This window comes from Mesorhizobium sp. AR10 (assembly GCF_024746795.1).
Classification (GTDB): Bacteria; Pseudomonadota; Alphaproteobacteria; order Rhizobiales; family Rhizobiaceae; genus Mesorhizobium.
This window is the reverse complement of the sequence record NZ_CP080524.1, coordinates 4,434,746-4,488,257: the sequence shown is the minus strand read 5'-3', so window position 1 is coordinate 4,488,257 and position 53,512 is coordinate 4,434,746. Positions and strand designations below refer to the sequence as shown.

54 protein-coding genes, 3 tRNA genes and 2 pseudogenes (2 of these 59 cut by a window edge) are annotated in these 53,512 nt (G+C 62.4%); 27 read left to right on the top strand and 32 right to left on the bottom strand.

The genetic code is table 11. The features are described from left to right. Positions 1-104: the 3' portion of a hypothetical protein gene (locus LHFGNBLO_RS25350; RefSeq protein ID WP_258602035.1), read on the top strand. Its footprint begins 193 nt before the window's first position; only the last 104 of its 297 coding nucleotides appear in the window; its start codon lies off the left edge, out of view; its stop codon occupies positions 102-104. A gap of 129 nt (positions 105-233) precedes the next feature. Next, positions 234-419, top strand: coding sequence for a hypothetical protein (locus LHFGNBLO_RS25345; protein ID WP_258602034.1), 186 nt, complete (start codon positions 234-236; stop codon positions 417-419). A 228-nt stretch (positions 420-647) separates the two neighbouring features. Here LHFGNBLO_RS25345 and LHFGNBLO_RS25340 read toward each other — a convergent pair whose 3' ends face one another. The 6 genes from LHFGNBLO_RS25340 to LHFGNBLO_RS25315 form a co-directional block, all read right to left on the bottom strand. Next, positions 648-827: a hypothetical protein gene (locus tag LHFGNBLO_RS25340; protein ID WP_258602033.1), complete on the bottom strand. Its 180-nt coding sequence runs from the start codon at positions 825-827 to the stop codon at positions 648-650. Positions 828-1,057: 230 nt separating this feature from the next. Next, positions 1,058-1,134 (bottom strand) — tRNA-Pro (locus LHFGNBLO_RS25335). A 36-nt stretch (positions 1,135-1,170) separates the two neighbouring features. After that, positions 1,171-2,484 (bottom strand): O-antigen ligase family protein, encoded by a 1,314-nt coding sequence (locus tag LHFGNBLO_RS25330; RefSeq protein WP_258602032.1) that lies wholly within the window; start codon positions 2,482-2,484, stop codon positions 1,171-1,173. Then, entirely contained in the window at positions 2,481-4,016 is a 1,536-nt protein-coding gene (locus LHFGNBLO_RS25325) for an undecaprenyl-phosphate glucose phosphotransferase (protein ID WP_258602031.1), read from the bottom strand. Before LHFGNBLO_RS25325 ends, LHFGNBLO_RS25330 begins: the two co-directional genes overlap by 4 nt. A gap of 44 nt (positions 4,017-4,060) precedes the next feature. Then, entirely contained in the window at positions 4,061-5,239 is a 1,179-nt protein-coding gene (locus LHFGNBLO_RS25320; protein WP_258602030.1) for a glycosyltransferase family 4 protein, read from the bottom strand. Positions 5,240-5,244: 5 nt separating this feature from the next. Beyond that, a complete protein-coding gene (locus LHFGNBLO_RS25315) occupies positions 5,245-5,808 on the bottom strand; it encodes a polysaccharide biosynthesis/export family protein (protein ID WP_258602029.1) in 564 nt (187 codons plus the stop codon). Positions 5,809-6,055: 247 nt separating this feature from the next. Between LHFGNBLO_RS25315 and LHFGNBLO_RS25310 the strand changes: the two genes are divergently transcribed. Further along, positions 6,056-8,242: a GumC family protein gene (locus LHFGNBLO_RS25310; protein ID WP_258602028.1), complete on the top strand. Its 2,187-nt coding sequence runs from the start codon at positions 6,056-6,058 to the stop codon at positions 8,240-8,242. 61 nt (positions 8,243-8,303) lie between these two features. Here LHFGNBLO_RS25310 and LHFGNBLO_RS25305 read toward each other — a convergent pair whose 3' ends face one another. After that, entirely contained in the window at positions 8,304-9,536 is a 1,233-nt protein-coding gene (locus LHFGNBLO_RS25305; RefSeq protein WP_258602027.1) for a GNAT family N-acetyltransferase, read from the bottom strand. A 91-nt stretch (positions 9,537-9,627) separates the two neighbouring features. Between LHFGNBLO_RS25305 and LHFGNBLO_RS25300 the strand changes: the two genes are divergently transcribed. Further along, on the top strand, positions 9,628-10,686 hold the full coding sequence (locus tag LHFGNBLO_RS25300) for a polysaccharide deacetylase family protein (protein WP_258602026.1): 1,059 nt from the start codon (positions 9,628-9,630) through the stop codon (positions 10,684-10,686). A 31-nt stretch (positions 10,687-10,717) separates the two neighbouring features. Here the strand turns inward: LHFGNBLO_RS25300 and LHFGNBLO_RS25295 are convergent, their stop codons facing one another. Then, positions 10,718-10,933, bottom strand: a complete 216-nt coding sequence (locus tag LHFGNBLO_RS25295; protein ID WP_258602025.1) for a DUF2842 domain-containing protein — start codon at positions 10,931-10,933, stop codon at positions 10,718-10,720. Between the two features lie 152 nt (positions 10,934-11,085). Between LHFGNBLO_RS25295 and LHFGNBLO_RS25290 the strand changes: the two genes are divergently transcribed. Next, positions 11,086-12,177, top strand: coding sequence for a COX15/CtaA family protein (locus tag LHFGNBLO_RS25290; RefSeq protein WP_258602024.1), 1,092 nt, complete (start codon positions 11,086-11,088; stop codon positions 12,175-12,177). Between the two features lie 55 nt (positions 12,178-12,232). Here LHFGNBLO_RS25290 and argC read toward each other — a convergent pair whose 3' ends face one another. Next, positions 12,233-13,159 carry an N-acetyl-gamma-glutamyl-phosphate reductase gene (gene argC / locus LHFGNBLO_RS25285; RefSeq protein ID WP_258602023.1) on the bottom strand — a complete coding sequence of 309 codons (927 nt, stop codon included), beginning with the start codon at positions 13,157-13,159 and terminating at the stop codon, positions 12,233-12,235. Positions 13,160-13,189: 30 nt separating this feature from the next. Further along, positions 13,190-14,191 (bottom strand): agmatinase, encoded by a 1,002-nt coding sequence (gene speB, locus LHFGNBLO_RS25280; protein WP_258602022.1) that lies wholly within the window; start codon positions 14,189-14,191, stop codon positions 13,190-13,192. A gap of 124 nt (positions 14,192-14,315) precedes the next feature. Here speB and LHFGNBLO_RS25275 point away from each other — a divergent pair, with 124 nt between their 5' ends. From LHFGNBLO_RS25275 to LHFGNBLO_RS25265, 3 genes are all read left to right on the top strand, one after another. Further along, entirely contained in the window at positions 14,316-15,530 is a 1,215-nt protein-coding gene (locus tag LHFGNBLO_RS25275) for an acyltransferase family protein (RefSeq protein WP_258602021.1), read from the top strand. 95 nt (positions 15,531-15,625) lie between these two features. Beyond that, the gene (locus tag LHFGNBLO_RS25270; protein ID WP_258602020.1) at positions 15,626-16,684 is read left to right on the top strand and encodes a glycerophosphodiester phosphodiesterase family protein; all 1,059 of its coding nucleotides are present in this window, start codon (positions 15,626-15,628) and stop codon (positions 16,682-16,684) included. Positions 16,685-16,765: 81 nt separating this feature from the next. Continuing rightward, positions 16,766-18,265, top strand: a complete 1,500-nt coding sequence (locus LHFGNBLO_RS25265; RefSeq protein WP_258602019.1) for an MFS transporter — start codon at positions 16,766-16,768, stop codon at positions 18,263-18,265. On the opposite strand, the gene LHFGNBLO_RS25260 is transcribed toward LHFGNBLO_RS25265, so the two are convergent. Further along, positions 18,231-19,103, bottom strand: coding sequence for an aldo/keto reductase family oxidoreductase (locus tag LHFGNBLO_RS25260; RefSeq protein WP_258602018.1), 873 nt, complete (start codon positions 19,101-19,103; stop codon positions 18,231-18,233). The genes LHFGNBLO_RS25265 and LHFGNBLO_RS25260 overlap by 35 nt on opposite strands. Positions 19,104-19,194: 91 nt before the next feature. Here LHFGNBLO_RS25260 and LHFGNBLO_RS25255 point away from each other — a divergent pair, with 91 nt between their 5' ends. Then, positions 19,195-20,100 carry a LysR family transcriptional regulator gene (locus LHFGNBLO_RS25255; protein WP_258602017.1) on the top strand — a complete coding sequence of 302 codons (906 nt, stop codon included), beginning with the start codon at positions 19,195-19,197 and terminating at the stop codon, positions 20,098-20,100. A gap of 111 nt (positions 20,101-20,211) precedes the next feature. On the opposite strand, the gene rpsI is transcribed toward LHFGNBLO_RS25255, so the two are convergent. The 4 genes from rpsI to LHFGNBLO_RS25235 all read right to left on the bottom strand — a co-directional run bounded on the left by rpsI (position 20,212) and on the right by LHFGNBLO_RS25235 (position 22,149). Beyond that, entirely contained in the window at positions 20,212-20,694 is a 483-nt protein-coding gene (gene rpsI, locus LHFGNBLO_RS25250; RefSeq protein WP_142868034.1) for a 30S ribosomal protein S9, read from the bottom strand. Between the two features lies 1 nt (position 20,695). Next, the gene (rplM, locus tag LHFGNBLO_RS25245) at positions 20,696-21,160 is read right to left on the bottom strand and encodes a 50S ribosomal protein L13 (RefSeq protein ID WP_258602016.1); all 465 of its coding nucleotides are present in this window, start codon (positions 21,158-21,160) and stop codon (positions 20,696-20,698) included. A gap of 240 nt (positions 21,161-21,400) precedes the next feature. Next, entirely contained in the window at positions 21,401-21,661 is a 261-nt protein-coding gene (locus tag LHFGNBLO_RS25240; protein ID WP_258602015.1) for a type II toxin-antitoxin system HicB family antitoxin, read from the bottom strand. A gap of 32 nt (positions 21,662-21,693) precedes the next feature. After that, complete coding sequence (locus LHFGNBLO_RS25235; protein ID WP_258602014.1) at positions 21,694-22,149, bottom strand: PaaI family thioesterase; 456 nt, start codon at positions 22,147-22,149, stop codon at positions 21,694-21,696. A 176-nt stretch (positions 22,150-22,325) separates the two neighbouring features. Between LHFGNBLO_RS25235 and LHFGNBLO_RS25230 the strand changes: the two genes are divergently transcribed. From LHFGNBLO_RS25230 to LHFGNBLO_RS25205, 6 genes are all read left to right on the top strand, one after another. Beyond that, positions 22,326-23,147 carry an enoyl-CoA hydratase gene (locus tag LHFGNBLO_RS25230; RefSeq protein WP_258602013.1) on the top strand — a complete coding sequence of 274 codons (822 nt, stop codon included), beginning with the start codon at positions 22,326-22,328 and terminating at the stop codon, positions 23,145-23,147. Between the two features lie 2 nt (positions 23,148-23,149). Beyond that, on the top strand, positions 23,150-23,572 hold the full coding sequence (locus tag LHFGNBLO_RS25225; RefSeq protein WP_258602012.1) for a VOC family protein: 423 nt from the start codon (positions 23,150-23,152) through the stop codon (positions 23,570-23,572). Further along, positions 23,572-24,348: an AAA family ATPase gene (locus tag LHFGNBLO_RS25220; RefSeq protein ID WP_258602011.1), complete on the top strand. Its 777-nt coding sequence runs from the start codon at positions 23,572-23,574 to the stop codon at positions 24,346-24,348. The genes LHFGNBLO_RS25225 and LHFGNBLO_RS25220 overlap by 1 nt, the downstream gene beginning before the upstream one ends. After that, the gene (locus LHFGNBLO_RS25215; protein ID WP_258602010.1) at positions 24,345-24,866 is read left to right on the top strand and encodes a CoA-binding protein; all 522 of its coding nucleotides are present in this window, start codon (positions 24,345-24,347) and stop codon (positions 24,864-24,866) included. The genes LHFGNBLO_RS25220 and LHFGNBLO_RS25215 overlap by 4 nt, the downstream gene beginning before the upstream one ends. Before the next feature lie 144 nt (positions 24,867-25,010). Continuing rightward, positions 25,011-26,291 carry an O-acetylhomoserine aminocarboxypropyltransferase gene (locus tag LHFGNBLO_RS25210; protein ID WP_258602009.1) on the top strand — a complete coding sequence of 427 codons (1,281 nt, stop codon included), beginning with the start codon at positions 25,011-25,013 and terminating at the stop codon, positions 26,289-26,291. A 23-nt stretch (positions 26,292-26,314) separates the two neighbouring features. Then, a complete protein-coding gene (locus LHFGNBLO_RS25205) occupies positions 26,315-26,665 on the top strand; it encodes a cupin domain-containing protein (RefSeq protein WP_258602008.1) in 351 nt (116 codons plus the stop codon). Between the two features lie 89 nt (positions 26,666-26,754). Here the strand turns inward: LHFGNBLO_RS25205 and LHFGNBLO_RS25200 are convergent, their stop codons facing one another. The 3 genes and pseudogenes from LHFGNBLO_RS25200 to LHFGNBLO_RS25190 all read right to left on the bottom strand — a co-directional run bounded on the left by LHFGNBLO_RS25200 (position 26,755) and on the right by LHFGNBLO_RS25190 (position 29,773). Beyond that, a complete protein-coding gene (locus LHFGNBLO_RS25200; protein ID WP_258602007.1) occupies positions 26,755-27,381 on the bottom strand; it encodes a transporter substrate-binding domain-containing protein in 627 nt (208 codons plus the stop codon). A gap of 57 nt (positions 27,382-27,438) precedes the next feature. Further along, positions 27,439-28,500, bottom strand: a complete 1,062-nt coding sequence (locus tag LHFGNBLO_RS25195) for a hypothetical protein (RefSeq protein WP_258602006.1) — start codon at positions 28,498-28,500, stop codon at positions 27,439-27,441. Positions 28,501-28,523: 23 nt separating this feature from the next. Beyond that, positions 28,524-29,773: pseudogene (locus LHFGNBLO_RS25190) on the bottom strand (cytochrome P450). A gap of 105 nt (positions 29,774-29,878) precedes the next feature. Between LHFGNBLO_RS25190 and LHFGNBLO_RS25185 the strand changes: the two are divergent. Beyond that, positions 29,879-30,982, top strand: a complete 1,104-nt coding sequence (locus LHFGNBLO_RS25185) for an NAD(P)/FAD-dependent oxidoreductase (protein WP_258602005.1) — start codon at positions 29,879-29,881, stop codon at positions 30,980-30,982. 8 nt (positions 30,983-30,990) lie between these two features. Here the strand turns inward: LHFGNBLO_RS25185 and LHFGNBLO_RS25180 are convergent, their stop codons facing one another. Next, a complete protein-coding gene (locus LHFGNBLO_RS25180; RefSeq protein ID WP_258602004.1) occupies positions 30,991-31,581 on the bottom strand; it encodes a hypothetical protein in 591 nt (196 codons plus the stop codon). Positions 31,582-31,922: 341 nt separating this feature from the next. On the opposite strand from LHFGNBLO_RS25180, the gene LHFGNBLO_RS25175 reads away from it, so the two are divergent. The 4 genes from LHFGNBLO_RS25175 to LHFGNBLO_RS25160 all read left to right on the top strand — a co-directional run bounded on the left by LHFGNBLO_RS25175 (position 31,923) and on the right by LHFGNBLO_RS25160 (position 37,420). Then, positions 31,923-32,552 (top strand): ATP-dependent Clp protease proteolytic subunit, encoded by a 630-nt coding sequence (locus LHFGNBLO_RS25175; RefSeq protein ID WP_258602003.1) that lies wholly within the window; start codon positions 31,923-31,925, stop codon positions 32,550-32,552. Positions 32,553-32,869: 317 nt separating this feature from the next. Then, positions 32,870-34,144 carry an ATP-dependent Clp protease ATP-binding subunit ClpX gene (gene clpX, locus LHFGNBLO_RS25170; RefSeq protein WP_023759839.1) on the top strand — a complete coding sequence of 425 codons (1,275 nt, stop codon included), beginning with the start codon at positions 32,870-32,872 and terminating at the stop codon, positions 34,142-34,144. A 291-nt stretch (positions 34,145-34,435) separates the two neighbouring features. Beyond that, a complete protein-coding gene (lon, locus tag LHFGNBLO_RS25165) occupies positions 34,436-36,847 on the top strand; it encodes an endopeptidase La (protein ID WP_258602002.1) in 2,412 nt (803 codons plus the stop codon). A gap of 300 nt (positions 36,848-37,147) precedes the next feature. Then, positions 37,148-37,420 (top strand): HU family DNA-binding protein, encoded by a 273-nt coding sequence (locus LHFGNBLO_RS25160; RefSeq protein ID WP_258602001.1) that lies wholly within the window; start codon positions 37,148-37,150, stop codon positions 37,418-37,420. 100 nt (positions 37,421-37,520) lie between these two features. Here LHFGNBLO_RS25160 and LHFGNBLO_RS25155 read toward each other — a convergent pair whose 3' ends face one another. Continuing rightward, complete coding sequence (locus tag LHFGNBLO_RS25155; protein ID WP_258602000.1) at positions 37,521-38,543, bottom strand: aldo/keto reductase; 1,023 nt, start codon at positions 38,541-38,543, stop codon at positions 37,521-37,523. Positions 38,544-38,725: 182 nt separating this feature from the next. On the opposite strand from LHFGNBLO_RS25155, the gene LHFGNBLO_RS25150 reads away from it, so the two are divergent. Further along, positions 38,726-39,292, top strand: coding sequence for an SIS domain-containing protein (locus tag LHFGNBLO_RS25150; protein ID WP_258601999.1), 567 nt, complete (start codon positions 38,726-38,728; stop codon positions 39,290-39,292). Between the two features lie 3 nt (positions 39,293-39,295). Beyond that, positions 39,296-40,039, top strand: a complete 744-nt coding sequence (locus LHFGNBLO_RS25145) for a creatininase family protein (protein WP_258601998.1) — start codon at positions 39,296-39,298, stop codon at positions 40,037-40,039. Here LHFGNBLO_RS25145 and LHFGNBLO_RS25140 read toward each other — a convergent pair. From LHFGNBLO_RS25140 to LHFGNBLO_RS25125, 4 genes are all read right to left on the bottom strand, one after another. After that, a complete protein-coding gene (locus LHFGNBLO_RS25140; protein ID WP_258601997.1) occupies positions 40,036-40,353 on the bottom strand; it encodes a hypothetical protein in 318 nt (105 codons plus the stop codon). The genes LHFGNBLO_RS25145 and LHFGNBLO_RS25140 overlap by 4 nt on opposite strands. A 3-nt stretch (positions 40,354-40,356) precedes the next feature. Then, the gene (locus LHFGNBLO_RS25135; RefSeq protein WP_258601996.1) at positions 40,357-41,274 is read right to left on the bottom strand and encodes a carbohydrate ABC transporter permease; all 918 of its coding nucleotides are present in this window, start codon (positions 41,272-41,274) and stop codon (positions 40,357-40,359) included. 14 nt (positions 41,275-41,288) lie between these two features. Next, a complete protein-coding gene (locus tag LHFGNBLO_RS25130) occupies positions 41,289-42,410 on the bottom strand; it encodes a carbohydrate ABC transporter permease (RefSeq protein WP_258601995.1) in 1,122 nt (373 codons plus the stop codon). A 96-nt stretch (positions 42,411-42,506) separates the two neighbouring features. Next, a complete protein-coding gene (locus LHFGNBLO_RS25125; protein WP_258601994.1) occupies positions 42,507-44,171 on the bottom strand; it encodes an ABC transporter substrate-binding protein in 1,665 nt (554 codons plus the stop codon). A 258-nt stretch (positions 44,172-44,429) separates the two neighbouring features. Between LHFGNBLO_RS25125 and LHFGNBLO_RS25120 the strand changes: the two genes are divergently transcribed. From LHFGNBLO_RS25120 to rbsK, 3 genes are read left to right on the top strand one after another with little or no spacing between them, the layout of a single operon-like run. After that, positions 44,430-45,488: an ABC transporter ATP-binding protein gene (locus LHFGNBLO_RS25120; RefSeq protein WP_258601993.1), complete on the top strand. Its 1,059-nt coding sequence runs from the start codon at positions 44,430-44,432 to the stop codon at positions 45,486-45,488. Positions 45,489-45,522: 34 nt separating this feature from the next. Continuing rightward, entirely contained in the window at positions 45,523-45,975 is a 453-nt protein-coding gene (locus LHFGNBLO_RS25115) for an RbsD/FucU family protein (protein ID WP_258601992.1), read from the top strand. Between the two features lie 4 nt (positions 45,976-45,979). After that, positions 45,980-46,909 carry a ribokinase gene (rbsK, locus tag LHFGNBLO_RS25110; protein ID WP_258601991.1) on the top strand — a complete coding sequence of 310 codons (930 nt, stop codon included), beginning with the start codon at positions 45,980-45,982 and terminating at the stop codon, positions 46,907-46,909. 212 nt (positions 46,910-47,121) lie between these two features. Here rbsK and LHFGNBLO_RS25105 read toward each other — a convergent pair. Beyond that, a tRNA-Asp gene (locus LHFGNBLO_RS25105) sits at positions 47,122-47,198 on the bottom strand. A gap of 217 nt (positions 47,199-47,415) precedes the next feature. Here LHFGNBLO_RS25105 and LHFGNBLO_RS25100 point away from each other — a divergent pair. Further along, positions 47,416-47,491, top strand: a tRNA-Val gene (locus tag LHFGNBLO_RS25100). 62 nt (positions 47,492-47,553) lie between these two features. On the opposite strand, the gene LHFGNBLO_RS25095 is transcribed toward LHFGNBLO_RS25100, so the two are convergent. Beyond that, the gene (locus tag LHFGNBLO_RS25095; protein WP_258601990.1) at positions 47,554-48,339 is read right to left on the bottom strand and encodes an SDR family NAD(P)-dependent oxidoreductase; all 786 of its coding nucleotides are present in this window, start codon (positions 48,337-48,339) and stop codon (positions 47,554-47,556) included. A gap of 97 nt (positions 48,340-48,436) precedes the next feature. Here LHFGNBLO_RS25095 and uxuA point away from each other — a divergent pair, with 97 nt between their 5' ends. After that, positions 48,437-49,621, top strand: coding sequence for a mannonate dehydratase (gene uxuA / locus LHFGNBLO_RS25090; protein ID WP_258601989.1), 1,185 nt, complete (start codon positions 48,437-48,439; stop codon positions 49,619-49,621). Here uxuA and LHFGNBLO_RS33695 read toward each other — a convergent pair. The 6 genes and pseudogenes from LHFGNBLO_RS33695 to LHFGNBLO_RS25065 form a co-directional block, all read right to left on the bottom strand. Beyond that, positions 49,612-49,704 (bottom strand): annotated as a pseudogene (locus LHFGNBLO_RS33695) (histidine kinase); the annotation flags it as partial. The gene uxuA and the pseudogene LHFGNBLO_RS33695 overlap by 10 nt on opposite strands. A 111-nt stretch (positions 49,705-49,815) precedes the next feature. After that, positions 49,816-50,346: a hypothetical protein gene (locus tag LHFGNBLO_RS25085; RefSeq protein ID WP_319944177.1), complete on the bottom strand. Its 531-nt coding sequence runs from the start codon at positions 50,344-50,346 to the stop codon at positions 49,816-49,818. 164 nt (positions 50,347-50,510) lie between these two features. Further along, on the bottom strand, positions 50,511-51,266 hold the full coding sequence (locus tag LHFGNBLO_RS25080) for an ABC transporter permease (protein WP_258601988.1): 756 nt from the start codon (positions 51,264-51,266) through the stop codon (positions 50,511-50,513). Continuing rightward, positions 51,263-52,036: an ABC transporter ATP-binding protein gene (locus LHFGNBLO_RS25075; protein WP_258601987.1), complete on the bottom strand. Its 774-nt coding sequence runs from the start codon at positions 52,034-52,036 to the stop codon at positions 51,263-51,265. The genes LHFGNBLO_RS25080 and LHFGNBLO_RS25075 overlap by 4 nt, the downstream gene beginning before the upstream one ends. Then, entirely contained in the window at positions 52,036-53,064 is a 1,029-nt protein-coding gene (locus LHFGNBLO_RS25070) for an ABC transporter substrate-binding protein (protein WP_319944235.1), read from the bottom strand. The genes LHFGNBLO_RS25075 and LHFGNBLO_RS25070 overlap by 1 nt, the downstream gene beginning before the upstream one ends. Positions 53,065-53,154: 90 nt before the next feature. Beyond that, positions 53,155-53,512, bottom strand: partial view of a VOC family protein gene (locus LHFGNBLO_RS25065; protein ID WP_258601985.1) — the 3' portion only. It continues 80 nt past the right edge of the window; 358 of the gene's 438 nt are visible here — the last part of the coding sequence; the start codon falls outside the window, past its right edge — the gene reads right to left on this strand; the stop codon is at positions 53,155-53,157.

The following is a 53,512-nucleotide window of genomic DNA, read 5'->3' as shown; positions in this document are numbered from 1 at the left end:
TAATAAAATCCGACAACGCTTCACCGGAAATGCGAGATTGGGCAGCTGACGTTCTGGGAATACAGACCGATATTCGAATGCCAGCCAAATCCATTCAGCAATGACCGCCGTTCCCTAGCCGACAGCCGGAGTCGACCCCACTGGACATTGAAGACCTAGCATGGGTTGAAAAGTGATTTTGCAGCCGGCACCAGACGGGTTACGTTGCGTCATCAACGAAAGAGGAGAAGACGATGAAAACTTTCCTCGCAATAGCCGCCGCGCTGGGCCTATCCGTAACCACCGCCTCTGCGGAATGCCCCGGGCATTCGAAGGTACAGGCATCGGTCGACACACAGACGAAGACGGCCAGCGTCGAAAAGGCCGACACGTCGACAACGGTAGAAATCAAAAAAGAAGTGCCACCGAAGACCGAATAGCGGCACGACGGGGCTCAAAGGGCGGGGGCGTCCCCCACCGCTTCGCCAAACTCAGCGCCATCTAGGCTAGCCGAGACATTGGGATTCGGCCTCGGCACGGCGACATCAATTTTCAAAGGGCTTTCTTGCGCTCCAGAATTTGAGCGTCGCTGCATGCTGATCGTCCATTGCCGCGCCGAGCCTGAGAGGCATGGGGGTGTGTGACGGAGCTCGAGGTTGAAAATCAAATCAATTGGCGGGTTTGGGAGGCTCTCTGTCGTGGTCCAAAATGGAAGCGATTCTCCTTAGTTTGATCATCGCCTCATCGATCATTCGCCAGGATTGCTGCCCCTCTACCGCGCTTTTGGCGCTCGCCAACTCACCTTTTACGATCTGCATTATCTCCTGTGCGGCTTCCTTTTTGTCCATGCTGGCACTCCTGCGAGTAACAATGGCGGTCTTTGGCGCTATAATGCCATGACCGGGAGCGGGTCGGAAACTTCTGCCTTCCGACAGAAGAACCCATGGAATTGCACCGGTCAGAGATGGGAGGCCGGTCCAACCCAGATCACATCAAGATTGGGTGCCTTTCGTCCCGAAAATGGAAAAAGGCACCATTCGGTGCCTTTGGATAAGAACCAGGGATTTCAAGGTTTGATTGGTCGGAGTGGCCGGATTCGAACCGACGACCCCTTGACCCCCAGTCAAGTGCGCTACCGGGCTGCGCTACACTCCGGACCGGTCGCGATGTATCGTGATAACCCGGTTCGGGTCAACCGAATTCGGCGGCTTTCCTGCCTGATGGAATTGGCCCCGCAGGCGCCGGCAGCGCCGCCGGTCGCAACTGCCGCTGGTGGCGGTATTCGAGCGCGATGGCGCCCCAGATCAGGCCAAGCAGCAGATAGAGGTGGCGCCAGTGATCGATGTCGATGAAGGTGCCGAGCCCGATATTGCCGATGAAGGCGACATAGGCGCACAGAAGATAGGGCTGCCATGGCCGGTCGCGCAGGAGAATGCGGAAGCCGGCTGCTATCGTCCACAAGGTCAGCGCCAGGAAAGAGACGAAGCCGAGCCAGCCATAGTCCATCAGCATCTTCAGCCAGATGTCGTGGGTGTCTTCGCCAAAGATCGTGCCGAAGACCAGCGGGCCGATGCCGAACGGATGTTCCAGCGCCATCTCAAAGCCGATCGCGTAGCGGGCGAAGCGGCCGAGGCGGGCGCTGTCATAGCTCTGTTCCAGCTGGGCGCGGCTGGAAAACATTTCGGACACGCCGGGAAGCTGCAGGATGACGACCATCGCGATGACCAGCAGCGCGATGGCTACAATGGTCATGACAACGACGCGCAGCCGGAATTTGCCGCTGGCGCTTTGCAGGAACAGGGCGCCGGTGAGCAGGATCGCCGAGACGGCGAACATGCCCCAGGCGCCGCGCGAGAAGGAGAAGAAGATGCCGGCGGTGATGATCAGCAGCGGCACCGCCAGCAGCGGCATGCGCGCGATCGACCCCGTCAGCAGGAGATAGAGCAGATAGATGCCGGGTAGCACCAGGAACGGCCCGAACACGTTCGGATCCTGGAAGGCGCCGGCGGCGCGGTCGTATTTGGTGAAGATCTCGGCGCCGGGGAAGGCGTGGAAATAGCCAGCAATGCCGAGCAGCGAGGTCAGCACCGCGGAGACGACATAGGCGAAGAAGATCAGCCGGTATAGGCTGGGCTGGACGGCTGTCACCGAGGCGAAGAACACCGCGGTGAAGGCGAGGAACAGCGAGACGGAGAGATAGAGCGGCGTGCTGGCGAGGTCCGACATCTGCGTCATCGAGATCATGCCACCGATGTTCATCGTCACCAGCAGCACCAGCAGCGGCACCGCCGCGCGCGATATGCGCAGGCCAAACAGCGCCCAAACCGCGATCAGTCCGACCATGTAGAGATCGTAGGGCGCCGGTTCGTCGATGACGAAGCCTGAGAGAAAGACGCCGAGGAAAACCGCGCCTGACGCAATCAGCGCGATCAGCTTGGCGTTGACCGCCGAAGGCGGCAACGTGTTGACCGCGGCCGGTGGCAGCTCGTGGGAAACCGCGCTCAATACGCGTTTTCCGTGTTGAGCAGCCGCATCGGCGTCAGCAGCAGGATCCGCAAGTCGAACAGCAGCGACCAGTTCTCGATGTAATGGAGGTCGAATTCCGTCCGCATCCGGATCTTCTCGTTGGTGTCCATCTCGCCGCGCCAGCCGTTGATCTGCGCCCAGCCGGTAACGCCGGGCTTGACCTTGTGGCGGGCGAAATAGCCGTCGACCACTTCGTTATAGAGCAGGTTGTGCGACTGGGCGGCAATGGCGTGTGGGCGCGGACCGACCAGCGACAGCGAACCCAGCAGCGAGTTGAAGAACTGCGGCAGTTCGTCGATCGAGCTCTTGCGGATGAAGCGGCCGACGCGAGTCACGCGCGGATCGTTCTTGGTCACCGTCTGTTTGGCGGTCGGATCAGCCCGGTCGGTGTACATCGACCGGAACTTGTAGACCTCGACGACCTCGTTGTTGAAGCCGTGCCGCTTCTGGCGAAACAGCACCGGTCCCTTGCTGTCGAGTTTGATGGCGATGGCCGTGGCCAGCATGACTGGTGAGAACAGGACGATGCCGATGATCGAGAAGACGATGTCGAAGGCGCGTTTGGCCACCGAATCCCAGTCGTTGATCGGCTTGTCGAAGATGTCGAGCATCGGCACCGAGCCGATGTAGGAATAGGCGCGCGGGCGGAACTGCAGTGCGTTCGAGTGCGCCGACAGCCGGATATCGACCGGCAGCACCCACAACTTCTTCAACAGCTGCAGGACGCGCGTTTCGGCGGTCAGCGGCAGCGAGACGATCAGCATGTCGATGCGGGCGATGCGGGCGAATTCGATCAATTCGGAAATGTTGCCAAGCTTCGGATAGCCGGCAACGATCGGCGGTGAGCGCTTGTCGTCGCGGTCGTCGAAGATGCCGCAGATACGGATGTCGTTGTAGGGCTGCTTTTCGACCGAGCGGATAAGCATTTCCGCTGCCTTGCCGCCGCCGACGATGACGGCGCGGCGCTCCATGCGCCCGTCGCGCGCCCAGCTCCGGATCAGCTTCGACATCACCAGCCTGAGGCCGAAGATCAGCACGAAGCCGACCACGAACCAGGTGCCGAACAGCAGGCGCGAATAGTCCTCCGATATCTTCAGGGTGAAGGCCGTCAGCGCCATCAAGGCGTAGGTGCCGGCCCAGACCATAAGCATGCGGCCGAAATTGGCGATCGGCCGCAGCAAGGCGACGATCTGATAGCAGTCGCTGACGTCGAGCAGCACCACGGCGACCAACGAGGCGGCGGCAATGGTCAGCGGATATTGCCAGGCCAGATAGGTGAAGAAGCCGACATAGTGGAAATAGAGGCCGAGGCCGGACAGGAACAGCAGCCCGAATTCGACCATGCGCAACACGCCGCTGACCATGATCGGCGACATCGTATCGCGCCGATACTGCGAGGCGACCTGTCGGGCAACGTTGTTCAGGCTGCCGGGCGTGTCGCCTTCGGCAGGACCGTCGAATTTGCGCACCGCATCGGCCGAAAAGCGGCGCGCAGGGTCGATTTCCTTCATTGGAACTTCCCGCGAGCTTGCTTCACGTGAATAGCAAAAGAGAGCTAAGAAAGCCTTGAAGCAACAGGTGGCTTTGGAGCGGTCCCCAGTGGCTGGCGGCCGAGAGCGGCGAAATAGGCCTTCTCGATCTCGGCGGCCATGACGTCGGCGCCGAAGCGCGCCTTGAGGCTGGCGGTATCCGGCATCAGGCTGATGTAAGCGCCGGGGTCGGCCAGCGCCTCGCTCACCTTGTCGCTGAGTTGGCGCGGGTCGGGCCGGATCAGGGCAGGCGAGCCGGCGCCGAAAATTTCCGGTATGCCGCCGACGGCGGTGGCGATCATCGGCCGCCCGGCGGCCAGCGTCTCCAGCACGATATAGGGCATCGCTTCGGCGCGCGAAGGAACGACAACCATGTGCGCCAGTGCAAAGGCCTCGCGCGCCTGCATCGGCGGCAGGAAGCGGACATGGTCGTCGAGCCCCAGCCGCTTCACCTGCGCATGGTAGCGCGGCAGGTCATCGCCGTCGCCGACCATCACCGCGGCGACCGGCCGGCCAAGCCGCATTGCGGCCAGCGCCAGCGCATCGATGAAGATGTCGGGTCCCTTCAGATCGCGCATCATGCCGATATAGAGGAGATCGGCCGCGTCCGGTTGGGTCGCGACCTGCTCGAATTCCGCGGCGCGCAGGCCGTTGTAGACCAGGCTATTGGGTACAGGCGGCTCGCCGACCTTCCTGCGATAGGTTCGTCTCTCATAGTCGGAGACGAACAGCAGGTAGTCGGTGAAGCGTCCCATGAAGCGTTCGAGCGCGAAGAACAGCTTCCCCGTGGTCGTGTTCTCGTCATAGTGGAGAGAGCCGCCATGCGGCGAATAAAGGCGGGCGACGCGAGACCTTGATACCCGCAACAATGAGCCGAACAGGCGGGCATAGGCGCCACCCTTGGCGCCGTGCCCGTGGAGCACGTCCGGCCGCAATTCCTTGATGATTCTGTAAGTGCGCCAGGCCGACGCGAGGTCGCCCGGCCCGACATGCCGCTGCATCGGCGTGCGATGGATGCCGAGCGCCAGGCTGTCCTTCATTTGCGCGAACAGCCGCTCCTCGAATTCGCCGCCGGTGGTCGAATCGCAGACGATGCCGACGGAATGACCGGCGGCGAGCTGCGCCTCGGTGAGGTCGCGCACATGCCGGAATATCCCTCCGACGGGTGAGCGAAAGCAATGGACGATCCTGAGTGTGTCCGCCACGTGGTCTAGAACAGGCGTTCGCGGACGTAGACGGTATCGCCGGGCAGCAGCGGGTCTGACGTGACCACACGCCCGGTCATCACCTTGCCGTTGATGTCGCGGGTGATGTCGACGCTTTCCTGGTTGGCGCGCGGGGTGAAGCCGCCGGCGATGGCGATCGCTTTCTGCACTGTCAGGCCGGGCACGTAGGAATACTGACCGGCAGCACCCACTTCACCCATGACGAAGATCGGCCGGTAGCGGTCGATCTCGACCGACACATCCGGATCGCGCAGATAGCCCTGCCGCAACTTGTCGGCGAGTTCGCCCTCGAGTTGCTGGGCCGTGTGACCGCGTGCCGGCACGGCGCCGACCAGCGGGAAGGAGAGGTAGCCGGACTGGTCGACGCTGTAGGTGTTGGTCAATCCGTCCTGCTCGAACACGGTGACGCGGACGCGGTCGCCGGCGCCGAGCCGGTAGGGCTGGTCGAGCGCTTGATGGAACGCGGCAGGGGTTGGACGGTAGCTGGAGCAGCCGGCAAGCATCGACACGGCAACCAGAGCACGAAACAGGGAAGCAGTGCTTTTCATGACCGGACACGTACCTTCATCGCTCTGGCCGCCTGGACACTGCGCGGCAAACCTTAAGGGAACTGACGTCGTTATCATCCCGTTAGGGTTAATGGCCGGTAAAGGTGCGCGGCCGATGCGGCTCGTTTTCCGGTCTTTGTTTGCCGCCCGTCACCAAACCCTGACGGGTGCTTACCTCGATCTTAACGGCTGAGTTACCATAGTTGTTTACGGTGCAGACTAGACTCAAGTTCCGGAGCAGGAATGCATGTCCGTTCAGTCCGCGGCCGCAGACGTCGATATCGATCTCAGGCAACTCTTCGCAAGTCTTGCGAGGAACTGGCTGCGTATTCTCGTGGTGGCTCTGGCCGTTGCCGGCCTGGCATTCGTGCTCGCCTGGCTTGCCACGCCGCACTACAAGGCCGCGGCCATGCTGAAGATCCAGATGAACGAATCGGCCTTCACCCGACCTGCCGGCACCAATGACGACGACAAGCCTGTCCTCGATGCGGAAGGTGTGGCCACCGAGGTCCAGGTTATTTCCTCTTCCTCCGACATTCTCAATCAGGTGGCCGTGAATCTCAATCTGGCACGGCTCCCCGAGTTCGACGACGCCGTCAACATGTCGCCGTTGAGCCGTTTTCTCGTCATTGCCGGCCTCAAAAGCGATCCCGAAGAGGTTCCGCAGGAAGAGCGCGTGCTGGAGAAGATGCGCGAGAAGCTCAACGTCTACAGCGTTGAAAAAACGCGCGCCATCGCCATCGAATTTTCCTCCGAGGATCCCGAGCTTGCCGCCGTCATCGCCAACGCCATCGCCGCCGCCTACATCGCCTACCAGGGCAAGGCGAAGACCGATTCGAATTCTGCCGCCACCGCCTTTCTGGGGCCGGAAATTACCGAGCTGCAGAAGCAGGTCAGGGATGCCGAGGCCAAGGTCGCCAACTACCGTGCCGAGTCGGGCCTCTTTATGGGCGGCAACAATGCGGTGCTGGCGACGCAACAATTGTCCGAACTGTCGACCGAACTGTCGCGCGTGCGCGCCAACCGCGCTTCGGCGGAAGCAACCGCCGACAGCGTGCGCAGGGCATTGCAGAATGGCGGCTCGCTGGATGCCGTACCGGAGGTGCTGTCTTCCGATCTGATCCAGCGCCTGCGCGAGCGGCAGGTCGAACTGAAGACCAACATTGCCGATCTTTCCACGACACTGCTCGACAACCATCCGCGTATCCGGGCGCTGAAGTCGCAGCTCGCCGATCTCGATGGCCAGATCCGCAACGAGGCGCAAAAGATCATGAAGGGGCTGCTGACGCAGGCGCAGACCGCACAGGCCCGCGAAAACCAGCTCATATCAGACGTCAACACGCTGAAGGCCGCATCGGCGCGCGCCGGCGAAGAGCAGGTCGAACTCGATGCGCTGCAGCGCGAAGCGACCGCCCGGCGCCAGCAACTCGAATCCTACATGACCAGCTTCCGTGAAGCATCCTCGCGCAAGGTTCGTAACTACCTGCCGGTCGATGCCAGTGTGTTTTCCGACGCGCGGAAGCCCTCCGAGCCCTATTTCCCGAAGATCGTCCCGATCGTCAGCGCGGCCTTCGTCGGCTCGCTGCTGCTGATGGCGATCGTGACGCTTCTCCAGGAATTGTTTTCGGGCCGCGCCATGCGCCCGGCCCCCGGCGCCAGCTTCGAGCGCATCGAGCAGGTTGCGATGCCGGCTGCCCAGCAGGAGCCCGCGATTGTCGAGATCGCGGAAGCCGGCGATCATCACGCAGTGGCCGAAGCCGAGGCGGAGCCGCAAGGAGCGGCTGCCGTGGCGGAAACGACCGCCGGGGACGCCGAACCTGTCCGCTCCAGACTCGGCGAGATCGATGTCGAGAAGGCAGCGGAAAAACTGATCGCCAGCGGCGCGGCCCGCGCCATCTTCGTTTCGCCGGAAGGCGACGAGGCGGCCGCCACGGCGGTTCTGGTGGCGCGCGAAGTCTCCGACGCCGGCTTGCGCGTGCTGCTGCTCGATCTCACCGCTTCGGGTGCCGCCTCGCGGCCGATGCTGGACAGCGGGCTTTTCCCGGGCATCACCAATCTGCTCGCCTCCGAAGCGCAGTTCAGCGACGTCATCCATCCCGATCTCTATTCGGACTGCCACGTCATTCCCGTCGGGACAGCCGATCCGGTTCGCGCCATGCGTGCCGCCGACAGGTTGCCGATCATCATGCAGTCGCTGACCACCGCATACGATCTGGTCATCGTCGAATGCGGACCCGCCGACGCGCAAGGCATCAGCCGTCTGGTGGGCGAGGGCACCGAGGTCTTCCTCTCCATGCTGGAGTCGGATGACGAGGTGGCGCAGGCTGCGGTCAAGCTGATCGAGAGCGGCTATCCCGACCTGACGCTGGTGACGCCGATTGGTCACGAGACGCCGGGGAATCCGTGGCCGGGACGGCGGCGGTCGGCGGCCTGAGGTCGCCCTCCGTTCCACTCAGAGGTCATCTCACTTAAAGGTCTCGAAATTCCGACAGCCGTCAGCTGTCGTCGTCGCCAGCGGCGGCGGGCGCCGTCTGTCCGGCGGCCTTGCGGCGCAGCATCTTGGTCAGTTTCCAGATCGTCGGGCTGTTCTTGATGAAGGCCTTCAACCGCGCGCCCTGCTGCAGGACAAGCGCCAGCGCGCGGCCCTTCAGCGTCAAGGGAAACAGCACCTCGAAATGCTGCGTTTCGATATCGCACCACAGCCGCTTGTAGGGTTCGTCGCCGACCGAGAAATCATAGACGGCAAAACCCGTCTCGCAGGCTTCCTGGATATTGTCGAAGAAAAGGAAGTCGCCGGGGCTGGTGTGGCCGAGATCGTCCTCGGCGATCGCGCCGAATTCGCAGATCAGCCGTTTGCCCGACCGACTCGATCCGGTCACCGCGCGAAGCTTGCCGGCGACCTCGAGCCCATGCAGCAGGAAGGATGGGTTTTCCTCTGCAAGCGCTTCAACGAACAGCGCACGGAAGAAGGCGCGCACCTGGCCATCACCGAAGACATTGGCGATACCCATCTTGCGGAAGCGGAATTCCTTCATCTCGAAGAAGGCGTCGAGCAGCCGGTTCACTTCGTCCGGAGTTTTGGCCTCGATGCGACGGTGGCTGCCGACAGCCTCGAACTTGCGCGTCTGCGAGCGATGCTTCTTGCGCTTGCGCTTGCCGCTCGCGCGCGCCAGCAGTGCGTCGAAACCGCCGACGAGGTCGACGGCGAGAGACAGGTTGGGGCTCGGAAAATGCGGGAAGGCCGCGAGCGGATTGGCAACGCCATCCAGATCTGGCAACAGCCGTTCCAGCGCGATGAGGTCGATATCCGGCCGGCTCTTGCGGATGGCCGCCAGCATCGAGCGGATGGCAGAACTGTCCGCCTTGGCCAGCCAGCGCGGATCGGCGGCAGCGAAATTGCCGTTGGCATGGCGGCCGCCCATGAAGCGGGCAACACGAAACGGGCCGCTGCGGACAACTTCGAGCGCCAGCGCAAAAACCGGCCTGCCTTCAGCGCTCAGCGTCGCCACGAGGATGTCAGGCCCGGTCTGTGCGGTCCAGTTCAAGATCCAGGAGGCGCTCTGCGCCGGGGCAAACAGGACTGAGCGGCTGAATTGCGCGTAGGCCGCGAGTGCAGCACGGTCGGCAACCGAGACCGACAGGCCGGTTTGGTCGATCGGAACCGCGCGCGGCGACGCCTCGCTTGCCGCGAGCCGATTGCCGTCAAATGACGCGGTGGCGTCAACCATACCTCAATCCTTAGGGCGTATTCATCGCAATTTAGGGGTTCGCATAGGCGCGTTCGGTGCTTGGATGAGCCTAGGCGTAAAAGGTGAATGAATGATCGACGGGGGCGAGGCAATCCGGAAACTGGCGCTCAACGTCGCCCGCTTTACCGGCCTTGCACCGCTGGCCAAGCCGTTTGTCGGCGGCATCGGCGCCATCCTGATGCTGCACCGGGTGACCGCGACCCCGGAAAAGCCTGACAGCGTCAACCGGCATCTCAACATAGCGCCACAGTTCCTCGACGCCGTGATCGCCGACATGAAGGCGAATGGCTACGCCTTCGTCTCGCTTGACGAGGCGATCGAGCGCATCGAGGCCGGCGGCAAAGGCGGCCAGTTCGCCACTATCACCGCCGATGATGCCTATCGCGACAACATGACCGAGGCGCTGCCGGTGCTGGAAAAGCACGGCGCGCCGATCACCATCTATGTCGCACCGGGGCTGATCAACGGCGCCGCCGATCTGTGGTGGGACGTGGTCGAGGACATCGTCAACGCGCGCGACCGGTTGACGCTGAAGACGCCGGCCGGGCCGGTGACCATCGATTGCTCGACAGCGGGCAAGAAACTTCAGGCCAATGCCCGCCTGCATGCCTATCTGACGCTGGAGGTCCGCGAAGAGGACCAGCCTGCGGTGCTGCGCGAACTGGCGCGCTCGAACGGCATCGAACTCGACGAGCCGCGCCACCGGACACTGATGAATTGGGACGAAATCCGCACCATGGCCGCACATCCCTTGGTGACGATCGGCGCGCATACGGTCAACCATCGCAATCTGAAGCGGCTTTCAGAAGCCGATGCGCGCCACGAGCTCAATGACGTCAGGCGCATATTGCAGGCGGAGTTGGGCGAGGAGCCGCAGCATCTCGCCTATCCCTACGGCTATGCCAGCGCCGTCGGCTGCCGCGAAGTGGGCTATGCCCGCGACGCCGGCTATGCCTCGGCGGTGACGACGCGCCACGGCGTGCTGCGTGCGGAACATTCAGGCTTCCTGCATGCGCTGCCGCGCATTTCGGTCAATGGCCGCTACCAGAGCGTCGCCCATATCCGCACGATGCTGTCGGGGGTGACGACACCGCTGGCCAATGCCGGCAAGATGGTGGTGACCATCTGAGATGGTCGTTACCATTTAGCTTTCGAGCGTTTCAGCCTTTCGGCCGTGGCTCCAGGATCAGCCACTTGATGATGCCCATTGCCGGCAGCACCCAGAGCATGCCGCTCAACAGGAAGAACAGGAAATGCGCCAGAGGTCCCGACTGCGACAACTGGGCGACCGCCACGATCGACGCGACCAGCGCGTAGATGATGACCAGCGCAACCAGCAGGAAGGTTCCGATCAGCTTTTTCAGGCGAATGGGCATTGTCTGGTCTCTTTCAAGCGCATCGAATAAGCCTTGAAACGATGACGCGCAACCCGCCAGAAGCGGCGCGACGGCGTGCCGCGCTGTCCGGTCTTGCCAGCAGGACTGCGATGGTTCACCAATCCGCGACGTCAACCGGCCGGAACAAGACCATGGCTGCCATGTCAGATGCCGCGCCTCATGTGGCCCGCGACCGCGACCTGCGCAACCGGGCGCTGTTGCGCGGCTGGCTCTATGTCGTGCTCCTGGTGCTGGTTGCGCTGGTGCTGGTCGGCGGTGCCACCCGGCTCACCGGTTCCGGCCTGTCGATCACTGAGTGGAAGCCGATCCACGGGGTCATCCCTCCGCTCAACGACGCCGAATGGCAGGAGGAGTTCCAGCGTTACCAGCAGATCCCGCAGTACGCTGAGCTCAACAAGGGCATGAGCATCGAGGCGTTCAAGTCGATCTTCTGGTGGGAATGGGCGCACCGCATCCTGGCGCGCAGTGTTGGCCTGGTCTTTGCTCTGCCGCTGCTGTTTTTCTGGGCGACGCGCCGCATCGAGCGCGGCCTTGGGCCGAAGCTTCTGGGCATCCTTCTGCTCGGCGGCTTGCAGGGCGCCATCGGCTGGTGGATGGTGGCGTCCGGCCTGGTCGACCGGGTCTCGGTCAGCCAGTATCGGTTGGCCACGCACCTGACACTTGCCGCACTCATCTTCACCGCGACCATGGTCGTCGCGCGCGGGCTGGCCCCGCATTCCGAGCCTGCTGCCGACCGCTCGACGCAACGCCTGGCCGGTTTTCTGGTGTTGCTGGCGCTGATCCAGATCTATCTTGGCGGTCTGGTCGCCGGGCTCCATGCAGGCTTGAGCTACAACACCTGGCCATTGATGGACGGCAAGCTGATCCCCGACGATTTGTTGTTGCTTGAGCCGGTATGGCGCAACTTCTTCGAGAATCCGAAGACGGTGCAGTTCGTCCACCGGCTTGGTGCCTACGCGGTTTTCGCAGTGGCGCTATGGCACATGGTCGCGACGCGTTGGCGCCTATCGGGCACAACGCATGCCCGCCGCGCAACGCTGTTGTTCGCCTTGGTGGTGATCCAGGCTTCGATCGGCATTGGCACGCTGTTGATGCAAGTGCCGTTGCACATGGCGCTGACGCACCAGGCGTTCGCACTTGTCCTGCTGGGTTTTGCCGCCGCGCATTGGCGTGGCACCAAGGGCGCCTATCCGCTGCCCCATGAGATAGCGGTCAGAAGCTGACGCGCCGGGTCCCGGACGCTCCGGACCGGCCTGTCGTCAAATGCCGGCGCGTCCATCAAAGACCGAGCATCAGATCCATGTTCTGCACAGCGGCGCCCGAGGCGCCCTTGCCGAGATTGTCGTAGACGGCGAGCAGCAGCGCCTGCGCCCTGTCGTCATTGGCGAAGACATAGACCTTCATGCGGTTGGTGCCGTTGTAGACTTCCGGATCGATCTCCGGCATGCGCTCAAGATGCGCATAGGGCGCCAGCTCGACCACGCCGCCATCGATGGCAGCGAAATGGTCGGCGATGACAGAATGAAGTTCGGCGCCGGTCGGCACATGGTCGAGACCGCCAAGCTGCAGCGGCACCACCGTGATCATGCCTTGCGCGAAATTGCCGACCGCCGGCTGCATGATCGGGTCATGCGAAAGTTTCGCGTAAGTCCTGAGTTCAGGCACATGCTTATGCTGCAGGGTCAGCCCGTAGGGCAGGAATTCCGACGCGTCCTCGCCCTTGGCGACATACTCCTCGATCATCGGCCGGCCGCCGCCCGAATAGCCCGAAATGCCGTTGACCGTGATCGGAAAATCCGGAGGCAGCAGCCCTGCGGCGACCAGCGGCCGCAGCGTCGCGATCGGCCCTTGCGGCCAGCAGCCGGGATTGGCAACGCGCTTCGCCCTGGCGATCTTTTTCGCCTGATCCTTGTCCATCTCGGCAAAACCGTATTCCCAGCCTTCGGCCACGCGATGCGCCGTGGACGCATCGATAACCTTGGTGGTGTCGTTGGTGATCAGTGAGACGCTTTCCTTGGCGGCCGCGTCCGGCAGGCACAGGATCGCGACATCGGCGGCATTGAGGAATTCGGCGCGCGCCGCCGGTTCCTTGCGGCGCTCGGTCGGAATCGAAATGATCTCCAGGTCGCCGCGTTCGGCCAGCAGCGCCCTGATCTGCAGACCAGTGGTGCCGTGCTCGCCATCGATGAAGATTTTCGGTTTCATTGCCTGTCCAAATTCCCTGCTATTTCAAAGCTATATGCCGCTTGCGTTATTCACTGCAACATGATTGCCGTTGTTCATCTCGCCGAGCCGGGCCTTTCGCTCCGCCAGCAGCCCGAGATACTGCATGGCCACCATCGAACCGGCGATCGCCGTTATATCGGCATGGTCATAGGCCGGCGCAACCTCGACGACATCGGCGCCGACAATGTCGACCTGACCGAGCTGGCGCAGTGTCGACAGGATCTTCGCCGAAGACGGGCCGCCGGCGACCGGCGTACCGGTGCCCGGCGCGAAGGCCGGATCAAGGCAGTCGATGTCGAAGGTGAGGTAGGTCTTCTTGCCACCGGTGCGATCGACGATGGCATAGGCGATGTCGGACGCCCGCATCTCCTCGATTTCGTGGCCGTAGAGGATCTTGATGCCGAACGTATCCGGCGCATGGGTGCGGATGCCGATCTGGATCGAACGGTCGGGGTCGATAATGCCCTCGTTGACGGCGCGGCCGACGAACGAACCATGGTCGATGCGCTTGCCGTCGTCCGGCCAGGTGTCCTGATGGGCGTCGAACTGCACCAGCGCCAGCGGTCCATGGATGGCGGCATGCGCCTTGAGCAGCGGCCAGGTGACGAAATGGTCGCCGCCCAGCGACAGCAGGAAGGCGCCCGACTTCAGGATTTTTGCCGCCTCGCGTTCGATGGTCCCCGGTGTCTTCTGATGGTTGCCGCTGTCGAGCAGGCAATCGCCATAGTCGACCACCGCGAGATGTTCGAACAGATCGCGCGAAAACGGATATTGCGGGTCGTTGTCGAGGATGGTCGAAGCGCGGCGGATCGCCTGCGGCCCGAAGCGTGCGCCCGGCCGGTTGGTGACGGCTGCGTCGAAGGGAATGCCCCACACCACGGCGTCCGCGCCCTTCACGTCCTTCGTGTATTTGCGCCGCATGAACGACAGCGCGCCGGCATAGGTCGGCTCGAAGGACGCGCCCGTTTTGGAACGGGCGGTGAAGGCGTGGTCGATATTTTGGTTCGCCATTACGGATCCTCGTTTTTCATCGGGGTGCAACAACTACAGAACCGGCACGGAACATGCCAGTCACAGCTTGGCGAGACGAAATGGCGCTCCGCAGGTGCCATGGCAAAACAGGATTTGTATCATCATGACGCAGACCGCGTTTCTCAATCCGACCCGTGTCACGGCAACGATCCAAACCGGCACGAAAGCCGGCGAACGCTTCCTGGTTCTCGATTCCTGGCGCGGCATCTGCGCACTGCTGGTCGCGGTGTTTCATTTTCCGACCAGCTCGGCGATTTCGCAAAGCGCCTTCGTCGGCTCGTCCTATCTCTTCGTCGATTTCTTCTTCGTGCTGTCCGGCTTCGTCATCGCCAGCAGCTACGCCAGCCGGTTGGACGAGCCCGATGAGTTCACCCGCTTCGCGCTGGTCCGCTTCGGCCGCATCTACCCGCTGCATCTCGTCATGCTGCTCGCCTTCGCCGCTTTCGAGACTCTGCGGCTGGTTCTGCCGCAATTGCACGGCACCGGGGCCGCGCCTTTCACCGGCGGCTTCGACCTCAAGAGCTTTCTCGCCAATCTGTTCCTGCTGCAAGGCATGGGTTTTGCGGACCATTTGAGCTGGAATGCGCCAAGCTGGAGCATTTCGGCCGAGTTCTTCGCCTATATGCTGTTTGCCGGCGTCGTCTTTGCCGCGGGCCAACGGGCCTGGATCTGGTTCGTTGCCGCGGCCGTCACCGCGCCGCTGTTCCTGCTTGCGGTCTCGACCCGTCATATGGACGTGTCCTTCGATTTCGGCTTCATCCGCTGCCTGTACGGTTTTTCGCTTGGTGCGCTGCTGGCGTGGTTTCAGCATGATTCCATTGCAGCGGCACGACAGGCGCTGGCCAGGGACGGCGCGCGAATGGCCTGGACGCTGGCCGAGGTCGTGATGGTCGTGGTGATTGTCCTGTTCGTCTCGCTGGCCGGCGACAACGACGCGGGGATCGCGGCGCCCTTCGTGTTCGCACTGGCGCTCTACCTCTTTGCCCATGAAGGCGGCTGGATCAGCGCCATGCTGCGCACCCCTGCCATGCTGACGCTCGGGGCGCTCTCCTATTCCATCTATATGGTCCACATCTTCGTGCAGGCGCGCATGATCAACGTCGCGGGCTTAATCGAGCGCAAGCTTGGGCTCGGGCTCATCGGCGACATCTGGCTGCGGGGCGACGACGTGACAGGTTTCGGCACCAGCTCACCATGGGTAGGGCTCGCCGCGATCGTCGCCATGCTGATCGCCACCATCGCTGCCTCGTGGTTCACCTGGCGCTTTGTCGAAATGCCGGCCATGGCCTGGTTCCGCCGGCTCTCCAAGCGCATCTGATCGCTCATTTCGCGTGAGCCGGTAGCCGGCTTCGTTCACCGGCCTGTCACGGGCATCGCCTATCCGGGTTGCGATCCGGCAAGGAGCGATTCTCGATGCGGACGATCTGGTTTAGCCTTCTGCTTTCCGCCGCGATGGCGGGCTCCGTCGGCCAGGCGGTGGCTGGCGAGACGCGCGCCAGGCAGATTCTCGACCGGTTCGAACACGCCAACCAATGGCGCGACCATGTGATGGTGGCCGCGCATCGCGCCGGCAGCATGCAGGCCGGCAAGACGCTCTATCCCGAGAACTCGATCGCCGCCGTGGAAGGCTCGATCGCCATGGGCGCCGAAATCGTTGAAGTGGACATCCGGCGCTCGCAGGACGGAGAATTCGTCGTCATGCATGACAGCTGGCTCGACCGCACCACGACCTGCAAGGGCGAGGTCGTCAAGCACACACTGGCGGAGCTCAGGACATGCAGGCTGGTGATCGAAGGCACAGGTGCTGTGTCAGGTGAAACGGTTTCGACGCTGCGCGAGATGCTGATGGCGACCAGGGACAGGATCCTCATCAACCTTGACAACAAGCTCGATGTGGAAAGCCTTGCCGGCATGATCGCGATCGCCCGGGATCTCGGCATGGCCGAGCAGGTCATCGTCAAGGAGAACCTGTGGAATCCGGCCAGGCTTGCCACAGTCAAGGCCGCCATGGATGCGATCGGCGGCGGCTTCCAGTTCATGCCGATCATCGCGGACGACGCGGTGCATGACGCCGGTTTCGCCGAGGAGGTCGGCAAGGCATTTTCGCCCGGCGCCATCGAGCTGATCCACTGGCGGGCGGGCGCCGAGACCCTGACCGAGACCGGCGGTCCGCTGTTCAGCACCCGCATGCGGGCGGTGTCGGTGAGGGGCGGCTGGCACATCTGGGCCGACACCTATGCCATCGTCAACAAGCCGGGCGGTTTCCTGTCCGGCGGCCGTGGCGACGAACTGGCGGTGCAGGCCAGTCTGCCCGCCGAGACCTACGGCTTCTGGGCCGAGCGCGGCGCCACCATCATCCAGACCGACGAGCCGAAAGCGGCGATCGGCTGGCTGGCAGCCAACGGTTTTCGGGTCCCCTATGCCGGGTCGGGCGAGCGCATCGAACCCGCGGCCACCGCCAGCATCAATTGATTTTCACCGTATTGTGCCTTGCAGCTATTCGTCGCGGCCAGTCTATCCTGACGCAATGGTGTCAGGACGAAGACGTTATCCATGGGCATGCCGAATACGATGGTTCTCAAGCACTCTCCCAACTTTCTCTATATAGCGACCATAGCCGCGACCAGCCTTGGTTTCGTGGTGGTGCAGCTTGACGTCTCGATCGTCAATGTCGCCCTCAACAAGATCGGCTCCGCACTGTCGATGGGCATCGGCGGCCTGCAATGGGTCGTCGATGCCTACACCCTTTCTTTCGCATCGTTGCTGCTGGCCGGCGGCGCGCTCGGCGACAGAATTGGCGCACGCAGCGTTTTCGTTGGTGGCATGGTACTTTTCAGCATCGCCTCGCTGGTTTGCGGGCTGGCGCAGGGCGCTTGGCTGTTGATCGCGGCGCGGGCCGTGCAAGGCGCGGGCGCTGCTTTGCTGATGCCGTGCTCTCTGGCGCTTCTCAATCGCGCCTATGCGTCCGACAAGGCGCGGCGAGCCCGCGCTGTTGGCCTGTGGACGGCAGCCGGCGGCATCGCGCTGTCGGCCGGACCAGTGCTCGGCGGGGTCATGGTCGCATCGCTCGGCTGGGCGAGCATCTTCCTGGTCAACCTGCCCATCGGGGCGCTCGCCATCTGGATGGCCTACCGGTTTCTTCAGGAAACGCCGCTGAAGGACGAGAAGCCGCCCATCGATTGGGCCGGGCAGGGGCTTGTCGTGTTGACGCTGTTCGCGCTGACTGGCGCCTTCATAGCGGCCGGGTCAACGGGCTGGACCTCGCCGCTGGTCATCGGCGGACTGGCGGTCGCCATCGTGGCCGGATCGGTTTTCCTGCTGGTCGAGAGCAGGGCAAAGGCGCCGATGTTTCCTCTCGACCTTTTTGTTCGCCGCGTGCCGGCGGTGACGAGCCTGGTTGGGCTTGCGGTGAACCTGGCGCTCTACGGCACGATCTTCATGCTCAGCCTCTATTTCCAGCAGGAAAGACACTACTCGCCGCAACAGACGGGGCTCGCCTTCCTGCCGTTCATGGCGGCGGTCACCGTGTCGAACGTCGTCGCCGGCCGTATCGCTGGCAAGTATGGGGCGCGGTTGCCTATGGCAATTGGCTTGTCCATCGGCGCCGCCGGTTTCGGCTTTATGGCGCTGATCCAGGCCGACACGTCCTATATGTCTTTGCTCTGGCGCCTGCTGTTTCTGCCGATCGGCATCGGGCTCGCGGTCCCCGCCATGACCACGGCATTGCTGTCGTCGGTGCCAACGGCGGTATCAGGCACTGCCTCGGGCATGCTCAACACTGTGCGGCAATCAGGCGGCGCGATCGGCGTGGCGCTGTTTGGTTCGGCGCTGGCGCTGGGCACGATCGACGGTATGCGACTTGCCTTTCTGGCATCCGCGCTTGCCGTGGCCGGCGCGGCGATCTGCGCGTTCGTGTTCATCCGGGACCGATCATTCTGCCGGTGGATAGCCATGTCCAGTGAAAAGGCCGCCCGAAGGCGGCCTTTGCTGATGAAGCTGCGTTGCGGTTCCTATGCCGTCAGGCGGCCATCGCCATGCCCTCCAGTTCCCTGAGCGCGTCCTGCGGCAGCTCGAGCTCGCCTGCGGCGAGGTTCTCCCGCAGATGGGCGACCGACGAGGTGCCGGGGATCAAAAGAATGTTGGGTGCGCGGCGGAGCAGCCAAGCCAGCGCGACCTGCATCGGCGTGGCGCCGAGGCGCTGGGCGACCGCGGACAAGGTGGACGACTGCAGCGGGTTGAAGCCACCCAGCGGAAAGAACGGCACATAGGCGATGCCGTCTCGGGCGAGTTCGTCGATCAGGGCATCGTCGTCCCGATGCGCGAGATTGTACTGGTTCTGCACGCAGACGATCTCGGCGATCCCGCGTCCCTCCGCAATCTGCGCGGGGGTGACGTTGCTCAGCCCGATGTGGCGCACCAGGCCCTGCCGCTGCAACTCGGCCAGGACGGCAAGCGGCGCTTCGATCGACCCTTCAGCCGGACCATGCGTATCGAACATGATGCGAAGGTTGACCACGTCGATCGCATCGAGCCCGAGATTGCGCAGATTGTCGTGGACCGCGCGTGTCAGGTCTTCAGGCGAGAAGGCCGGCAGCCATGAGCCATCGGCGCCGCGCCGGGCGCCGATCTTGGTGACAATGACGAGATCGTCGGGGTAGGGTGCGAGCGCCTCGTGGATGAGTCGGTTGGTGACGTGCGGGCCGTAGAAGTCGCTGGTGTCGATATGGTTGACGCCGCGCGAAACCGCCTCGCGCAGCACCGCCAACGCGGCGTCGTGGTCCTTGGGCGGCCCGAACACACCGGGGCCTGCGAGTTGCATGGCGCCATAGCCGAGCCGCTTCACTGTGTGGCTGCCGAGGGTGAACGTGCCGGGCTGCTGGATATTGGACATGAGTGATCTCCTTTGAGGAGACAAAGATAGGCGCTGCCCAACTTCGCGATAACCAGGTACAATCCACACAGGTTGTACCAAATGGCGAACAATGATGGATCTCGGTGATCTCAACGCCTTCGTGGCGGTGGCGCGCGCCAAGGGCTTTCGCGACGGCGCGCGCGCCAGCGGCGGCAGTGCCTCGGGCTTGAGCGAAGCAGTGCGTCGCCTGGAGGCACAGCTCGGTGTCCGACTGTTCAACAGGACGACCCGCAGCGTCGTGCTGACCGAGGCCGGCAGCGGGTTGCTTGAGCGGCTGGGCCCGGCGCTGGGCGAAGTCGAGGCTGCCCTCGATGTGGTCAACGGCTTTCGCGAAAGGCCGGCCGGCTCGTTGCGCCTCAATGTACCGATCAGCGCGGCGCGGCTGGTACTGCCCAGCATCGTTCCCCGGTTCCTGCTCGCCTACCCCGGCATCCGGCTGGAGGTGGTCACCGAGGAGAGCTTCGTCGACGTGCTTGCGGCTGGCTGCGACGCCGGCATCCGCTACGACGAGCGCTTGGAACAGGACATGATTGCCGTGCCGATCGGACCACGCTTCCAGCGTTTCACCACCTCCGCTTCGCCGGCCTACCTTGATCGCCATGGTCGGCCTCGACACCCCAGCGACTTGCTTGGCCACGCCTGTTTGCGCGGCCGCTTCCCCAGCGGGGTGATGAATTCGTGGGAATTCGAGCGTGACGGCGAGGTGGTACGGGTCGATCCTACGGGGCCACTGATCGTCGGGATCGGCGGGGGAGTCGATCTCGCCATCGATGCGGCGATCGCCGGCGTGGGCATTCTATGGCTGTTCGAGGACTGGCTGCGCCCGCATTTCGAGAGCGGTGCGCTTGAACCCGTGCTGGAGCCCTGGTGGCAGCGCTTCCCGGGACCATTCCTCTACTACCCCGGACGGCGTCTGGTGCCGGCGCCGCTCAGGGCGTTCATCGACTTCGTCAAGCAATCGGCTGATCAGGTCTGATATTCCGGCAGAAAGCTGTTTAGCGACCAAAGAAAAGGCCGCCCGAAGGCGGCCTTTTCGATCTTGGCAAGTCCTCGGCGTAGCGCTTCGAGAACTGGCCCCAAGCACTTCTTAGCGCTTGGAAAACTGGAAGCTGCGGCGTGCCTTCGCCTTGCCGTACTTTTTGCGCTCGACGACGCGGCTGTCGCGGGTCAGGAAGCCGCCCTTCTTGAGCACGGCGCGCAGCGTCGGCTCGTAATAGGTCAGCGCCTTGGAGATGCCGTGACGCACGGCGCCCGCCTGGCCGGAGAGGCCGCCGCCGACAACGGTGGCGACGATGTCGTACTGGCCGGCGCGGTTGGAGGCGATGATCGGCTGATTGAGGATCATCTGCAGGACCGGACGCGCGAAATAGGTCGCGAATTCCTTGTCGTTGACGATGATCTTGCCAGAACCAGGCTTAACCCAGACGCGGGCGATGGCGTTCTTGCGCTTGCCGGTGGCATAGGCGCGGCCCGACTTGTCGAGCTTCTGGACATGGACGGGAGCTGCCGGCTGGGTATTGGTGTTGCCGGTGGCAGTTCCGAGTTCTGCGAGCGAGGAAAGCTCAGCCATCTTATGCAACCTTCTTGTTCTTGGCGTTCAGCGCACCGACGTCGAGGATGACTGGCTGCTGGGCGACATGCGGATGCTCGGTGCCCGCGTAGACGCGGAGGTTCTTCATCTGGCGACGGCCGAGCGGGCCGCGCGGGATCATGCGTTCGACGGCCTTCTCGACGACACGCTCGGGGAAACGGCCCTCGAGCAGCTGGCGCGCGGTGCGCTCCTTGATGCCGCCGGGGTGTCCGGTGTGCCAGTAATAGACCTTGTCGGTGAATTTCTTGCCGGTGAACACCACCTTGTCGGCATTGATGACGATGACGTTGTCGCCGTCGTCGACATGCGGGGTGAAGGTGGGCTTGTGCTTGCCGCGAAGATGATTGGCGATGACAGTGGCGAGACGACCAACGACGAGACCCTCGGCGTCGATCAGCACCCACTTCTTCACCACATCCGCAGGCTTCTGCGAAAAGGTTGTCATGGACTCTGCTTTCGGTTCGGACCTTCCGGAGAAGGCGTTTCTTGTTGCTTGGATTGGCGACAAGCTTGCCCGCCGCCAATAACAAAACGGCGGCCTTTGCGGGCCGCTGCTTCGTGAGGACTTATAGGCGAGGGCGGGGGGTGCGTCAAGGCGTCGTGAAAGTGCTATGGTGCGTAAAATACAGCAAAACCAATGGTTTGATGAAAAGGTATTATTTTACCACATCCACTTGATGCCGCGTCAGGCCGGCTTGGTGTGTATCGAGATCAGATAACCTCCTTTGGCGAGCGCGTTGCGTATGTCCGGAAGCGTGACGATCGGTTCGTGACTGGACGGCGCGGGAACAGGCATATCTTCCGCCCACAATTGCAAAGCTTCCACCGCATTCGGCACGATGTCTTCAGCCTCGTCCGCAGCAGAAAAGCAGCCAGGAATGTCGGGAAATCGGATGCCGAACGCGCTGTCGGGATCTTTATCGACCAATGCGAAATAGTTCTTCATTGCGGTCTCCGGGACGCTTCGGGTCGTCAGTGTTAGGAAAACACTCGCTTCGGCGGGATCGAATAGGTGCCGGTGGCGTGCGCCACCGTCTGTCCCTCCGGTCCGGCGACGATATCGATGTCGAACACCATCAGGTTCTTGCCGAGCTTCAGGATGCGGCAGTGGCCGTCGATTGGTCCCGCCTCGGCCTTGCGGACGAAATTGATGTTGAGGTTGGTGGTCACCGAAAGCGCATCCGGCCCGGCATGCGAGAGCACGCAGACATAGCCGCCTATGTCGGCCAGTGTGAACAGCGACGGGCCTGACACGGTGCCGCCGGGGCGCAAATGCCGCTCATCGGCGTTTAGCCGTACAGTGCAGCCGCCGGGAAACACGTCGATCGCCTGATAGACGGTGAACTGGTCGTTGAGCTGCGGGTAGACGGTTGCCATCAGCGCATTGACTTGCGCCGCGGTCAGCACCGGTTTGAGATTGCTTTGGGCAGGCATGTCGGTCCTTGCTGGGGCGGCGGCATCGCGCAGGCAGGTTTGCAGAACTGCCTGGGCCAATAGTTGCGCTTGAGAAAACACGTCTCGTGGCTTTTCTTCAATCGGCAGCGTGCTAGTTCTTTTGTTCCATGGCTCGCCATTCCGCTGCGGCGGGCCGACAAAGAGGTTTATGAAACGTGGCCGAAATCGTCGCCATCAAGCCGGCTGTTGCCGAAGGTCCGGTTGTCGCCAGGCTGGACAAGGGCGTCCTGCGCCTGACACTGGCCAATCCGCCCGCCAATGCCCTGTCGCTTTCGGTGATGGCGGCACTGACCGCGGAACTCGACCGCGCCAAGGTCGACAAATCCGTGCGCGTCATCGTCCTGGCTGCGGCCGGAAAAGTGTTCTGCGCCGGCCACGACCTCAAGGAGATGACTGCGCGCCGCGCTGACGCGGATAAGGGCAAGGCATTCTTCGAGACAACGTTTTCCGCTTGCGCAGCACTCATGCAGGTCATCGTGCGCCACCCGAAGCCGGTCATCGCCGAGGTCGATGGTTTGGCCACCGCCGCCGGGCTGCAACTGGTCGCCAGCTGCGACCTCGCCATTGCCTCGCATGAGGCGACCTTTTGCACGCCGGGCGTCAACATCGGCCTGTTCTGCTCGACGCCGATGGTAGCGTTGTCGCGCAACGTCTCGCGCAAGCACGCGATGGAGATGCTGTTGACCGGCGAGACAATCGATGCGGCAACGGCCAAGGAATTCGGCCTGGTCAATCGGGTGGTGCCGCGCGAATACCTGAATCAGATCGTCACCAAATACGCGCAAACCATTGCTTCAAAATCATCTTTGGTCGTCAAGACCGGCAAGGAAGCCTTCTACGCGCAGGCCGAAATGGGGCTGGCTGACGCCTATGCCCATACTGGCCGCGTCATGGTCGAGAACATGCTGGCGCGCGATGCGGAGGAAGGCATCGGCGCCTTCATCGGCAAACGCAAACCGGAATGGACGGAGGAATAGACGTGGAGCCGCGCATCTCCATCATCACCATCGCCACCGAGGATCTTGATCGCGCCGTGCGCTTCTACGAGGGAATGGGCCTCACGCGCCATGCCGCGATCACCGACGGAGTCGCCTTCTTCCAGATGGGCAGCGTCATTCTGGGCCTGTTTCCGCGCCACAGCGCCGAAGAGGATTCGGGCATTGCCTTCGCCGAGGCGCCGTCGGCAGTCTACCTCGCCTACAACACCCGTTCGGACGCTGAAGTCGATGAAGTGCTTGCGATGGCCGAGAAGGCCGGTGGTCGTATCGTCAAGCCGGCCGGCCGCGCCTTCTGGGGCGGCTGGTATGGTTACTTCGCCGATGCGGACGGACATGTCTGGGAAGTGGCGCACAATCCGGCCTTTCCCATCGCGGAAGACGGATCGATTTCGCTGCCGGGCTGATGGCCTATCGCAAGCAACTGACGCGGCTGAAGGCGCCCTATCTCAAGCGCATCCTGCTTGAGCCGACACGGGTCGCGGACTGGGAAAAATATCCCTGGAACCTGTCGCTCTTCCGCGGCCAAGAGTTCGAACTCGAATTCACCACGCCGATCACCATCATCGTCGGCGAGAACGGTACCGGCAAATCGACGTTGCTGGAGGCGATCGGCGCTCTGGCCGGTTATGACGAGGCCGGCGGCGGCAAGGGCTACATGCCCATCGACCATTCTCGTGCCATCGACAAGAGCGGCGCGGCACTGGCCGACACATTGCGCGGCCACTGGCTGCCGAAGGTCACCGCCGGCTGGTTCTTTCGCGCCGAGTCCTTTTACTCCGTCGCTCGCTATCTCGATCAGGCGGCGCTGGAGTCCGGTGGGGCTCCACCGGATTTCCTGTCCTGGTCGCATGGCGAGGGTTTCATCCGCTTCTTCGAGGAGCGCTGCAGCCGGCAAGGCATCTACATCCTCGACGAACCCGAAAGCGCCTTGTCACCGACGCGCCAGATCGAACTGCTCAAGATGTTGCGGCGGATGGACCGGTCCGGCACGGCGCAAGTGATCATGGCGACACATTCGCCACTGCTGATGGCCTGTCCCGGCGCGCGGTTGTTTCGCATCGGCCGGTTCGGGCTCCAACCGACCGATTTCAGCGATACCGATCATTTCCGCATGATGCGTAATTTCTGCAACGATCCGGATGGTTTTCTCGCCGAGGCGTTGTATGAGGACGATGCATGAATCACGACACCTACGACAATGCCTATATCACCGGCATCCTCAATTCGGTGAAGACCATCGCCATGGTCGGCGCATCGGCCAACGATGTGCGGCCGAGCTATTTCGTGCTGAAATATCTGCTGGGCAAGGGATTTTTTGTGTTTCCGATCAACCCCGGCCAGGCCGGCAAGGAAATCCTCGGCCGGATGACCTATGCAAGGCTTGCCGACATTCCGGAGCCGATCGACATGGTCGACGTCTTTCGCGGGGCGGCAGCAGTCCCCGGCATCGTCGACGACGTGTTGCGGCTCGACCCGCTGCCGAAAGTCATCTGGATGCAGCTTGGCGTACGCCATGACGAGGCGGCTGCGCGCGCCGAAGCCATCGGCATCAAGGTGGTGATGAACCGCTGTCCGAAGATCGAATATGGCAAGCTGTCGGGCGAGATCGGCTGGACCGGAGTCAATTCCGGTGTGCTGTCGTCGAAAAAGCCGCTGATGCGGCCGGGATTCCAGAGCTTCGGCGTTCGCCAAAAATAGGCGAAATATTATTCTGGGAAGAGATGGATTTTCTGGCGCGTTCATCGCGGATCGTCCGCCGAAAGGAATTTTCTTCTTTGCATTCGCGCCCGGGCTTCGCCAAGAATGCCCGGCGATTTCAAAAGTTCGAGAGGGAGGTTTTCGATGACCCGCACGCCTGGTTTCAACACTCTGGCCGTCCATGCCGGCGCCAAGCCGGATCCGGCCACCGGCGCGCGTGCCACGCCGATCTACCAGACGACCTCCTTTGTTTTCGACGATGCCGACCATGCCGCCTCGCTGTTCGGGCTGAAGGCCTTCGGCAACATCTATACCCGCATCATGAATCCGACGCAGGCAGTGCTGGAGGAGCGCATCGCCGCACTCGAAGGCGGCACGGCGGCTCTGGCCGTCGCCTCCGGCCATGCCGCACAGGTGTTGGTATTCCACAATCTGATGCAGCCAGGCGATAATTTCGTCGCTGCGACAAGGCTTTACGGCGGCTCGATCAACCAGTTTGGCCATGCCTTCAAGAATTTCGGCTGGGAGGTGCGCTGGGCTGACACCAACGATATCTCGACCTTCGAAAGCCAGATCGACGACAGGACAAAGGCGATCTTCATCGAGAGCCTGGCAAATCCCGGCGGCGTCTTCGTCGACATCGAGAAGATCGGTGACATCGCCCGCAAACACGGTCTGCCGCTGATCGTCGACAACACGCTGGCCTCGCCCTATCTGGTGCGGCCGATCGAGCATGGCGCCGACATCGTCGTGCATTCGCTGACCAAGTTCATCGGCGGCCATGGCAATTCGATCGGCGGCGCCATTGTCGACGGCGGCACCTTCGACTGGTCGAAGTCGGGCAAGTACCCGATGCTGTCGGAGCCGCGCCCCGAATATGGCGGCATTGTCCTGCACGAAACCTTCGGCAATTTCGCCTTCGCCATTGCCGCGCGTGTGCTCGGCCTGCGCGACATCGGCCCGGCGATTTCGCCGTTCAATGCGTTCCTGATCCTGACCGGTCTCGAAACCTTGCCACTGCGTATGCAGCGCCACTGCGACAATGCGGTGACCGTCGCTGGCTGGCTCTCCAATCATCCGAAGGTTGCCTGGGTGTCCTATCCAGGCCTGCCCAGCGACAATAACAATGCGCTGCAGAAGAAATACTCGCCGCTTGGCGCGGGTGCGGTGTTCACCTTCGGTCTGAAGGGCGGCTATGCGGCCGGCATCAAGTTCGTCGAGGCGCTGGAATTGTTCTCCCACCTTGCCAATGTCGGCGACACCAAGTCACTGGTCATCCACCCGGCGTCGACCACGCACCGTCAGCTTTCCGACGAGCAGAAGGTCACAGCCGGGGCGGGACCTGACACGGTCAGGCTTTCCGTCGGCATCGAAGATGTCAACGACATCGTCGCCGATCTGGAACAGGCCCTCGCCAAGGTCTGATCCCTGGCAAGCAAGGAGCGTCCATGACCGCGCCGAATTTTCTCTTCGTCGGTATCGATGGTGTCGAACCGGAACTTGGTGCGCCGGCGCCGGATCGGCTGATTGCAGGCGATCCGAAGTTCCGTACCTGGAATGTCGAGGAACGCGACGGCGGGCTCTATGCCGGCATCTGGGAAGCCACGCCGGGCAAATGGCGCATCGAATATGACGAGTGGGAGTTTTGCCACATCCTGTCAGGTGTCTCGGTGATCACAGACGAGGGCGGCGAGGCCCGCACCGTCAGGACCGGCGACAGCTTTGTGCTCAGGCCCGGCTTCAGGGGCAGTTGGGAAGTGCTTGAAACGACTCGCAAGGAATATGTGATCAAGCTCTGAAAGCCAGATCTCACAGAAGCTGATCGATGTGGGCATCGGAAAACCCGTAGCCGCGCATCATCTCCCGATGCCAGGCGCTTCCTAGCAAATCATTGAGGCATGCATCGACGCGCTGGCGCAGGGCCGTTTTGCCCTTGGCGAGAGCGAAAGCCGGCGGCCGGCTGTTTTTCGGCTGTCGGAACATCGACGACTGCAAGAAGCGCATCGGGTCGCCGGCTCAGATAGCCGCGATGGGCCAGGGCGACACTCGCATAGGCATGAACCACGCCGGCAGCGACGGCCTCCGCCGCCTCCGCTTGCGTGGCGAGTATCCTTATCCGCTCGGGCGGAACGCCATTTTGCAAGGCTGTCTGATGTTGAACCTGGCCTGATATGACGCCGATCAAGGCTGCCTGGTCGCCGGCGATGGAACGATAGCCCCGGATTTCGCGCGGATTGCCTTTGGCAACCAGCAACCCGTCCTGCAGCACCCAGATCGGCCGCGTGAAGTCGACAAGCTTCTTGCGTTCGTCCGAAATGAACAGACCGGTGGTCATATCCCACCGGCCTTCGACCAATCCGGGAAGCAATTTGGCGAATTCGGTCTCGATGGGCGAAAACGCTTCCAGCCCCAGCGCCTGGTAGACCTTTTGCGCGAGTGTGGCGTCGCAACCTGAGAGATTTCCGGATGCGTCGGTAAAACAGAAGGGCGGCTCCTGCAAAAAAGCGAATGTCATCGTTTCGGTCATGCCGTCCCAGCCCTGCAATAGGCCATCGTTGAATTCTGTCCGCGCCTATCTGGCCGGAAACAGGCCGAGGCACGCTTCAGAAACCTTGTCGTGAGCCGTCAGCAGTTCGGCATCCTGGGCATCGATATCGGCATCGGAAATCTCGTTGCGATAATACTGCGCCAGAAGATCCAGCCCTGTCTGCGTGACGCCATGGGTCGGCATTTCACGGGCAAGGCAGCCACAAAGCCCGAGCGCGCGGTCCGGCGAGCCGATCTTGCGGTTGGTCAGGATGAAATCCTGGCCGGGGCAGGCTTCGACAAAGCCAGCGAAATCGAGCTTCTCTTGTGGCTGGTCGCCATGGTTGAAGTAGGCCGGTTGCCACTGGCTCTTGCCGCTGGCGACATCGCAGCCGGTCGCCACGTCCTGCGCGTTCTTGATCACGGCCTGCCAGGCTTTCTCCTTGTCGCCTGTGGGATAGTCGAAGTTCTCGCCCAAATAGGCGGCATACTGGTCGAGGTCTGCCTGCGTGAAGCCGATCGCCTGAAAGCGGTTGAACTGGCACTGGCATTCGCTGGCCACCCGTTCGGCCTCGCCCTCTTCTGGCTGTTCGTTCGACTTGCTTTTCTGACAGGCAGCGATGAAGGAACCACCGTCGAGCGACGTAGCGGGGAAGGTCGACACTTCAGCATAGCGGTCGCCCGTCCAGCCAAACAGCTTCTGGTCGAGTTGCAGGTCGATGAAGTCGTTCCGTTTGAAAGCGGCGAGCCTGATCCTGTCTGGAGGCGTGAGCCTTGCACCTGGAATATCGCCGAGAACCTCGCGGTAGCTGTCGCCTTCCAGCACGAAAAGGAAAAGCCCGCACGTCACCCCGTCGCAGGCCGGATCTGTGACATAGACGTAGATTTCGGAGAATCCGTCGAGGTTGAAATCGACCTCATACGCCCAGAACCTGTCTGCGGGCACAGGCGCGCCAGTCTGGCGTTCGAGCAGACCGCCTGCCAGCGCGCGGGCCACGGCATCGCTGTTTTCCTGCTGGATGTTTTGTTGCTGAGCGAACGCGCCGGCGGTGCTACCGCATGCCAGTGCCAGGGCGAACGCCGCCGCCCGCATCGAAAACCATCTCATGTCGCAGCCCCAGGCTCGCCCTTTCAAAAACTGACGGCGAGCGTTTCCAGCCCATGGAAATGATAAGTGTCGCGGAAGCGCGGCTGTTCGGCAAGATGCAGTCGCGGCTGCCGCATGAACAGGGTCTTCAGCGACACCTGCAATTCGAGCCGGGCGAGCGGCGCACCGATGCAGAAATGGATACCGGCGCCGAACGACACGTTCTTTTGGTCCGTTCGGTCAGGCCTGAACGCGGAGGGCTCGGCAAAGGCAAGCGGGTCATGATTGGCCATGCCGAGCAGCAATGCGATCTTTTCGCCGGGTTTCAGGACAATCCCGGGTCCAACCTCGATCTCGTCATAGGCATAGCGTAGGAACATATGCAGTGGGGCATCGAAACGCAGGCACTCCTCGACTGTTGCCGCGGTCGCTTCCGGCGATGTGAAGAAGCGGTTGGGGTCACCGCCTTGCGCGAGAATCGAGCGCACGGCATTGCCGGTCTGGTGGACGGTCGCTTCATGGCCGGCGTTAAGCAGCAGGATGGCGGAGGACACCAGTTCGTCCTCCGAGAGTTTTTGGCCATCCTCCTGTGCCGAGATCAGCAGCGACAACAGATCCTCGCCGGGATTTTTGCGCCGTACAGTGACATAGCTGCGCAGGAAATCGGAAAAATCGCGGGCGGCGCGATTGGCCGTCTCCTCCGTCTCGCGCGTGCGGCCATGCATGTACATGGCAACCATCTGATGCGACCAGTCGAGCAATTGCGGCCCCATCTCGACCGGCACGCCCAGCATCTCGGCAATGATGGTGATCGGCAAGGAAGCCGCGAAAGCCGGCAGCAGATCGACCTGGCCCTTTTCGAAACGATCGATCAATTCGTTGGCGAGCGCCTCGACACGCGGCCGCAGCCGCTCGACCTGGCGCGAGACAAAAGCGCGGTTGACCAGTGTTCGGAGTCTGGTGTGCACCGGCGGCTCGAGCTCCAGCATCGAATGGCCTCGATACCGTCGAAGGCGCTGAGATGCGTGCGGTCCTGACCGATGCCGCGGCTGTCGGGGATTCCGGCCGGGTTCTGGCGGCCGAAGCGGCGGTCGCGCAACAGCCTGTTGACGTCGTCGAAGCCGCCAAAGCACCAGAAGCCGAACTCTTCCCAGAAGAAGGCGTTCGATATGCCGTGCATGAAGGCATAGGCCTCATAGGGGTTCTGGAAAAAAGCCGGCTCATGTGGGTCCAGTCGCACATGGCGGCGGACTGGATCAAACACCAGGTAAGGTGGCGGGATCAAATTGGTCATCCTGGATCATTAGCGCGGCTTGCCAGAGAGGCGCCAGACCGTATGTTGGCGCCCGATTGCCCAATGAGTTGAGCCAGCCGACGCGGCTGCGGAAAGACGGTTTTGATGAATGTGATCGTGGTCGGTGCGGGCATTGCGGGGCTTTCGACGGCGTGGTCGCTGGTCAAGGCCGGGCACCTTGTCTCGATCGTCGAGCAAGGTCCGATCCCCAATCCGCTTGCTGCCTCGGGCGATCATCACCGTGTCATCCGCCGCGCCTACCGGGCTGGAACTGGCTATGGCCGGCTGATCACCGAAGCCTATGAGGCATGGGACGAGATGTGGGCCGATCTTGGCGAAAGCCATCTCGATGCGCGCGGGTTCCTCTGCATTTCACGTGAGCCGGGAGACGAGGCCGAGGAATACCGCCAAGGCTTGGAGGAAGGGAACTATCCGTTTGACCTGCTGGAGCCGGATGCTGCCGTCGAGCGCTGGCCTTTCCTGGAGACTGGTTCGTTCCGCTATGCCTATTTTTCGACGGAGGGCGGCGCGCTGCATTGCCGCAAGATTGCGGCGGGGCTGGCAAAATGGCTGCGCGCCAACGGCGCCAATGTCTACGAAAACAGCAGGGTGATCGAGGTCGACGCCGAGGCCGGGCGCATCGTGCTTGAGAGCGGTGAGACGATGCAGGCCGACCGCATCGTCGTCACTGCCGGCGCCTGGGTGCTGAAGTTGTTTCCGGAACTGGGCGGCGAATTGAAGACTTTTCGCACGGCGCTCGCCTATGTCGAACCGCCGGCCGACCTGAAAGCGGCATGGCAGACCGCACCGGTGATCCTTGATATCGGCGGCACGGTCGACGGCTATGTGATCCCGCCCTCCGGCGGCGCCGGCATGAAATTCGGCTCAGGGTTGCACAGGGTGCCGACCAGCGACGCCGACTGGAACCGCCAGCCGGTGCCAGGTGAGGGCGAGGCGATCCGCGACCTGTTCTCACCGCCGATCGCCCGCATCGCCGAATATGAGGTGACCGAGGTCGTCACCTGCGCCTACACCTTCACCGACGACGAGAAGTTCTTCGTGCATGAGAAGGGCAAGTGCCTGATCGTCTCGGCCTGTTCCGGCCATGGCTACAAGTTCGGCGCGGCGGTGGGGCGGCGCGTCGCAGCTTGCATCGGCAACAGCGATGTCGGCGGCCTCAACAAGTGGCTGCGGGCCGAGGTGGTCTGAGAGCGGCTCTAATACCGGCAGTGCCTCGGAATATGCACGCGCCGCCAGTCGGTTGAGCCTTCCCGGACCAGCACCCGGCGCGCCACCGTCTGGTAGGAGGCGGGAACGTCGATGATGTGCCGTTGCTCGGGCTGCACGACAAGCTCTTCGGCGATGCTCTCATACTCGGCCGGATGCACCACGCGCCGCCGGCGTTCCTGTTGCACCACCATTGTTTCGGCCACGCGTTCATAACGCGCTCGGTGCCTGATCTTGCACAGCACCCTGCGGCCATGGATGATGCGCCATTCCCAGGAATAGCCGCCGTCATCGACCCTCACCGTGCGATAGATGGTGCGGGTGATGGCAGGCACGATCTCGTAGCTGACGCGCGCCGGCGCGATCTGCACCACCCGCTCGCGCGTTCCATAGATGGCTGCAATGGTGTGCACCTGCTGGCCGGCCGGACTGACGAGCACGTTTTCGTAGACGGTTTCGTAAGTGGCGGGAGTGTTGACCGGTTCGTAGCATTCGACGGCGCGGCCGCCCGCAGCCGTTTCGGACACCGTGCCCAGAACAGTCAGCGCGGCGATGGCGAAGGAAGACGTTTTCCTGAACATCGTAACTCCCCCTGTTTTGGACTTCAAACGCAAGCTCAACGGTGAATTGTAGGGGAAGCCGGGCCGGCGAAAAGCGGATTCGCCGGATTTCGTTAAGCGACGCGGTTAAGAAACTCCTACACAGCAACGACCGCTCGACGGGGTGGCAGCGACGATGATAAGGCATCGGACAGATACTTGCGCCGCAACCTTGATTTGACTTAACCGGATGGCTAGGCCGGTCGGCCTTGCGCAAGGGTGAGCCGGCATCCTATTTACAAGAACAACGATCCAGAACCGATTCTGCCCGACTTGCTAACATCGCCCGGCGCCGGAATCCCACCTTCAGTAAGGGATAGTCCATGAAGAACCCCGTCGAAACCTACATGAACCTCGTTCCGATGGTGGTCGAACAGACCAATCGCGGCGAGCGGGCCTACGACATTTTCTCGCGATTGCTGAAAGAGCGCATCATTTTCATCACCGGTCCGGTCGAGGACGGCATGGCGACGCTGGTCTGCGCGCAGCTCCTGTTCCTCGAGGCGGAGAATCCGAAGAAGGAAATCAACCTCTACATCAATTCTCCGGGTGGCGTGGTCACCTCCGGCATGGCGATTTACGACACCATGCAGTTCATCAAGCCGGCGGTATCGACGCTGTGCATCGGCCAGGCGGCCTCGATGGGCTCGCTGTTGCTTTGCGCCGGCCACAAGGACATGCGCTTTGCCACGCCGAATGCCCGCATCATGGTTCACCAGCCTTCCGGCGGCTTCCAGGGCCAGGCTTCCGACATCGAGCGCCATGCCCAGGACATCATCAAGCTGAAGCGCCGTCTCAACGAGGTCTACGTCAAGCACACCGGCAAAACCTACGAGGAAATCGAGAAAACGCTCGACCGCGACCACTTCATGACCTCCGACGAAGCCAGGGATTTCGGTCTCATCGACAAGGTCATTTCGTCGCGCGAGCCGGTCGAAGGTGTTGCCGCATAAGCGCCAAGTGGCAGTTGGATGGCGGTATCCCGGATCGCGGAAGGGCGTATCCAGCGCTTTTGGCGCGGCTTGCGGCATTTCGGCCACAATTGGCTGTTCCCTCGACGGCTACGATTGCCTACGTTAAGGCTATGTTGAGTTTCGACGGCTTAGCGTTGGGTGGGGTTGTTGCGAATCATTGCGACGTTTTCTGATTTGTGTTTCGTACGGAATGCGTTGTGTGAGCTGGGACACTGGCGGCGGCGAATTCCCGCGATATATTGAATATGCGCCCTTTCAGCCAGACCATCGGCGGGCGGCTATGAAAGGACATGAAAATGAGCAAGGTCGGCAACAATAGCGGTGATTCCAAGAACACGCTTTATTGCTCGTTTTGCGGCAAAAGCCAGCACGAAGTGCGCAAGCTGATCGCCGGTCCGACGGTCTTCATCTGCGACGAATGCGTCGAGCTGTGTATGGACATCATCCGCGAGGAGAACAAGACCTCGATGGTGAAGTCTCGCGAAGGCGTGCCGACACCGCAGGAGATCCTCAAGGTTCTCGACGACTATGTCATCGGCCAGCCCTACGCCAAGCGCGTGCTGTCGGTGGCCGTCCACAACCACTACAAGCGCCTCGCGCATGCCGGCAAGAACAACGACGTCGAGCTGGCCAAGTCCAACATTTTGCTGATCGGCCCGACGGGTTGCGGCAAGACGCTGCTGGCGCAGACGCTGGCCCGCATCATCGACGTGCCGTTCACCATGGCGGACGCCACGACGCTGACCGAAGCCGGTTATGTCGGCGAGGACGTCGAAAACATCATCCTGAAGCTGCTTCAGTCGGCCGACTACAATGTCGAGCGCGCCCAGCGCGGCATCGTCTACATCGATGAGATCGACAAGATTTCGCGCAAGTCGGACAACCCCTCGATCACCCGCGACGTGTCGGGCGAGGGCGTGCAGCAGGCTTTGCTGAAGATCATGGAAGGCACGGTTGCCTCCGTGCCGCCGCAGGGCGGCAGGAAGCATCCGCAGCAGGAGTTCCTGCAGGTCGACACCGCCAACATCCTGTTTATCTGCGGCGGCGCTTTCGCCGGGCTGGACAAGATCATCTCGGATCGCGGCAGAAAGACCTCGATCGGCTTCGGCGCCATCGTCGCTTCGCCCGAGGATCGCCGCACCGGCGATGTTTTCCGCCTGGTCGAGCCCGAAGATCTGTTGAAATTCGGTCTCATTCCCGAATTTGTCGGCCGTCTGCCGGTCCTGGCGACGCTGGAGGACCTCGACGAGCCGGCGCTGATCCAGATCCTGACCGAGCCGAAGAACGCGCTGGTCAAGCAGTATCAGCGGCTGTTCGAGATGGAAAACGTCGACCTGACCTTCCACGAGAATGCGCTGTCGGCGATTGCCAAGCGCGCCATCGAGCGCAAGACCGGCGCTCGCGGCCTGCGTTCGATCATGGAAGCGATCCTGCTCGACACGATGTTCGAGCTTCCGGCGCTGGAAGGCGTGCGCGAAGTGGTTATTTCAGAAGAGGTGGTTACCGGCAGCGCCCGGCCGCTCTACATCTACTCCGAGCAGAAGGAAAAGAAGGGCAACGTCAGCGCCTGACGTGAGCCGGCAGTGGATTTTTTGAAACGGCGCCGCAGGGCGCCGTTTTGCTGTTGCACCCCATCTTTGCTGTTGCGGATGGACCGCGTCGAGAGAAATGGATTGGATGAACGGATCGTGATGACCCTTGATCTTTGGCCCTCGTGCATCCAACTAACAAAAGAAGGCCGAGGGGCCGAATTCTGTGCTGTAAAACTCCCGTCACAAACGGTGGTAGGCGGAACGGCCCTTGGTCGTTAATATAAGATTCGCGGTTGGCCTATTGGTGGCCGCGACATGAAAGGTTGGACAATGGCCAAAGTATCCAAGGCTCCCAGCGACGGCGTTTTCGCAGTCCTCCCGCTGCGCGACATCGTGGTGTTCCCGCACATGATCGTTCCGCTCTTCGTCGGGCGTGAGAAATCGATCAAGGCGCTGGAAGAGGTGATGGGTCAGGAAAAGCAGATCCTGCTTGCCACCCAGATGAATGCCGCCGATGACGATCCCGAGCCCGGTGCCATCTTTGACATCGGCACACTCGCCAACGTGCTGCAATTGCTGAAACTGCCGGACGGCACCGTCAAGGTGCTGGTCGAAGGTGCCACGCGCGCGAAAATCGTCTCGTTCACCGACCGTCCCGACTTCCACGAGGCCCACGCCGCGGCGCTGGTCGAGCCGGAGGAAGAAGAGGTCGAGGTCGAGGCGCTGGCGCGTTCCGTCGTCACCGACTTCGAGAACTACGTCAAGCTGAACAAGAAGATCTCGCCCGAAGTGGTGGGTGCCGCCAGCCAGATCGACGACTATTCCAAGCTCGCCGATACGGTCGCGTCGCACCTTGCCATCAAGATCCCCGAGAAGCAGGAAATGCTGGCCACGCTCTCGGTCAAGGAGCGGCTGGAAAAGGCGATGGGCTTCATGGAAGCCGAAATCTCCGTCCTGCAGGTGGAGAAGCGCATCCGCTCGCGCGTCAAGCGCCAGATGGAGAAGACGCAGCGCGAATACTACCTCAACGAGCAGATGAAGGCGATCCAGAAGGAGCTCGGCGAGGGCGAGGACGGCCGCGACGAGGCCGCCGAGATCGAGGCGCGCATCAAGAAGACAAAGCTCTCCAAGGAGGCCCGCGAAAAGGCGGAAGCCGAACTGAAGAAGCTGCGGACGATGTCGCCGATGTCGGCTGAATCGACCGTCGTGCGCAACTATCTCGACTGGATCCTGTCGATACCGTGGGGCAAGAACTCCAAGGTCAAGCAGGACCTGTCCTTCGCGCAGAACGTGCTCGACACCGACCATTTCGGCCTCGACAAGGTCAAGGACCGCATCGTCGAGTATCTCGCCGTGCAGAGCCGCCAGAAGAAGCTGAAGGGGCCGATCCTGTGCCTCGTCGGTCCTCCCGGCGTCGGCAAGACCTCGCTCGGCAAGTCGATCGCCAAGGCAACCGGCCGTGAGTTCATCCGCATGGCGCTGGGCGGCGTGCGCGACGAGGCCGAGATCCGTGGCCACCGGCGCACCTATATCGGCTCGATGCCCGGCAAGGTCATCCAGTCGATGAAGAAGGCGAAGAAGTCCAATCCGCTCTTCCTGCTCGATGAAATCGACAAGATGGGCCAGGATTTCCGCGGCGATCCGTCGTCGGCGCTGCTCGAGGTGCTCGATCCCGAGCAGAACTCGACGTTCATGGACCACTATCTCGAGGTCGAATACGACCTGTCGAGCGTGATGTTCGTGACGACGGCGAACACGTTGAACATCCCTGCGCCCTTGATGGACCGCATGGAGATCATCCGTATCGCCGGCTATACCGAGGACGAGAAGATCGAGATCGCCAAGCGTCACCTGATGCCTAAGGTGACCCGCGACCACGCGCTTCAGCCGAAGGAATTCTCCGTCGGCGAGGACGCCATCCGCGGCATCATCCAGACCTATACTCGTGAAGCGGGCGTCAGAAGCCTGGAGCGCGAGCTGATGAAGCTCGGCCGCAAGGCGGTGACAGAGATCCTGAAGACCAAGAAGAAGACGGTCAACATCACGGCGGAAAATCTCGCCGATTACCTTGGTGTTCCGCGCTTCCGCTTCGGTCAGGTCGAGGCTGACGATCAGGTCGGCGTCGTTACCGGTCTCGCCTGGACGGAAGTCGGCGGCGAGCTGCTGACGGTCGAAGGCGTGATGATGCCCGGCAAGGGCCGCATGACGGTGACCGGCAATCTGCGCGACGTGATGAAGGAATCGATCTCGGCGGCGGCGTCCTATGTCCGCTCGCGGGCCGTCGATTTCGGCATCGAGCCGCCGCTGTTCGACAAGCGCGACATCCACGTCCACGTACCCGAGGGCGCAACGCCCAAGGACGGACCGTCGGCTGGCGTGGCGATGGCCACGGCGATCGTCTCCATCCTGACCGGCATTCCGGTCAAGGCGGATGTGGCGATGACCGGCGAGATCACGCTGCGCGGCAGGGTGCTGCCGATCGGCGGCCTCAAGGAAAAGCTGCTTGCCGCACTTCGCGGCGGCATCAAGAAGGTGCTGATCCCGGAAGATAACGCCAAGGATCTGGCGGAGATTCCGGACAATGTGAAGAACGGCATGGAGATCATTCCGGTCTCACGGGTCGGCGAGGTGCTGCGCCACGCGCTGGTGCGTATGCCGGACCCGATCGAGTGGGTCGAGCCGGTCAATCCGCCGGCCTCGGCTGACAACGGGGATGATGCCGGAAAGACGCTTGCGCATTAGAGCGCCGCGCGTCCTCTTGGACGCGCAAAGGACGCTCTAACGCTTGGAGTCGATGCATGATCCTTTACGAAAACCGAAACCGGTTTTCGGGGTCATGCATCAGATTTTGCTGATGTTGCAGCGCACAAAGAGAGAGCCGGGCCTTGAGCCCGGCTTTTTCATGTGAAAAACCCAGCATTTCCGGGCTTTTTCTGCTTTTTTTCCTGCTTTTCGACTTGGTTGCCGGAACGCTTCTTTCTAAAGTCCGTTTCCTGCCGGATGAGTCGTGTGGTTCCGGTTTTCTCATGGAAGGGAAGTTTTATGAACAAGAACGAACTGGTGTCCGCTGTCGCCGATTCCGCAAGCATGTCGAAGGGCGACGCGCAGTCGGCGGTCGATGCGGTGTTTTCCGTGATCACTGGCGAACTGAAGAAGGGCGGCGATGTCCGGCTTGTCGGCTTCGGAAATTTCACCGTGTCAAAGCGCGCTGCGTCGACCGGCCGCAACCCGCAGACCGGCGCCGAAGTGAAGATTCCGGCGCGCACCGTGCCGAAGTTCTCGGCCGGCAAGGGCCTCAAGGACGCGGTCAACTAAGACCTTTTTCTTTTCAGAGATCAGAAAAGCCGGGCTTGCCCGGCTTTTCTTTTTTGTGTCACGCCAATGCTGCTGCGCTTTCGAAAGGAGGCAGCGGCCTTTATGCCGTCGGTGCGTCGGCGTGCATCAACCCTTCCTTCCTAAGATCGGCCCACAGCGCGGGTGGCAGCTTTGCATCGAGCAGCGAGCGGTTGCTTTCGACTTCGCTCGCGCGCTGGCCGCCGGGGATCACCGAGACGACCGAAGGGTGCAGCAGCGGAAACTGCAGCGCTGCCTCGATCAGGCGCACGCTATGGCGCTTGCAGACGGCCTCGATGGCGGCAACACGATTGAGGATATCCTGCGGCGCCTCGGAGTAGTTGTAGTAGGCGCCAGGCTTGGGCCCAGTTGCCAGGATGCCTGAATTGTATGGTCCGCCAAGAACGATGCCGATGCCGCGCGCCTGGCAGAGCGGCAGGAAGGTTTCCAGTGCCTCCTGCTCCAGCAGCGTATAACGCCCCGCAAGCAGGAAGAGGTCGAAGTCGCCGCGCTCGACCAGCGTCTGGCAAACCTGCCATTCGTTGATGCCGCCGCCGAAGGCCTTGATCACGCCCTGGTCGCGCAGCGAAAGCAGCCCATAATAGCCGGAGGCCATGAACTCCTCGATGCGCTGGTCCGAGGCTTCCTTGCTGCCATGCGTGAAGATGTCGACGTCATGCACGAAGAGGATGTCGATGCGGTCGACGCCGAGCCGTTCCAGCGACGCTTCGAAGGAGCGCATGACGCCGTCATAGCTGTAGTCATAGACTTCGCGGCGCGACGGCGTGTCGAAGAATTTGCCGATGCCGGTGCGCTGTTCGGGCGGGCAGGCGCGCATGATGCGCCCGACTTTGCTCGACAGCACATAGTCGTCGCGGCTTTTCGAGCGCAGGAATGGATTGAGCCGCGTTTCCGACAGGCCGAGCCCGTAGAGCGGCGCGGTGTCGTAGTAACGGCAGCCGACCTGCCAAGCGGCCTCCAGCGTGGCGTTGGCGTCCTCATCGGAGACGGCGCGGTAGAGGTTTCCGAGTGGCGCCGTGCCGAAGCCGAGTTCCGTGAACGCGATGCCGCCATTGCCGATGCGGTCGAAATGCCGTGTCTTCATATGCTGCCGAATTCCTAGGTTGATTTGTCTGACATGACACTTATCACACCCGTGGCACAGCAAAAGCATCGAGGGCCGTTGGACACGGATTTTCGCAGTGATAGCATGAACAAAAACAAGCTGTTCGGGGAAAACGTGACTGGAAAATCAAGACCGTTTTCTGGTTCGGAGGCGGAACCATCATGACGAATGTCGACAAGAATCTGTTCGCGATTGCGCTCAATGAGCTTGGCAGCGTGCTGGCGCGAATGGACGACGGCCGCATCGACGCCGCCTGCGCCACTCTGGCCGGCGCCAGGCAAATCGTCACCTATGGCTGCGGCCGCGAGGCGCTGCAGGTCAAAGGCTTTGCCATGCGGCTCTACCATCTCGGCCGGCCGGTGTCGGTGGTCGGCGACATGACCACGCCACCGCTGGGTCCAGGCGATGTCCTCCTCGTCAGCTCCGGTCCGGGCGAGACCTCAACCGTGCTCACCTTGATGCAAGTCGCCCGCGAAACGGGTGCGACCACTCTGCTGCTCACCGCCGAGGCCGGCAGCAGTGCTGCGAAACTTGCCGACTTCACCTTGCTGATCCCGGCGCAGACCATGGCCAGCGACCAGGGACCGGAAAAGACCTCCGTCCTGCCGATGGGCTCGGTGTTCGAAGGCGCACTGTTCCTGCTGTTCGAGGTGATGGTGCTGAAGCTCAAAGCCATCACCGGGGCAACGCCAGAAGCGATGCGTGCCCGCCACACCAACATGGAATAGACCATGCGCTACGAGCTGATGCTGCCGCACCAGATCCGCAAGGCGATCGCCGAGAACTGGCCGGTCGCACTGCCGCTGGGCGTGCTCGAATACCATGGCGAGCATATGGCTGTCGGCATGGACACGCTGGCGGTCGTCAAGGTGCTGTACCTGTTCGAAAAGGAGGCCGACATCGTCATCCTGCCGCCCTTTTACTACGGCGCGGCGAGCTATGCGGTGGCGCCGCCGGAGGGCAGCGGTTCGGTGCAGGTCGGCGGCAATGCGCTGGCGCCGTTCGCGGAGGAGCTGTGCTACAGCTTGCTGCGCATCGGCTTTCGCAACATCCATGCCATCGTCCACCACCAGACCGAGAATTTTGCCGCCGGCATGCCGACCGATCTCGCCTTCAAGGCCGCCGGCCGGCAAGCGATCTTCCGGTTTCTCGAGAAGGAGCGCGGCGAGGGCTGGTGGGGGGCCCAGGCTATGGCCGGCTACTATTCCGGCCACGCCTCGGGTGAGAACTTCTTCAACTGGGTGCAGGTGCATCCGCTGATGCCGGCAGCGATGAACGGAAAGTATCCGTTCGACCATGCCGGCATTGGTGAGACCTCGCTGATGCTGGCGCTGTGCCCTGAAGCGGTGGACGCCAGCCATTTCGCCGACAACACCGGGTGGTACACGGCAACTGCACCCGACGCCTCGGCGGAGATGGGGCAGGAGGCCGTCGCCATGATCCTCGATCACCTGCGCACGACGCTTTTGCGCTAGACCTGTCTAGACCCGGACGATCTGGCTCTTAGCCTTTCGGCCTGATAGTCGGCCCTGGTCTTGTCGGGATCGACCTTGGTCGCAGCAGCCCAGAGGAACGTGCCGCCGCCGCAGATCGCCAGTATGACGTAGATTACGATGCCAAGCGCCATGAGGTTCGTGTTGAGGCCCAGGAACAGCATGATCAGGCCACCGGTGACCATCGCCACCACAAAGCCGGCGATCACAGCCCGGCCTTCCCAACTGATCGGCATCACGCCTTTGCTGTAGCCGTTGCCCCGCCGATTGCGCGCGAACCAGTATTTGTTGGCCATCGCCTACTTCACGGCTCCCGCCGTCATACCCATGATCAGGTAGCGTTCCAGCGCGATGCCGATGACGGCAAGCGGTGCTATGGCTGCTGTGGCGAGCGCCGCCATCGACCACCAGTTGATGCCTTGTGAGCCTGTCTGGCTCGCCACCATGACAGGGATGGTCTTGGCATCGGTCGAGGTCAGAAGGGCTGCAAAGAAATACTCGTTCCAGCACAGCACCATCGCCAGGATGAAGGCGGCGACCATGCCCGGCAGCGCGATCGGCAGGACGATGCGGAAGAAGGCGCCCCAGATCGACAGGCCATCGACGAGCGCTGCCTCCTCGAGCTCGACCGGGATCGAATTGAACTGGTCGCGCATGATCCAGATGACGATCGGCAGCACCATCAGCGTGTAGAGCAGGATCAGCCCGATGCGCGTGTCGAGCAGGCCGACTTCGCGGTACAGCACCAGGAACGGCAGTGCGAGCACGACCGGCGGCAGGATCAGCTGCGACAGGAAGAAGAAGGAGATGTCCTCGTTCTTGAACCAGGCGAAATGGTAGCGGTAGCGGGTCAGGCCGTAGGCGGCGAGGCTGCCGATGACGATGGCGAGGCTCGATGCACCGACAGAGGTGATGACCGAATTCATGAAGCGCTTGAGGAACTCGTCGCGCACCGTCGAGGTCCGGAAGATCGAGTCCGGCGACAGGCCGAGCGAACGCCAGCCTTTCCAATCCGGTCGGAAGTCGACGAACGGGATGAGATGGCCTTGGGTGACGTCGACCGCGGTCTTGAACGAGGTGGTTATCGTCCAGTAAATCGGGAACAGGCAGATGAAGGCCCAGAAGGCCAGCGCTCCATAGATGAAGACGCGGTTGGCGACAAAGCTCGCCGGCGAGCGGATCTCGGAAGCGGTATAATCGGTGGTCTGGACGCTCATGTTCCCCGCGGGCCCTAATTGACGTTGCGCACGAAGCGGTTGGCGAATTTCAACAGCCACGTCACGAACACGACGATGATCACGAGATAGGCCATCGCCAGCATGGTGCCGTAGCCGACATTCGAGCGGTCGCGGTACTCGCGGTAGATGAAGCTGGACACGGAATCGGTCGCACCGCCCGGGCCACCCGAGGTGACGGTGATGATGATGTCGGCAAGCTTCAGCTTGAAGATGATGCGCAGGATGACCGCCGTCACCGACACCGGCAGCATCAGCGGGAAGGTGACCTGCCAGAAGGTCTGCCAGGCGGTGGCGCCATCGACACGCGCGGCCTCGAGCACCTCGCGCGACATGGCCTGCAGGCCGGCAAGGAGCATGATCATCATGAACGGAATGAAGGTCCAGGCATCGAGCACCATGATCGAGATGCGGGCGGTGATCGGGTCCGAGAAGAAGGCCGGGTTTTCCCAGCCGAGTTGGCGCGCCAGCGTTGCCGCCGGCCCAAAGCGGTATTCCATCAGCGACTTGCCGATCATCCACGACACTGCGACCGGCGACAGCATCAACGGCATCAGGAAGACGACGCGGAAGAATTTGCGTGCCCGGATCTGCGCGTTGAGCAACAATGCTAACCCGAAGGCGATGGCATATTCGACCAGCACGGCGAGCACGTAGAGCACCATGTTGAACAGCGCGTTGCGGTAGTAGGGGTCGGCCAGCATCTGCCAGAAATTGTCGAGCCCGTTGAATCTCCGGCCGGTGACGGAACTGAGGTTCCAGTCGGTCAGCGCGATGTAGAAGCCGAACAGCGTCGGAAAGATCACCATGGCGATGGTGAACAGCAGCGCCGGCAGCAGGAACAGCGCGCGCTGGCCGTCTTCGCCGCGCGTCAGCACCTGGCCGATGCCGATTGCCACGCCCCAAAGCATGTAGGCATAGACGATCGGCCGCCAGGTCTCGAAGCCAATGGCGTCGACTTCAGTCTTGTACAGGATCTGGACTGCGATGATTGCCAGGAGACCGAGCGTCGCAACGGCCATTATTGCCCGGCCGAGCCGCTTGCGGCCTGGCGCTATCAGGTCGGGTGGAACGGCGTTTGCCGGCCATGCATTGGTGGGCAAGGTCTGGTCAGCCACGCGTCTCGTCCATTCATAAGAAGGCCCTACGACCGGCCTGGCCGGTCAGGTCCGGCGGCTTTGCACCGCCGGACCCTTGTTCACTATACGATCAGCCTACACGCCAAGCGAGGCCTTGTAGAGCTTGATCTGGTTCTCGCGGCCGAGCTGATCGGTCAGCTTCTCCCAGGCGGCGGCGATGGCGTCGGCGCCTTCCTGCGCCTTCATCTTGCCGGCGAAGGTGTTGGCCAAAATGTCCTCGGCGGCGCTGTAATACTGGAAGATGCCGGGGATGCGCGGCTCGATCGCCGCGTTCGGATGATTGTAGCTGTCAGCCTCCGACTTGAGATACGAGGTAATGAACGCCTCGTCATAGCCGGCCGCCACCCATTCCGGAATGTTGAAATGGCTGTTGCGGTAGGGCTGGAAGCCCGACGGATACGCTGCGCACCAGAGCGACAGGTCCTTGCCGCCGAGATGGGCTGCCGCCGACCAGGCCGCCTTCTTCTTCTTTTCGTCACTATCGACGCGGGCCATGACATAAACGCCCCAGCCGAGATAGGCGCAGTTCGGCGAAAAGTTCGGGCCGCTCGCGAGCGTGTCCCACTTGCCGGTCTTGGAATTGTAGACATCGTCGGAACCAGGCAGGATCGAGAAGCCGGTGACGTCACCGACGACCGAGGAGTCGCTGGTCTTCGCATTCGAGCCAGCGTCTCCCCACCAAGCCAGCATCGAACCTGTGCCGCCCAGGAATTGCGAGAAGCAGGTCTGGTTCGGGTCGGCATTGATCTGATCCGGCGGCTCGGACGGCAGCGCATCGATCACGTCCTGGATCGCCCGCACCCAGGCCGGATTGTTGATGCGCGGCTTCATCGTGTCGGCGTCGAACAGCCAGGCCTTGTCGTCGGGATGCTTGGCATAGGCGGTGGCGCGGCTGCCAAGGAAGTAGAAACCGAAGCCACCCCAGGCCTTGGGTGCGTCGAGGTAACCGTAGACGTCCTGGCCGTTGAACTTCTTGCCCTTGAGGAACTTGGTCACGGCCTGCACCTGCTGCCAGGTGGTCGGTACGCCCCACGGCGTTGCGTTGCCGGCGGCTTTCCACTCATCGGCGAGACCCTTGTCGGCGAAGACATCGGTGCGATAGTTGAAATTGTGCGCGTCGCCGTCGACGGTCACACGGTACTGCTTGCCATCCCAGGTGCCGACCGGCGGCTGCAGATAGGCCACGACATCCTTCATGTCGATCTGTTCTTTGACCCAATCGGGCATCTCGGAGGCCAACCCCTTGCCGCAGACATCGCCTTCGAACGGCGCCCCCATCTCGATGACGTCGAAGTCGACGGTGCCGGTGGCGATCGACTGCTGCAGGCGCGCGCCGTAGTCGGCCTGCGCCAGATCGATCCAGGTGAACTTGGCGCCCGTATAGTCTTCCCACGCCTTCAGGAAGCCGCGGTACAGCACATTGTGCAGGTTCTGGTTGTTGAGGCCCATGAAGGTGAGCTCGACACCGGCGAACTCGCCCGGCTTGACACTGGCCTTGGTGGCGCCAAGGCACATCTCGCCGACCTTCTGGAAGTCGGCGTCGGTCGGTTGACCCTTGCCGACGCCCGGGATCTGCAGGATCTGCGCGCGCAGATCATCGGCGGCGGATGCCGGGCGCGTCAATGCGCCAAGACCGGCGCCGGATGCCGCCGAGAGCGCGGCCATGCTGGCCGCTCCCTTCAGTATATCGCGGCGGGTGGCACCCGCGCGCATGAGTTGGTTGAAAAGGCTGACTCTCATCTCGTTCCTCCCAGAAGATCAATGGTGACAGTTTCGGATAGTGGAGCGCTAACGGTGTTCCCCAACGACGCGACTCCCGGAAATAGCAGGCCTAAGTTCCCTCTCGCGCAAGCGCTTCGATTAGGGCCAAGACCCTGACGCCTGCCACTATTCTCACAACCAAGTGCCGTGTCAACGAGATTGGGTTTTTATCTATAAGAGACTGACTTGCCCTCGCCGTTTGCGTTGGTTAGCTTCACGGCGACGATAGGGGGAGTGATGGCTCAAGTCGCGATCAGCAATGTGGCCAAGGCGTTCGGAACCGTCAAGGTCCTGCACGATGTCAGCGTCGATATCGCCGACGGGCAGTTCGTGGTGCTGGTCGGCCCTTCGGGTTGCGGCAAGTCCACGCTGCTCAGGATGGTGGCGGGGCTGGAAACCGTTTCCGGCGGCACGATCGCCATCGGCGACCGCGTCGTCAACCATTTGCCGCCGGCCAAGCGCGACATCGCCATGGTGTTCCAGAACTACGCGCTCTATCCGCACAAGACGGTGGAGCAGAACATGGCCTTTGCGCTCAAGCTGCGGAAGACCGATCCGGCGGTCGTCGCAGAGCGGGTCAAGCGCGCCGCCGATATTCTCGACCTCGCCCCCTATCTCAAACGCTATCCGCGCCAGCTCTCGGGTGGCCAGCGCCAGCGTGTCGCCATGGGCCGCGCCATCGTGCGCAATCCGCAGGTGTTCCTGTTCGATGAACCGCTCTCCAACCTCGACGCGAAGCTGCGCGTGCAGATGCGCACCGAGATCAAGGAACTGCACCAGCGGCTGAAGACCACCACCATCTACGTCACCCACGACCAGATCGAGGCCATGACCATGGCCGACAAGATCGTCGTCATGCGCGATGGCCGCATCGAGCAGGTCGGCGCGCCGCTCGAACTGTTCGACCGGCCGGCCAACCTGTTCGTTGCCGGCTTCATCGGCTCGCCGTCAATGAACCTGCTCAAAGGTGTCGTTCGCAAGGGCGACAAGCCGGTTGTCGAGATTGCCGGAACGCCGTTCCCGATTGCTGCCAACAGCAAGGTGGAGGACGGGCGCAACGTCGTTTATGGCGTGCGGCCCGAGCATCTCGAAATCCACCCCGACGGCGTGCCGGCGAAGATTTCTGTGGTCGAGCCGACCGGTTCCGAAACGCTGGTCTTCCTGCGCTTCGGCGAAGGCGAGATGGTGGCGCTGTTTCGCGAGCGCCACGACTTCAAGCCGGGCGACACGCTGCACCTGAAACCCAGGCTTGACCAGGTCCACCTCTTCGACGCAGAGACCGGCAACCGGCTCTGATTTTCGCCCAAGCAAACTTTTCCGGGAGGAATACATGCTCAAAGGGATCAACCCGTTGCTCAATGCCGATGTGCTTCAGGCACTGCGGGCGATGGGCCACGGCGACGACCTGATCATCGCCGACACCAATTTCCCCGCCGATTCGGTGGCGCGCCAGACCGTGCTCGGCAAGCTGCTGCACATCGATGCGCCGGCGGCGGACGTGGTCAAGGCGGTGCTGTCGCTCTATCCGCTGGACAGCTTCGTCGACGACGCAGCCGCCCGCATGGAGATCGTCGGCAATCCAGATGAAATCCCGCCTGTGCAGAAGGAAGTCCAAAAGCAGATCGACGCGGCCGAGGGTAAGGCCTGGCCGATGATCTCGGTCGAGCGCTATGCCTTCTACGAACGCGCCAAGAAGGCCTATTGCGTCATCCAGACAGGCGAGCGCCGCTTCTATGGCTGCTTTGCCTTCCGCAAGGGCGTCGTTCCGCCGGACGCGGAGTAGGGAAATGGCAGCCGGCAAGCCTGTCGTCATCCTCGGGGTGTTTGTCGCCGACACTGCCTATCGCGCCGCCCGCCAGCCGCGCATGGGCGAGACCATCCTTGGCACATCCTTCACGCTTGGCCCGGGCGGCAAGGGCTCGAACCAGGCGGTCGCGGCAGGCCGGCTTGGCGCCGACATCACCTTCCTGACCCGCCTTGGCGTCGATCCCTTCGCCGATATGGCGAGGCAGACCTGGTCGAAAGCCGGCGTGAAGAGCGCCGTCATCGACACGCCGGAAAGCTACACCGGTGCGGCCTATATCTTTATCGAGGAGACGACCGGGAATAACGCCATCATCGTCAGTCCCGGTGCCGCCATGCTGATTTCGCCTGCCGACATCGACGCCCACGCCGGCCTGATCGGCTCGGCCGGTGTCTTCGTCACCCAGCTGGAACAGCCGATCGACGCAGCGCTGCGGGCGCTGGAGATTGCGCGCGGGGCAGGGGTCACCACCATCCTCAACCCGGCGCCGGCGGCAAAGCTTCCGGATCGCATCTACACGCTTTGCGACTATGTCACGCCCAACGAGACCGAGGCCGAGGAACTGACCGGCATCAAGGTTTCCTCGATCGACGATGCGCGCCGAGCCGCCGATAGCCTCCTTGGAAAAGGCGTCGGCGCTGTCATCGTGACGCTTGGCGAAAAGGGCGCGCTGCTGCACACGGCCAGCCGTTCTGACCATGTTCCCGTGGTCAATGCCGGCCCGGTGGTCGAGACGACAGGGGCGGGCGACGCCTTCAATGGCGGGTTGGCTGCAGCACTTGCGAGAGGCGTGGAACCGCTGCAGGCCATGCGCTTCGCCTGCGCCGTTGCCGGCATTTCAGTGACCCGGCCGGGCACCGCGCCGTCGATGCCGACGCTGCAAGAGGTCGAGGCGCTGCTCGCCAAGGCTTGATGCCGTGGCTGCAGGACCAGACCTTTCGGTGGCTCTCGTCCGAGGGGTTCTTGTCTTCTGGCCGGATCCGGAAGCAAAGGCTCCTAGCTTGATCCATCAGAAATCAAACTCGGATCTGAAGGCAACCGATCTGAGTTAACGCATTCAAGGAGATATTTTTGACATCAACGTCGACATTTCTCCGAACCAAAGGCCATGACCTCTGGGAGAAATGGCGCGAGTGACGGGGCTCGAACCCGCGACCTCCGGCGTGACAGGCCGGCACTCTAACCAACTGAGCTACACCCGCGCATAGACGAGCACGTGTCAGCCGTGTTCGTCGTTGGGGCGGTGGATAAGGGGTTCGCCACCGGGTGTCAAGCGGACCACGACAGCATAACAGCAAACAGGAGAAGGTTTTTTGACAGACCGAACTTTGTTGCCAAAACCGGCTGGCGCAGAGCGTGTTGGCTGTTCATTTGGCCTTGCGAAGCCTGTCCTGACCGCTTAAAGGTCCGGCCCGGAGCGGGCGATTAGCTCAGTTGGTAGAGCGCTTCGTTTACACCGAAGATGTCGGCGGTTCGAGCCCGTCATCGCCCACCATCCGACCGTCAGCCAGCCGTGGAAATGATTGGCACACCCGTGGCGCCTGTTGGCCTGCGCCTTTACTTGACCCCGATGCCGGCGGTCAGGCCGCCATCGATCTTGTAGTCGGCGCCGGTGCAGAAGCCCGCTTTGGACGAGCAAAGAAACGCGATGAGTTCAGCCACTTCTTCCGGCTCGCCGATGCGGCCAAGCGGGTGCGCTTCGCCGAAGCGTTTGTAGGCGGCTTCGATATCGGCGTCGGTGCCGCTGTCGCCGCGCGCCGCCTTTTCCAGGATTGGCGTGCGGATCGATCCCGGGCTCACCGAATTCACGCGGATTCCGTGGCGGGCGTAGTCGAGCGCCAGCGAGCGCGTCAACGTATGGATCGCTCCCTTTGTCGTTGCATAGGCGGCGACGTTCTGCTGGCAAGCGTGGCCCTGTACCGAAGCCAGGTTGACGATAGCGCCGCCGCCCCGTTTGATCATTTCGGGAATGCCGAAATGAGCGGTCAGATAGATAGAGCCGACATTCACGGACATCGCCCGGTTCCAGGTTTCGAAATCCGTGCTGGTTGCCGTGCCGTAGGGATGCACGGCAGCCGAGTTGACGATGACGTCCAGCCCGCCGAACCGCTCGACCCCGGCAGCGATCGCCTCCGCAACCTGATCCGGCACGGAAACGTCCGCTGTCACCACCAGCGCCCTTGCGCCCGAGCGATCGAGTTCTGCTTGCATCGCCGCGTTTGCGTTGGCGTCGATACCGCAGGCGATGATCGCAGCACCGCCCGCCGCCAGGCGTCTGGCGCTTGCCAGGCCGATCCCGGTCGTTCCCGTCACCAGGGCAATCTTGCCGTCGAAATCCTTCATTGCTCAAACTCCGCCATTCGCCGCCGGGATTGTCGAAGATTTGACTCCGACTATGGTCCAACAATACGGTTTTGGCTTCGCTGCGGAAGGGACCATTATGGAACAATGTTGGCGCTGGTACGGACCTGACGATCCGGTCACGCTGGACCATGTCAGACAGGCCGCGGCGACGGGCATCGTATCGGCCCTGCACAACATCTACGATGGCCGCGCCTGGCCTTTGGCCGACATCCTTGAACGCAAGCGCATCATCGAGGCCGCGGGGCTGACTTGGTCGGTGGTGGAGAGCATCCCCGTCCACAATTCGATCAAGATCGGCTCGACGGAGCGGCAGCGCTACGCAGGCTTCTACAGGGACACCATTCGCGCCCTGGCCAAGGCTGGCATTTCGACCATCTGCTACAATTTCATGCCGGTGGTCGACTGGACCCGCACCGATCTCGCCTTCCGGCTGCCGACGACCGGCTATGCCTTGCGCTTCGATGCGATCGACTTCGCTGCCTATGACTTGTTCGTGCTGAAACGCCGGGATGCCGAGGCAAGCTACAGCCCGGCGCGAGTCGCGGAAGCAGAAGCGCGACTGAAGGCCTTGAGCGACGAGCAGATCGACAAGATCGAGCGCAACCTCATTGCCGGCCTGCCGGCCACCGAACGCAAGTACAACCGCGACACGATGCGCGAGGCGCTTGCTGACTACGACACAATCGGCCCGGTGGAACTGCGCGCGAACCTGGCATGGTTTCTGAAGGAAATCATTCCGGTTGCCGAGGAGGTGGGCGCGCGCATGTGCATCCACCCCGATGATCCGCCTTTCTCGCTGTTCGGGCTGCCGCGAGTCGTCTCCACCGCCGAAGACGCACGCTTCATCCTGGAGACGGTCGACAGTCCGGCGAACGGCCTGACATTCTGCACCGGTTCCTACGGCGTGCGCGCCGACAACGACCTTGTCGCGATGATCGAGGAATTCGCGCCAAAAATCCATTTCGCGCATCTGCGCAATGTGACGCGCGAAGACGACGGCTCGTTCTTCGAGGCCGAACATCTGGAAGGCTCCACCGACATGGCGTCGGTGATCCTGGCGCTGATGAAGGAAGAGGGGCGACGCCGCCGGGAGGGTCGGCCAGACTGGCGCATCCCGATGCGTCCGGACCATGGCCATCTGCTGGCCGACGACATCGGCAAGACCAGGATCAACCCCGGCTATTCGCTGATCGGCCGCCTCAAGGGCCTGGCCGAACTGCGCGGCATCATGCGGGCGGTGGACCGCTTCGGGCTGGCTTGAAGCTTGAAGAACGTGGTGATCGCCAGGATCGCGATCATCAGCGGGACGATCGCAAGCGCGATTGTCTGGTACCGCAGCGTCAATTGGCGGTTCACTGGACCTCAGGGCCGCAGGCCATGGGCACATGCATCGGAAGGTGGGTTGAGGGCGCGATTAAAATGAGCAGAGATCGCACCATCTCCCGGATATGACGGCTATTGCCGGATATAGCAGCGCTTGCGAGCACCAGGTGCGGGGTCGTCGCCAAACGTGTCGTTGCTGCATTGGACGCCGCCCCTGAACACGTCTTGCGTGAACCGGCCGCGCGCTCCGTACCGGACCACCTTGCGGCCATAGAAATCGCAGAAATCGTTTTCGTTGGCGCAGGCAACCCATCCGCCGCGGCCTCCGCCCCCATCGTCGCCATAGTCGCCGTCGCCATAGTCGCTGCCGCCGCGCGCCACGATATAGCACGACTTTTTACGGCCGGGGGCGGGATCGCCAAAGACGCGATTTGAACAGGACACGGAACGGCGCTCGAAGAAGCGCGACGTGGTCCGACCCTGCGAGCCATAGACGACTTCCGCGGGGTAGCGCAGGCGGCATGTGCCACCTTCATCGGCGCACCGCTGCAGCCGCTGGGCCGAAGCCGTTGCGGGGAAGAGAGCGGAGGCGGCCGAGACCAAGCCGCCCAGGCAAATGGATGTGAACGCCATCCGGATCAAGCCATTGGAGGTTTTTGACACGATTTGTCTCCCGTTTGATTCAGGCAAAATCTTACAGCATCCCAGTTAAATGCGCGATGAATGCCATGGTTGCAGGTCTTGAAGCGAATCATGGCAAGCGCTGCATGATCTTTGGGAAATCAGACAGGCGCAACCTGCGCTGGAAAGGCAGAAATCGGGTTGATTCAGTATTTTATGACACGGCGTTCAACGAGGACGACGATTGCGAACAGCGCGATCGACAGCGATGACGACAGCACGATCGCCGCGTAAAGCCGGTCCGACTGATAGTTGAAGCTCGCCTGGATGATGAGTGCGCCGAGACCCTTGTCCGAGCCGATCCATTCGCCGACGATGGCGCCGATCACCGCCGTCGCCGATGCGATCCTGAGGGAGGAGAACAGCATTGGCAAGGCGCGCGGCAGGCGCAGGCTCCAGAAGATCTCCCAGCGCGTCGCCGACAGCACCCGGAACAGCTCGTGCTCGTTGTCGCTGGCCGAATCCAGCCCGCGGATCATGTTCACCAGCGTCGGGAAGAAGCAGATCACCGCCGCGATGACGATCTTGGGCGTCATGCCAAGCCCGAAAATCAGGATGATGATCGGCGACAGCGCCAGGATCGGGATCGTGTTGAAAAACAGCACGATCGGAAAATAGGCAGCCTGAAGAATGCGGCTGTGCACGAACAGCACCGCCAGCAGCACGCCGGCGAGATTGCCGATGACGAAACCGGCCAGCGCCTCGATCAGCGTCGGCCAGAGGTTGCCGAGAAACAGCGGAAGGCTCTTCTGGAAGACGCCGAATATCGCCGTCGGCGTCGGCACGATATAGGCGGGGACGCCGAGAAGGGGCAGCAAATATTGCCAGGTGAGAAGGATCGACGCCGCGCCGAAAATGGGCAGGGCGACGGCAAGCTGCGGAGTCAGTGGCGCAGGCCTCACGACGCATGCTCCAGCGCGGTTCGCAGTTCGGCCATGGCGGCGACGATCGCCGGGGATTCGCGCGAGCAGCGGTTGCCGTCCTGCTTGAGCGGCCGCATGTCCATATCCTTCACCACCCGCCCCGGGTTGGCGGCGAGAACGATAACCCTTTCGCCGAGATAGGCGGCTTCGGCGATCGAATGGGTGACGAAGAGGATCGTGGTGCCGGTGCGCCGCCACAGATTGAGAAGCTCGTCGTTGAGGCGATCGCGGGTGATCTCGTCGAGGGCCCCGAACGGTTCATCCATGAGCAGCAGCTTCGGTTGTCCGAGCAACGCCCGGGCGATCGCAACGCGCTGCCGCTGGCCGCCCGACAATTGGTGTGGTAGGCGTTCGCCGAACCCGGCAAGCCCCATCAGGTCAAGCAGCTCGTCGCTGCGGTCTTCTATGCTGCGGGTCAGGCTGCCTTGCCCGACGCCAAGCGGCAGGCGGACATTGTCGCGGACAGTGCGCCACGGCAGCAGCGTCGAGTCCTGGAAGACAAAACCGACATCGCGGCGCGAGCGCACCGCGTGCGGCGTATCGCCAAGCACATTGATGGTGCCGCCGAGCGGGTCGAGCAGGTCGGCAATCACCCTGAGCAAGGTCGACTTGCCGCAGCCGGAAGGTCCGAGGATCGACAGGAAGGATCTGGCCTCGACGTTGAGATCGAGACCGGAGAGTACCTTCACCGCCGCCTGGCGGCCGCCATAGCCGACATCCAGTCCGCGGGTTTCGATCGCGTTCGCCATCAGGCGGCGGGTGCGTCGAGCTTCGGCCGATCGGCGGCCGAGAGTTCGAGGATCTTGGTGGTGTAGACATCAGCCGCCGCCGGCCGGCCGTTGGGGTATTGCCCGACCTTGTCTAGCAGCGCCAATTGTTCCTCGATCGAGGCGGGGTCGAACGTCCCCCAGCCGTCCTTGGCGGTCGCCGCGTCGAAGGAGAGCTTCAACACCAGATTGACGGTCTTTTCTTCCCAGCCGAGGTCCATTTCCGGATAGGCGGCGACCATCTTCTTCACCGCTTCCTGCGGATTGGCGTGCACCCAGCCCCAGCCCTTGGCGACGGCGCCGATGAACTTCGCCAGTGTGTCCGGATCCTTTTCGATCGCGGCGTCGGTGGCGAAATAGACATCCGCGTAGGAATTCAAGCCGAGATCGCGCACCAGAAGGTCGATGCGGTCATCGCCGACGACGCTGAGCGCCTGCGTGTTGGTGATCCAGCCACCGATGGCGTCGACGTCGCCGCGCACCAGCGGCGCCTTGTCGAAGCCGACATTGACGACGGTGACCTCGGACGGGTCGATGCCGTTCTTGGCCAGGATCTCGTCGATGACGAAGCGCGCCGTCGGCTGGATGCCGATCTTCTTGCCCTTGAGGTCGGCGACGCCGCGGATCGGCTTGGCCGGCTTGGAGGTGAAGGCATAGGGGCCGGTGCGGAAGCCGCAGGCGATGATCTTGACCGGAACGCCGCTGGCGCGTGCCGCAAAAAGCTGCGGCGTTTCGGAAAACTGGCCGAGCTGTGCCGCGCCGGAGATTACCGGCGGCACCGTCGCGGCGTTGGGTCCGCCCGGGCTGAATTCCACTTCGAGCCCGGCATCCCTGAAGTAGCCGTTGGCGACGGCGGCGATATCGCCGATCTGTCCGTTCGACATCAGCCAGTCATACTGGATGACGACCTTTCCGGCTGCCTTGGCGCCCGGGGTCAGCACCAGTTGCATTCCGGCTGAAGCGGCGGCAACGGCCGCGATACCGGATTTGATGAAACTGCGGCGGTTCATGTCGTAATGTTCGTTCCCACTCATTTTTCGCTCCTGTTGCAAGACTTTCTCGTCTCTTCATTGCGCGCCGTTCTCTTGGCGCGGTGTCGTCTACGGCTGTTCGTCGTGGTAGTCGCCAGGGTCGCCGTCGAGCCAGGCGTAGAGTTCCCAAAGCGTGTCGTCCGGGTCGGTGAAATACGCGCAGCGTGCATTCCAGACATAATCCTCGGGCGGGCCGTGGAAGGGCACGCCCTTTGCTGTCAGATCGGAGTAGAGGCGGTCGATCTCGCCGGGCGCGTCGAGCTTGACCGCGACGCAGACCTTGTGCGCATGGCGCGGCGAACGCAGCTTCGAGACGCCGGTGTGCTGGCTGATGTGCTCGATCTCCCAGGCGGCAAGCGTCACGCCCTCGCCATGGAAGTCGGCGAAACCTTCGGCGCGCCGGCGCAGGCGGAAGCCGAGCTTGTCG

What these genes read in the sequence shown, in the direction of transcription:
- LHFGNBLO_RS25345 (WP_258602034.1), top strand. Translation starts at nt 234, where the DNA reads ATGAAAACTTTCCTCGCAATAGCCGCCGCGCTGGGCCTATCCGTAACC.
- LHFGNBLO_RS25340 (WP_258602033.1), bottom strand. Translation starts at nt 827, where the DNA reads ATGGACAAAAAGGAAGCCGCACAGGAGATAATGCAGATCGTAAAAGGT.
- LHFGNBLO_RS25325 (WP_258602031.1), bottom strand. Translation starts at nt 4,016, where the DNA reads ATGAAGGAAATCGACCCTGCGCGCCGCTTTTCGGCCGATGCGGTGCGC.
- LHFGNBLO_RS25315 (WP_258602029.1), bottom strand. Translation starts at nt 5,808, where the DNA reads ATGAAAAGCACTGCTTCCCTGTTTCGTGCTCTGGTTGCCGTGTCGATG.
- LHFGNBLO_RS25310 (WP_258602028.1), top strand. Translation starts at nt 6,056, where the DNA reads ATGTCCGTTCAGTCCGCGGCCGCAGACGTCGATATCGATCTCAGGCAA.
- LHFGNBLO_RS25305 (WP_258602027.1), bottom strand. Translation starts at nt 9,536, where the DNA reads ATGGTTGACGCCACCGCGTCATTTGACGGCAATCGGCTCGCGGCAAGC.
- LHFGNBLO_RS25300 (WP_258602026.1), top strand. Translation starts at nt 9,628, where the DNA reads ATGATCGACGGGGGCGAGGCAATCCGGAAACTGGCGCTCAACGTCGCC.
- LHFGNBLO_RS25295 (WP_258602025.1), bottom strand. Translation starts at nt 10,933, where the DNA reads ATGCCCATTCGCCTGAAAAAGCTGATCGGAACCTTCCTGCTGGTTGCG.
- LHFGNBLO_RS25290 (WP_258602024.1), top strand. Translation starts at nt 11,086, where the DNA reads ATGGCTGCCATGTCAGATGCCGCGCCTCATGTGGCCCGCGACCGCGAC.
- argC (WP_258602023.1), bottom strand. Translation starts at nt 13,159, where the DNA reads ATGAAACCGAAAATCTTCATCGATGGCGAGCACGGCACCACTGGTCTG.
- speB (WP_258602022.1), bottom strand. Translation starts at nt 14,191, where the DNA reads ATGGCGAACCAAAATATCGACCACGCCTTCACCGCCCGTTCCAAAACG.
- LHFGNBLO_RS25275 (WP_258602021.1), top strand. Translation starts at nt 14,316, where the DNA reads ATGACGCAGACCGCGTTTCTCAATCCGACCCGTGTCACGGCAACGATC.
- LHFGNBLO_RS25270 (WP_258602020.1), top strand. Translation starts at nt 15,626, where the DNA reads ATGCGGACGATCTGGTTTAGCCTTCTGCTTTCCGCCGCGATGGCGGGC.
- LHFGNBLO_RS25265 (WP_258602019.1), top strand. Translation starts at nt 16,766, where the DNA reads ATGGGCATGCCGAATACGATGGTTCTCAAGCACTCTCCCAACTTTCTC.
- LHFGNBLO_RS25260 (WP_258602018.1), bottom strand. Translation starts at nt 19,103, where the DNA reads ATGTCCAATATCCAGCAGCCCGGCACGTTCACCCTCGGCAGCCACACA.
- LHFGNBLO_RS25255 (WP_258602017.1), top strand. Translation starts at nt 19,195, where the DNA reads ATGATGGATCTCGGTGATCTCAACGCCTTCGTGGCGGTGGCGCGCGCC.
- rpsI (WP_142868034.1), bottom strand. Translation starts at nt 20,694, where the DNA reads ATGGCTGAGCTTTCCTCGCTCGCAGAACTCGGAACTGCCACCGGCAAC.
- rplM (WP_258602016.1), bottom strand. Translation starts at nt 21,160, where the DNA reads ATGACAACCTTTTCGCAGAAGCCTGCGGATGTGGTGAAGAAGTGGGTG.
- LHFGNBLO_RS25240 (WP_258602015.1), bottom strand. Translation starts at nt 21,661, where the DNA reads ATGAAGAACTATTTCGCATTGGTCGATAAAGATCCCGACAGCGCGTTC.
- LHFGNBLO_RS25235 (WP_258602014.1), bottom strand. Translation starts at nt 22,149, where the DNA reads ATGCCTGCCCAAAGCAATCTCAAACCGGTGCTGACCGCGGCGCAAGTC.
- LHFGNBLO_RS25220 (WP_258602011.1), top strand. Translation starts at nt 23,572, where the DNA reads ATGGCCTATCGCAAGCAACTGACGCGGCTGAAGGCGCCCTATCTCAAG.
- LHFGNBLO_RS25215 (WP_258602010.1), top strand. Translation starts at nt 24,345, where the DNA reads ATGAATCACGACACCTACGACAATGCCTATATCACCGGCATCCTCAAT.
- LHFGNBLO_RS25210 (WP_258602009.1), top strand. Translation starts at nt 25,011, where the DNA reads ATGACCCGCACGCCTGGTTTCAACACTCTGGCCGTCCATGCCGGCGCC.
- LHFGNBLO_RS25205 (WP_258602008.1), top strand. Translation starts at nt 26,315, where the DNA reads ATGACCGCGCCGAATTTTCTCTTCGTCGGTATCGATGGTGTCGAACCG.
- LHFGNBLO_RS25200 (WP_258602007.1), bottom strand. Translation starts at nt 27,381, where the DNA reads ATGACATTCGCTTTTTTGCAGGAGCCGCCCTTCTGTTTTACCGACGCA.
- LHFGNBLO_RS25195 (WP_258602006.1), bottom strand. Translation starts at nt 28,500, where the DNA reads ATGAGATGGTTTTCGATGCGGGCGGCGGCGTTCGCCCTGGCACTGGCA.
- LHFGNBLO_RS25185 (WP_258602005.1), top strand. Translation starts at nt 29,879, where the DNA reads ATGAATGTGATCGTGGTCGGTGCGGGCATTGCGGGGCTTTCGACGGCG.
- LHFGNBLO_RS25180 (WP_258602004.1), bottom strand. Translation starts at nt 31,581, where the DNA reads ATGTTCAGGAAAACGTCTTCCTTCGCCATCGCCGCGCTGACTGTTCTG.
- LHFGNBLO_RS25175 (WP_258602003.1), top strand. Translation starts at nt 31,923, where the DNA reads ATGAAGAACCCCGTCGAAACCTACATGAACCTCGTTCCGATGGTGGTC.
- clpX (WP_023759839.1), top strand. Translation starts at nt 32,870, where the DNA reads ATGAGCAAGGTCGGCAACAATAGCGGTGATTCCAAGAACACGCTTTAT.
- lon (WP_258602002.1), top strand. Translation starts at nt 34,436, where the DNA reads ATGGCCAAAGTATCCAAGGCTCCCAGCGACGGCGTTTTCGCAGTCCTC.
- LHFGNBLO_RS25160 (WP_258602001.1), top strand. Translation starts at nt 37,148, where the DNA reads ATGAACAAGAACGAACTGGTGTCCGCTGTCGCCGATTCCGCAAGCATG.
- LHFGNBLO_RS25155 (WP_258602000.1), bottom strand. Translation starts at nt 38,543, where the DNA reads ATGAAGACACGGCATTTCGACCGCATCGGCAATGGCGGCATCGCGTTC.
- LHFGNBLO_RS25150 (WP_258601999.1), top strand. Translation starts at nt 38,726, where the DNA reads ATGACGAATGTCGACAAGAATCTGTTCGCGATTGCGCTCAATGAGCTT.
- LHFGNBLO_RS25145 (WP_258601998.1), top strand. Translation starts at nt 39,296, where the DNA reads ATGCGCTACGAGCTGATGCTGCCGCACCAGATCCGCAAGGCGATCGCC.
- LHFGNBLO_RS25140 (WP_258601997.1), bottom strand. Translation starts at nt 40,353, where the DNA reads ATGGCCAACAAATACTGGTTCGCGCGCAATCGGCGGGGCAACGGCTAC.
- LHFGNBLO_RS25135 (WP_258601996.1), bottom strand. Translation starts at nt 41,274, where the DNA reads ATGAGCGTCCAGACCACCGATTATACCGCTTCCGAGATCCGCTCGCCG.
- LHFGNBLO_RS25125 (WP_258601994.1), bottom strand. Translation starts at nt 44,171, where the DNA reads ATGAGAGTCAGCCTTTTCAACCAACTCATGCGCGCGGGTGCCACCCGC.
- LHFGNBLO_RS25120 (WP_258601993.1), top strand. Translation starts at nt 44,430, where the DNA reads ATGGCTCAAGTCGCGATCAGCAATGTGGCCAAGGCGTTCGGAACCGTC.
- LHFGNBLO_RS25115 (WP_258601992.1), top strand. Translation starts at nt 45,523, where the DNA reads ATGCTCAAAGGGATCAACCCGTTGCTCAATGCCGATGTGCTTCAGGCA.
- rbsK (WP_258601991.1), top strand. Translation starts at nt 45,980, where the DNA reads ATGGCAGCCGGCAAGCCTGTCGTCATCCTCGGGGTGTTTGTCGCCGAC.
- LHFGNBLO_RS25095 (WP_258601990.1), bottom strand. Translation starts at nt 48,339, where the DNA reads ATGAAGGATTTCGACGGCAAGATTGCCCTGGTGACGGGAACGACCGGG.
- uxuA (WP_258601989.1), top strand. Translation starts at nt 48,437, where the DNA reads ATGGAACAATGTTGGCGCTGGTACGGACCTGACGATCCGGTCACGCTG.
- LHFGNBLO_RS25075 (WP_258601987.1), bottom strand. Translation starts at nt 52,036, where the DNA reads ATGGCGAACGCGATCGAAACCCGCGGACTGGATGTCGGCTATGGCGGC.
- LHFGNBLO_RS25070 (WP_319944235.1), bottom strand. Translation starts at nt 53,064, where the DNA reads ATGAACCGCCGCAGTTTCATCAAATCCGGTATCGCGGCCGTTGCCGCC.